The following is a 57,347-nucleotide window of genomic DNA, read 5'->3' on the forward strand; positions in this document are numbered from 1 at the left end:
GCGCGCGACGATCTGCGCCAGCGTGGTCTTGCCCAGGCCCGGCGGCCCGACGAACAGGACGTGGTCGAGCGCCTGGCCGGTCATCTTCGCGGCCTGGATGAAGACCTCCATGTTGGCGCGCGCCGCCCGCTGGCCGATGAACTCGGACAGGCTCAGCGGACGGATGGTCTGATCGACGTCGTCGGCCCGCTTCTCCGGGTCGAGGATCGCGCTGGTCAGGGGTTTCGGCTTACTCATGGAGCCTCGGCTGGGGATGCGATCCTCCTAACCCGCGGCCGGCGCGATGTCTAAACGCGGCGGCCGCTCGCCAGGTCGTCCCCTCTTATCGCTTCCGACGGCGCCACCACGCGACGAGGTCGGCCCAGGTCGCCTCGATCCAGCGGGCGGACTTTTCGAGCGGCACCTTCAGCCCGGGCACGTCCTGCGCCAGCAGCGCGAGGCCGAGCGGAAGCATCCACAAGCCGAGCACCGGCAGGATCGAGAAGATCCCGCCGAGGATGAACAGCAGCGCGGCCCCGACCCGCAGCCACACCCGCGACGGCTCGCGCAGCCAGTCGACCATGCGCCGCAAGGGATCGGGCAGTTTCTCGGAGAGACGCGAGACGCGCGCGTCCCAATCGTCCGGTGTCGGTTCCATCACCCAGGAACGCACAAGGCGCGAAAACGACGACTCGTTTTTTGGTCAGCGCGGGCGGGACGGCGGGATTCCTCGCTGCTCGCCCATCGAAGCCTGCAAAAACGGACGCCCAATCAGTAGCCCAACGCCAACCCCGTGTTCCGCCGCGGGTCGTTCGCCCCGTAGAACCGGTTCGCGCCGACGGCCTTGCCGCCCAGCACCGGCGCGCCGATCAGGATCGTAGCGAGGTGGTTGGCCGGCTGCGAGCCGGCGAAGTGGTGGCCCATGCCCTCCAGGATCTTGCGGGTGTCCGGCGAGAGCGCGAACCGCTCCACGTTGGTCACGTCGGGCATCCACTGGTTGTGGATGCGGGGCGCGTCGGCGGCCTCCTGCACGTTCATGCCGTAATCGACGACGTTGAGGATGCTTTGCAGCACGACCGTCGGGATGCGGCTGCCGCCCGGCGTCCCGGTGACGAGGACCGGCTTGCCGTCCTTCGAGACGATGGTCGGGCTCATCGAGCTGAGCGGCGTCTTGCCAGGCGCGATGGCGTTGGCCTTGCCCTGCACCAGGCCGTAGATGTTGGGCACCCCGACCTTGGCGGTGAAGTCGTCCATCTCGTCGTTGAGCAGCACGCCGGTGCCCGGCACGGTGATGCGTGCGCCGAACCAGTCGTTGAGGGTGTAGGTCACCGACACGGCGTTTCCGGCGCCGTCGACGATCGAATAATGCGTCGTGTTGCTGCCCTCGTGCGGGGCGACGCCCGGCCTTAGCGCGCTCGACACCCCGGCCTTGGCCGGGTCGATCGCGGCGCGGATGGTGGCGGCGTAGGCCTTGTCGGTGAGGCGCCGCGTCGGGTTGTCGACGAAGTCTGGGTCGCCGAGGTAGCTGTTGCGGTCGACGTAGGCGTGGCGCATCGCCTCGATCTCGTAGTGGATCGCCTGCGCCGAGCCCCAGCTGAGTTCCCCGAGGGGATAGCCTTCGAGGATGTTCAGCATCTCGCAGATGACGACGCCGCCCGAGCTCGGCGGCGGCGCCGAGATCACGCGATAGCCGCGATAGTCGCATTCCACCGGCGCCATCTCGCGGGTGCGGTAGCGGTCGAGGTCGGCCTGGACGATGAGCCCCTTGCCGGCCTGGCTCGAGGCGACGATCGCGTCGCCGACGCGGCCCGCGTAGAAGCCCGCCGGACCTTGCTCGGCGATGGCGCGCAGCGTACCCGCGAGGTCCGGCTGCACCAGCTTTCCGCCCGCCTGGAACGACGCGCCCGCATCGAGGAAGATCGCGGCGGAGGCCGGGTCCTTGCGCAGGTCGGGGCTCGCGATCGCGAACATGTCGGCATCGCCCTGCTTGAGCACGAAGCCGCCCTCGGCGTAGGCGATGGCCGGGGCGATCAGGTCGGCCCGCGACATCGTCCCGTACTTCTCGCGCGCCGTCTCCAGGCCCGAGACGGTGCCGGGCACCGCGACGGCGAGCGGACCGCTGACGCTCAAGCCCTTGATGACGTTGCCGTCCTTGTCGAGGTACATGTCGCGGGTCGCGGCCAGCGGCGCCTTCTCGCGGAAGTCGAGGAAGGTCCGGCGCCCGTCGGCGAGCTGAACGGTCATGAAGCCGCCGCCGCCGAGGTTGCCAGCGGCCGGGTAGACCACCGCCAGCGCGTAGCCGACGGCGACCGCCGCATCAATGGCGTTGCCGCCGCGCTTCAGCACGTCGACGCCGACCTGCGTCGCGAGGTACTGGGCGGTGACGACCATGCCGTGCTCGGCGACCGCCGGTGCGACGGAGGCGGCGCTGGCGGGCTCGGCCGCCGTCGCGAACGTCAGCAGCGCCATCGCGGCCACCGCGCGACGCCCCCGGGGCGATGTCCGATCGGTGGTGGCCTTCGTTCCGTCCGTTTGATCCAAGCGCATCGTCGCTACGAGCCGTCATGGTGAAGGTGGCATGGACGGCGAAGGCCGGCTCCCCGTCAACCGGGGCTGTACAAGATCGGGCCACGGATCGCGTCCGCCGTCTCGCAAGCCGCGTTCCGCGACTTCGATCCGCGCTGGGCTTGGAGAAACGGCTCCCGCTGGCCTCGGCCCCGCGCCACCTGTTAAGAGGCCCATCGACGGGCGGCCCGCCAGAGGCTCGCCCCGACGGAGGAACGATGCCTCGCTTTATTCTCCCCATCGCCGGAGCCGTGCTGATCGCCATGACCGCTGCCGCCAACGCCGACTACACCACCCTCCCCTCCGGCCTGAAGTATCAGGATGAAGTCGTGGGCGCCGGCCCCGAGCCGAAGGCCGGCCAGAAGGTGACCGTGCAGTACACCGGCTGGCTCGACGACGCCGGCAAGAAGGGCAAGAAGTTCGATTCCTCGCGGGACCGCAACCAGCCCTTCACCTTCACCCTCGGCGCCGGCCAGGTGATCCAGGGTTGGGACCTCGGCGTCGCCACAATGAAGCAGGGCGGCAAGCGCACCCTGGTGATCCCGGCCGAGCTCGGCTACGGCGCCCGCGGCGCCGGCGGCATCATCCCACCCGGCGCGACGCTGATCTTCGACGTCGAGCTGCTCGGCGCGAAGTAAGGCAGACGGCTCGGCGGCGGGAAAGGTCGGCCCAGAATGCTGTTCGCGCAGCTTCCCGACGACCTGTTCCGGCCGCTGGCCTCGCCGAGCCGCGCGTTCAACGCGGCGCTGCTGCTGCACCTGCACCGGAAGGTGATGGGCACCAGCCCCGACCCGGTGCGCAAGGCGGAGCTGCTGGCCGCCATCGGCGACTTCTCCGCCGAGTGGGCGCTCGATCAGCAATCCGACGACGAGCCGGTGCCCATCGATCCGATCGAGCGCCGCTCGGCCCTTTTTCGGCGCTTCCTCGAGACCGGCTGGCTGATCGAGCGGCGCGAGCGCTACGTGCCGGTGGTCGACTTCGACCCGGAGGCGCGGCTCCTGCTCGAGGAGCTGTCGCGGATGGAGCGCGGCGAGACCCGCTCCTACGGCGCCGCCATCCTCGACGTGCTCGGCAGCCTGGAGAGTGCGATCGCCAACCCGGCCGACCGCTCGGAGGCGCTCGGCAATGCGGCGCGCGCGGCGCAGGCCTTCCTCGGCCACGTGCGGGGGCTGGCCGGCGCGATGCGCAAGATCGAGGAGCGCATCCTCCACGAGGAGGACATGCGCGCGGCCTTCCGCCTCTACTTCGAGGACTTCGTCGAGCGCCACCTGATCAGCGACTACCGGACGCTGAACACCCGCTACAACCCGTTCCGCTTCCGCTCGGCCATCGTGCGGGAGGCCGGACGCGCGCTTCGCGACCCGCTGCTGATCCGGGCGCTGGCCGAGGCGATCCTGCGCGAGGGCCGGGCGGCGGAGCTGCGCACCGCCGAGCGCGGGGTGCGCGCCGACCTCACCCAGATCCTGTCGATTTTCGAAGGCCTCGACCGGCACCTCGACGCCGTCGACGACGTGGTCGCGCGGATGGAACGCCGGATCGCGGCCGCCGTGCGCTACATGGACCGGCCGGATTCGGCGGGCATCGAGCGCACCGCGGCGGCGCTCCGCGCGGTCGGCGCGGCCGCGGGCGCGCCGGACGTGGCGCCGGCGATATCGCTCCTGCGGCCGCCGATCGGCACGCCGCACCTGTCGATCCCGCGCGGGCGCAAGGCGCCGATCGAGCTGGAGGCGCTGCCGGATTTCGAGATCGATCCGGCGATCGAGGCCTTCGTCGAGGCGAAGGCCGCCTACCGCCGGCGCACCACCGTGACGGCGGAAACGATGACCGCCTTCCTCGACCGCCATCTCGGATTGGACGGGACTCTGCGCGGCTCGGCGATCGCGGTGGCCGACGTCGACGCCTTCGTGGTGTTCCAGCGCCTGCGCGAGATCGACGTGCTGTTCGAGGGCGCCCTCGGCACCCGTTACGCCGTGTCGCGGGTGGAGGGGCGCCTCTCGAACGGGTGGCTCGATTGCCCCGACTTCGTCATCCGCCGCACCTCTAGCGATCGGCATGCGGGCGACCGACCCGCAGGGAATCGGCATGCTTGAGCCGTTCCGCGCCATCATCGACGGCGAGGAGACGCCGCCGCCCGGCGCCCGTGCGCCCGACGTGGAGGAGCTGACCCGGGCGCTCGCGGTGCTGCTGAAGGGCCAGGTGATCTATTCGAACACCCCCGGCATCGGCCGCAGCTACGAGCTCGCCCGGCACTATGCGCCGTTCTTCACCGACTACTTCGCCTGCCTCGGCTACGCGCTGACCGTTTCCCACCGCGACCAGATGGTTTCGCTGACCCTCGCGCCGGACGGGCCGCGCCACGACATCGTCGCCGAGCGCCTGCGCAAGGACGAGACCCTGGTGCTGCTGGCGTTGCGCCTGATCTACGAGGAGGGCCTGCGCGACCACCGCGTTTCCACAGACGGCCTGGTCGAGGCCACCACCGACGACGTCACCGAGCGCATCCGCACCGCAGCCCGCAACGACCCGCCGGAGGAGACGCGGCTGATCGAGATCCTCCGTCTCGTCGCCCGCCGCGGCGGCCTCCGGCTGGGCGAGCGCGACCGGGCCGAGCGCGTCACCCCGGTGAGCGTGCTGCCCGGCATCCTCGTGCTTGCCTCAGATGCGTGGCTCGACCGGCTTCGCGCGTGGTTGGAGGCCGGTGAGGCGTAAGGGTCAGGGCCTCTCCGCGTGCGGCGGGGGAACGAGCGTGCGCAAGGCCTCGAAGTAGCGTCGCCCGAGGATACGCTGCGAGGCGGCATCGAAGTGGATCCTGTCGCCCGCGTTGCCGGCGAGTCCGTCCGCGGAGACGTTGGTCGTCAGCGCGACGGCGTCGGAAAGATGCGCGAGCGCATCGAGGATCGCGAGCCGTGCCGGGCTCGACGTCACCCAGTCCGGCTCGAAACCGCCTGTCACGAACGGCACCTGGCGCGCGCCGCCGATGCGGGCGCGGAAAGCGGCGACGGTGCGGGCGAGCCGGGCGGCGTAGTCCGGACCGGACAAGGCGCCGGCGTCGGCCTCGCCCTGGTGCCAGAGAATCGCGGCGAGGCACGCGTTCGGCGCCGCGTCGAGTGCGGCCCGTGTCCGCCGCACCGCGCCCTCGAACAGATCGTCGCCGGGGTTCCAGTGGCCGTTGGCGAACCCGGTGCCGCCGACGGCCGCGGGTACGAGCAGGATGCGGCGGCCCGGCGGGCGCGTGGCGATGTAGGCGCGGGCGAAGCTCAACCCCAGGCCGACCCGCCCCGCGGCCGGGCCGGGATGCAGGAGCGGATCGATCGCAGGCACGATCCGGCCCCGGCTGCCGGCCTGGCTCCATTGGACGATGCGGGGATCGGGCATGCCGTCGAGGGTCGCGTCGAAGCCGAGGCCGAACCCAACCATGTTCGACTGTCCGGCGAGCAGCACCACGTCGGTGCCCCGGCCCCGATCGGTCGAACTGCACACGGCCGCCGCCGCAGACGACGCCAGCGCGAGGCCGATGAGAGACCAAAGACCGAGCTTCGAGGCCCACCGAGAACCCGTCCGATGCACCCTCGATGTCATGGTCGCCGTGCCCGCGCCCTCGGGATCGAGGGACCTTCGGTCCCGCTCTACACCGAAAACCGGTGCGGGCGCCGTCGTGCGTGGTGCGGGCGCCCTTGCGTCTGCCCGCGCGGTTGGCCAACTGGGCGCCCTCTCACCCGGATCGGACCCGCCCCCGGTGTACCGTCTCACCGACATCGCCCTTTCGAACTGGTATCTCATCCGGCGCGAGCAAATCCGGATTCGGGGCGCGGCGGCGCTCGTCGGGCCGACGGGGGCCGGCAAGTCGACGATCTTCGATGCGGTCGGCACGGTGCTCGCCGGCAACAACGCAAGCCGGCTCGCCCTGAACGCCTCGGCCTCGGGCCGCAGCGCGCGCACCGTGCGCGACTATTGCCTCGGCTGGATCAGCGATCCGGCCGAGGGCGGCCGCCCGACGCGCGAGGCCTGCGAGACCGTCATCGCCCTAGTGTTCGAGAACGCGGCGACCGGGCGCACGGTCTCGTTCGGGCTGGCTCTGGCGGCGCGCGCGAGCGACCAGAAGGAGGAGGTGCTCTCCCGCTTCATCGCCACCGGCCACCGCTTCGAGATCGGCGACTACCTCCGCACCAATTCCGAGGGCAGCTTCACCGCGCCCTGGACCGAGATCGCCAAGGACCTGCGGGTGCGCACCGAGCGCTTCGAGGAGTTCCGCTCGTCGGGCGAGCGCTTCACGGCGGAAGTGCTGGCGACGCTTCGCGAAGGCGCGCCCGCGCCTGACCCGCGCCACTTCCTGCGCACGTTCTCGAACGCCGTCGCGTTCAAGCCGATCTTCGATTCGAGCGCCTTCGTGCGCAGCTTCGTCCTCGATCCTGAACCGCTCGACGTCGCCCGCGTCCGGCAATCGGTGGAGAACTGGCGCCGCCTGCTGGAGACGATCGAGGAGCTGGAGGTCAAGCTCGCGCGGCTGAAGCGCCTCGCCGGGCGCTACGAATCCTGGGCCGACGCGGTGCTCGCCTCCGGCATCCACGAGGCCCGCGCGGCGACCGCCGAACTGCGTCGCCGCTGCCACGACCTCGTCGCCGTGCGGACCAAGCTCCGGGCCGGGGCCGAGGCCCTGCGCATCGCCCGCGAGAGCGTCGGCACGAGCCGCGGCTTCGTCCGCGACATCGACGGGGAGATCGCCGAGAAGAAAGCCCTCGTCGTCGGCGGGGCGACCGACGGGCGCCTGGCCGCCTCGACCATCGGCCTATCGATGCTGGAGCGCGACCGGCGGGACCTAGCGGCCCGCGTCGCCGACCTCGTCGGCCTCGTCGGACAGATGGGCAAGCTCCAGGCGGTCGCGCCGGTGTTGCGCCAGGTGGCGCCGCAGGCGGCGCGCCTCGCCGAGGCCTGCGCCCGCTCGAGGCTGCGCCGCGAGGCGCCGCCCGAGGAGACCTTGCGCCTCGACGGCCCGTTGGCCGACCTGATCGAGGGCCTGCTTCGCCTCCCCGAGTTCGACGAGGCCCTCGACCGGGCCGCCGAGGACACGGCGCTGAAGGCGCGCGCGCAGGAAAGCGAGGCCGAGCGCACGGCCCCTGCGCCCGCGTCCGGGCACGCCGCGCGACTCTCGTCCGACACGGTCGCCTTCCGGATGGAGCTGGCGCGCCGCAACATCGATGCGGTGCCGGTCTGCGAGCTTGCCGAGATCGTCGATCCGCATTGGGGGCCGGCGCTCGAAGGCCTGCTCGGCCGGGCGCGCGAGGCGCTGGTGGTCGCCCCCGATCGCCTGGAAGAAGCGCTGGGCGTGCTTCAGGGCAACCGCGACCGCTTCAGCCGCTGCATCCTGGTGAAGACCACCGACACCGCCGGCCAGCGCGCGCGGCGCTTCGACGACGGGCCACTCTCGGTAATCGAGACCGACGACCCCCACGCCGCCGCCTTCCTCGGCGTGCGGCTCGGCGGCTACGACCTCGCGCGCGACGACGCCGAGCTGCGCCGGATGAGCCGCGCGGTGGCGCCGAGCGGGCGCACCACCGCGGGCATGGCCTACTCGGTCACCCGTTCGGTCGACCTGCTGATGACCCGGGGCCAGCGCGGGCCCACCGCCGAAAGCCGGCGCAACCACGAGATCGCCGTCACGGAAGCCAAGCGCCTGCGCGGCGAGGCCGTGGTCCTGCGCGAGGCGGCGCGGACGGCGGCGGCGATCCGGGCGCGGATCGCCCGCGGCGTCGAGGATTGCGACGCCCTGCGGGAGGAGATCGACGGGATCGAAGGCCGCAAGCGTACCCTTGCCACCGAGCGCGAGGCGATCGAGAAGCGCGACACCGCCGGGCTCGCCGAGGAGATCAAGGCGCTCACCGCCGAGCGCATCGCGTATCTGCGTGAGCTGTCCGAGGTGCTGGAGCCGAAGCTCGACGGCCTGCTTGCGGAGGAGGCCGGCCTGCGGGCGCGGCTCGGGGCGGGGCGCGAGGCGGCGCGGGCCGCCTTCGTCGCTCGGCGGAGCAGCCTGCACCGGCTCGCCAGCGGGGACGCCCTGCGCATCCGCATGGTGCGCGGCCGGGTGTTCTCGGCGGCTCCTGTCCACGCGATCCGAAGCGAGCTGTCCGGGCTGGAGGCGAAGGCGATCTCGGCCGCGGCGTCGGCCGAGCGCGGCCTCGCGCAGGAGGCGGCCGAGAGCGCCCGCTCACACGGACGCGCGGCGGAGCGGGATCTGGCGGAGTATTGCGCCCAGTGGCGGATCGACAACCCGCTCGGGCGCGGCGACGGCAATCGCGGCGATCAGCCGGCGACCCTGGGCTACGCCTGGGTCCGGCGCGAGCACGACGAGGTCGAGGGCCACGAGCTGCGCCGCTACCGCGCCCAGTCCGAGCGCGCCACCGACGAGATGCGCCGGCTGATGACCGAGGACCTGCTGACGCGGCTGGCCGACAAGTTCGAGCGCGTCCGCGCCCGCCTCGACGCCCTCAACGAGCGGCTCTCGACCCAGCGCTTCACCGGCCAGACCTACGCCTTCGAGGCGACCGTCGATCGCCGCTACGCCGCCGTGCACGCCTTGGCGACCGAGGTGGCGCGCTCGCCCGACGCCGCGCAGGCGCTGCTGCCCGACGACGGCGAGGGTCCGATGGCGGCGGCTTTGGCAGAGGTCACCGCCCTGATCTCGGGGGCCGAGGACGCGGCGCGGCTCGCCGACTACCGCAACTACTTCGTCTACGAGATCGGGATGCGGGACGGGGCCGGCAACCGCACGACGATGTCGAGCCGGGCGCTGCGCGGATCGGGCGGCGAAGCGCAGGCGCCGTTCTACGTGGCGATCGCCGCCTCGCTCGCCAGCGCCTACTATCCCGGCGACCGGCCGGGCGACGAGAATCCCGGTTTCGGCCTATGCCTGCTCGACGAGGCGTTCTCGAAGCTCGACGTGCGCAACAGCCAAGCGCTGGTCGACCTCTATGCGGCGTGGGGGCTGCAACTGCTGATCGCCGCCCCGGAGGACAAGCGCACGACCCTGACCGAGGTGATGGACACCATCGTCACCGTCTACAAGAGCCCGGACCTCGCCTCGGTGCGGATCGAATCCGAGCACCCGCTGGAGGCGGCCAAGCGTGCCCTGCACGCGATCAATCCGGAACGGTACGACGACGATCGCGATGCGGCCGAATAGGTGGCGCGGTGCGAATTAGGCACCGCCGGCACGAGAACGATCGGGAGAACGTCCGGCCAGCGGTGCCAGCCAGACGAGAGGGGGGAACTCATCAAGCCGACTTCAACTTAAAATAAGCAAGCCCAGCCGGCATTCACATTTGTCAAAACGGCGCCGACAAAACGCGCCGTCGTCCGACTTATCCACCGGCCGCCCTCCCCGACCCCTCGTCGTGAAGGTGGAGGGCCGGAAAGGCGGGTCGCACAGGGGCTTAGTTGAGGTAGGTGCGGATCCAGTTCGGGGACAGGATCTCGCCCTCCTCCGTGATGATCCAGGGCTGCTTGGCCGGGTCGGTCAGCGCGCCGGCTGCGGCGGCGATCGCCTCGCGCAGGGTGCCGTAGCGCTCGGGCTGCGCCAGCGGCGAGGTTGCCGGCAGGGTGCGCCAGATCGTCAGGTCGGCGGGTCGTTCGAGAGCCTCGGTTTCCATCTCACTCTTTTCCTTCCGAAACGGCATCGTCCGTTCAGGCGTCCGCAGCCGACGCGAGGGTCGGCCGACCAGGAACACACCGTATTCATTCGAGAAACGAAGCATCTCTAAGGCGGCTTCACGATCATTGCGGCATCCTGGTCAGAAACCGGTCATGATTGCGTCGCAAATCGTTCGCGTCTCCTTGCCCACCAGAAGTGGCAGATTAGACGCGGACACCTCGGAGCTTCGCCTTGTCTTCCCGAAACTGTGGTCTCGAGGAATGACCATTCCGTTAGCGTCTCCGCCGCGCCGCGACGGTGCGGCGCCACTCCTTGACCATTCCCGTGCAAGAACGTTGAAGCGCACAGGCTGAATGCCACGTTAAGGGCGGCGCGCAGGTCAGCCCCGCGTCTGCGCCCGCCTGCCGGAGAGGTCACCCATCGTGCCGGATCGTTTTGTGCGCCTCGTGCTGGCGGCCGTCCTGGTGCTGCTGACGCTGTTCGTCGCCCAGCCCTACGTCACCGCATTCCTGTTCTCGCGCGGGGTCCCCCGCGCGATCACCGCCCGCGGCGATCTCGCGCCGGCGGAGGCGACGACGGTAGCGCTGTTCGAGCGGGCGAGTCCCTCGGTCGTCCACGTCTTCGCGCAGGGCGCGGCCCGCGGCGCCGACCTGATGAGCCTCGACGACGAATCCGAGCAGGGCCAAGCGGGCGGTCAAGGGGGCGGCCAGGGCGGTTCCGGCAACACCCAGACCGGGACCGGCTTCGTCTGGGACGCCGGCGGCCACGTCGTCACCAACAACCACGTCGTGCAGGCGGCGATCCAGTCGGGCGGGCCGATCTCGGTCCGGCTGTCCTCGGGCGAGGTCGTGACGGCGACGGTGGTCGGCGCCGCGCCGGCCTACGACCTCGCGGTGCTGCGCCTCGGGCGCGTCGCCAAGGCGCCGCCGCCGCTGGCCGTCGGCACATCGGCCGACCTCAAGGTCGGCCAGTCGACCTTCGCCATCGGCAACCCGTTCGGCCTCGACCACACGCTGACCACCGGCGTGATCAGCGCCCTGCAGCGGCGCCTGCCGACGAGCGAGGGGCGCGAGCTGTCCGGGGTGATCCAGACCGATGCGGCGATCAATCCCGGCAATTCCGGTGGGCCGCTGCTCGATTCCGCCGGGCGGCTGATCGGGGTCAACACCGCGATCTTCTCGCCGTCCGGCGCCAGCGCCGGTATCGGCTTCGCGGTGCCGGTGGACGTGGTGAACCGCGTCGTGCCGGACCTGATCCGCAACGGGCGTGTGCGCAATCCCGGCGTCGGCATCATCGCCGGGCAGGAGGCCACAGCCGCCCGGCTCGGCATCGACGGCGTCGTGGTCCTGCGCTTGCTGCGCGGATCGCCAGCCGCGAGCGCGGGCCTACGTGGCGTCGACCCGCAGACCGGCACGGTCGGCGACGTCATCGTCGGCGTCGGCGACCGCCCGGTGCATCGCCTCGCCGACCTTACCGCGGCGATCGAGGCGGCGGGCCTGGGACAGCAGATTGACCTCGCGGTTGAGCGGGACGGGCGCGTCCGCCGCGTGCGCATCACGACGGCGGACGTCGCGGAGAACCGGCCATGATCCATCCTCGCCTGCTCGTCGTCGGCCTTGCGGCCGGCCTCTGTACGGCCCCTCCCCTCCCCGCCCAGGCCACCGAGCGGCAAGCCATCGAGCGACAAGCCCGCTCGCGGCTCTGCCCGGAGGATGCGCCCGAAGGTGTGCGCCTGCCGCCGCAGCCCGGCTGCGGATCGCGCGAGGTCCCCGCCTCAAGGCGCGAGACCGGGTTCCACGAGATTCTGCCGGGAACGGGCATCCGCGTCGGCGGACGCGCGAGCTCCACCTTCGACATGCGGCGCTGACGCGATGCTGCTCGCCCTTGGTCTTCTGGCGTGTTCCGGCTTGTGGTGGCTCGGCCGCAACGGCGGCAGGCTCGGCCCACGGCTCACGCCGCGGCTGATCCGGCGAGCGGGCGCGTGGGTTGCGCTCGCGCTCGCCGCCATCCTGATGCTGCGCGGCCAGCTCGGCCCTGCCCTCGTCCTCGGGCTCGGTGCCGTCTGGCTGCTCGACGGGCCGGAGACGCTGGGCGCCCGGCTGAAACGCTGGGTTTCATCCGTGACGCCGTCGCCGCGACGGCACCGGACGGCCCGCATCGACTTCGTCGTGGGCGACGACGGCAAGGTCGGCGACGGCATCCTGCGCGGCGGGCCGCTCGGAGGGCGGCGGCTCGAGAGCCTGGGACTCGCCGACCTCCGCGCCGTGCTGGCGGTCTGCCGCGTCCAGGACCCCGCCGCGGTGGTTCCGCTAGAGGCGTATCTCGACCGCAGGCACGCCGGCTGGCGTGTAGACGCTGAGCGCGATGGCCACCCGCGGCCGGGCCGCCCGGCGCAGCCAGGGGCGATGACGCAGGACGAGGCCTATCAGATCCTGGGGCTTGAGCGCGGGGCGACCCCAGAGGCCGTCCGCACGGCTCACCGGACGCTGATGAAGCGGGCCCACCCCGACCAGGGGGGAAGCGCCGAGGGGGCGGCCCGCGTCAACGCGGCCCGCGACAGGCTGACGAACCGACATCGCTGATACTCCACGCGCGTTGCCAGGGGTACGGGACGGCTTTCGCCGAGGGCGGGATCCGCCGTCGGCGCGAGGCACGATCGTCACGGCGAAGGCCGTTGATCGTAGAGCGTCACGGTCGAACGGACCGCGACGGCATCGGGAAAGAGATCAGCTGCGGGTGGCGAAGCAGCTGAAGCCGCTTCGCTTCAAGGTGGAGCAGGCATCCTGCGCCGCGTCCTGCTCCTGGAAGCCGGAGAAGCGGGCGCGGTAGAGTGTGGCGCCGCTGTGCTCGACCTTGACCGTGTAGGGGGCGGCCTTCGAGAGGCTGCCGCCGCCCTTCACCTTGGCGTCGGCGAGCATCGCCTTGGCCTTGCCCTCGTCGTCCATGGCGCCGAGCTGGATCACCCAGGCCGTCGGCACGATCTTCGGGCCGAGGACGGGCTTGGGTGCCTCGGCGCGGGCGACCGGGCCGTCGGCCGAGGCGATGCGCTGGTCGGACTTGCGCGCGCCGGGGAACGCGGCCTGCGCGGTCGAGGGGGCAGCGTAGGCCTGCGCCGCCTTCGGCAGCGGGCCGGCCTTGAACGCGCCGGCGCTGCCGGGGGTCGCGGTCGAGCGGCGGGGCGAGATGTCGAGGGGCTGGGTGGCATCGGTCGAGTTCGTAGTCTCGACCTCGTCGTCCTCGGCCGAGGCGAGCTGTGTCCGGGTGCGCGAGACCGCGTCGGCGACGACCGCCGGGCGGGCGCGCTCGGCGACCTCGACGGTCGGCGGCGCCTGCCGGGCGCCGGCATAAGCCCGCGGCAGGCTCCCCCGGACGAGGTCGGCCATGATCCGGTCGCGGCTGGCGCCCGACTTGCCGCCGAGCACGATCGCGACGATCTGGCGGTCGTCGGACTTGGCAGCGGTCATTAGGTTGAAGCCGGAATCGCGAGTGTATCCGGTCTTGATGCCATCCACGCCCTCGACGTTGCCGAGCAGGTGGTTGTGGTTGCCGATGGTTCGGCCGCGGAAGGCGAAGGACCGGGTCTGGAAGTAGCGGTAGTAGCGCGGGAAGCGATCTTGGATCGCGCGGGCGAGCACCGTCAGGTCGCGGGCGGTGGTGATCTGCTCGGCATCGGGCAGGCCCGAGGCGTTGGCGTAATGCGTGCGGCTCATGCCGAGCGCATGGGCCTTGGCGGTCATCAGCTCGGCGAAGCGCTCCTCGGACCCGGCGATGTTCTCGCCGATGGCGCAGGCCACGTCGTTGGCCGACTTCGTCACGATCGCCTTGATGGCGTCCTCGACGGCGATGGTCTGGCCGGGGCGCAGGCCGAGCTTGGACGGCGCCTGCGCTGCGGCGTGGGCCGAGATCGTCAGCTCGGAATCGAGCGCGAAACGCCCCTTCTCCATCTGCTCGAACAGCATGTAGAGGGTCATGACCTTGGTGATCGAGGCCGGATGCCGGAGGGCGTCCTCGTTCACCGCATGCAGCGTGCGGCCAGACTTCACGTCGACCACCATCGCGGCGTAGGGCGGGTTGTAGCCGCCGCCCGGGCGGACGTGGCGACCGTGGCGGCGCGCCTCGGCGGGCGAGGCCATCGCGGTCAGCACCGCGGCGGCGGCGAGCGCGGCCGACAGGGCGGGCAGGGTTCGAGAGCGACGGGAAACGCTACGCATCACGACTCATTGCCCTCGACAGACCGGCCGCGACCGGTTTGCAACGCACCATTCAGCTCGGGACGCGCTCGAGGCGTGGCCCGATCGCGTCTGTCAAACACGCTACGGTGATGCAGTTACGGCGCGGTTAATGGAGTCGCCGCAGTTTGCACGTGTACTTCGCAGTGCAAACGTGGATTGACGTTCGATGGTGCGGCGCACAAATATCGTCTGCCGCGTCGACCTGTTCGGCCGAGAATCCTTGCTTGCACCGTCGCGCGGCGAGCCCGCTGCGTCGCAGGAGGCCCACCATGACCCTCGCTTCGAACCCGGCCGGTGAGCTCTCTCGTCAGGGTTTCGCGCGCACCCAGGCCGGCGCCGCCGCGCTGAGCCGAAGCGTCGGCGCCGCCGCCCGCACGAGCCAGACCATCGGGATCGAGTGGATGGACTATCTCAAGCAGGTCAGCTCCGAGGTCGTCGCGACCACCGAGAAGGTCGTGAAGGCCGGTAGCCCGGTGAAGGTGATAGCGATTCAGGGCGACTTCGTGAAGGCCGCGGGCGAACTCTGGATGGCGCGCGCCGGGACCTTCCGCGACCTCTACGCGACCCTGGCGACGGACATGGCGGGCCCGTTCGCGAAACCCTTCGCAAACCCCTTCGCCGCGGCGACGGGCAGGTCCGTAACGGCGGCGACGGAGCCGAAGGCCGCCTGACTCGGAGGCCGGGGCGGCGGGCCGCTCCCGGACAGTTGCGCGCAGACGACTGGCGAAACCGAATCCCGCCCTCTAGATTGGCTCGACGCGGCCGGACCCGTCGCAGCGATGCGACGAGCGACGGCCGGCATGAAGGAGCCGGTTCGATCACGATGACAGACGTCCCGATGCGGGGCACCGCTCATCCCCATACGCGTGTAATCCGGCCCTCCCTCGCGGCGGCGCGATCCGCCGCGGTCGCGTCCGACCCCGGATCGCCGGGCGGGGACGATCGCTCGAACACCGCGATCATCACGCGTACCAAGCCGAAGACCAAGCGACCGAGCCTGTATCGGGTGCTGCTGCTCAACGACGACTACACGCCGATGGAATTCGTCGTGCTCGTGGTCGAGCGGTTCTTCAACAAGACTCAGGAAGACGCCTACCAGATCATGATGCACGTGCATCAGAACGGCGTCGGAGAATGCGGGGTGTTCACCTACGAGGTCGCCGAGACCAAGGTGACGCAGGTCATGGACTTTGCGCGCAAACACCAACATCCTCTGCAGTGTGTTATGGAAAAAAAGTAGGCTCACGCAGCACAAAGGCTCGAGCATTGCCCAGCTTCTCACGCAGCCTTGAACAAGCTCTTCACCGCGCCCTCGCGCTCGCCGGCGAGCGCCGGCACGAATACGCCACGCTGGAGCACCTGCTTCTGGCGCTGGTCGACGACCAGGACGCGGCCGCAGTCATGCGGGCCTGCAACGTCGAGATCGACACGCTGAAGCGCAGCCTCGTCGAGTACGTCGACACCGAGCTCTCCAACCTCACCGGCGACGGCCGCCAGGACGCCAAGCCCACGGCCGGCTTCCAGCGCGTGATCCAGCGCGCGGTGATCCACGTGCAGTCGTCAGGCCGCGAGGAGGTGACCGGGGCCAACGTGCTCGTCGCGATCTTCGCCGAGCGCGAGAGCCATGCCGCCTACTTCCTGCAGGAGCAGGACATGACCCGCTACGACGCGGTCAACTACATCAGCCACGGCATCGCCAAGCGCCCCGGCGCGTCGGAGTCCAAGCCCGTTCGCGGCGCGGACGAGGAAGGCTCGAACGAACGCCCGAGCGACGACGGCGAGAACCGCACCAAGAAGAAGGGCGACGCCCTCGACGCCTACTGCGTCAATCTCAACAAGAAGGCCCGCGACGGCAAGGTCGACCCGCTGATCGGTCGCGAGAGCGAGGTCCAGCGCACGATCCAGGTGCTGTGCCGTCGCCAGAAGAACAACCCGCTCCTCGTCGGCGACCCCGGTGTCGGCAAGACCGCGATCGCGGAAGGCCTCGCCCGCAAGATCGTGCAGAAGGAGGTGCCGGAGGTCCTGGCCGACGCCACCGTGTTCTCGCTCGACATGGGCACGCTGCTCGCCGGCACCCGCTACCGTGGCGATTTCGAGGAGCGTCTCAAGCAGGTGATGAAGGAGATCGAGGCGCACCCGAACGCGGTGCTCTTCATTGACGAGATCCACACGGTGATCGGCGCCGGCGCCACCTCCGGCGGGGCGATGGACGCCTCGAACCTCCTGAAGCCCGCACTCGCCGCCGGCACGCTGCGTTGCATCGGCTCGACCACCTACAAGGAATACCGCCAGTACTTCGAGAAGGACCGCGCCCTGGTGCGGCGGTTCCAGAAGATCGACGTCGCCGAGCCGTCGATCCCGGACGCGATCGAGATCGTGAAGGGACTCCGCCCGTATTACGAGGAGTTCCACAAGCTCAAGTTCACCACCGAGGCCGTGAAGGCCGCGGTCGAGCTGTCGGCGCGCTACATCAACGACCGCAAGCTGCCCGACAAGGCGATCGACGTGATCGACGAGACCGGCGCCTCGCAGATGCTGGTGCCGGAGGCGCGCCGGAAGCGCGTGATCGGCATCAAGGAGATCGAGGCGACGATCGCCACGATGGCACGCATCCCGCCCAAGACCGTGTCGAAGGACGACGCGGTGGTGCTCCAGCATTTGACCGAGAACCTGAAGCGGGTGGTCTACGGCCAGCCCAACGCCATCGAGGCGCTGACCTCGGCGATCAAATTGGCCCGCGCGGGCCTGCGCGATCCTGACAAGCCGATCGGCTCCTACCTGTTCGCCGGCCCGACCGGCGTCGGCAAGACCGAGGCCGCCAAGCAGCTGGCATCGTCGCTCGGCGTCGAGATGCTCCGGTTCGACATGTCGGAATACATGGAGCGCCACACCGTCTCGCGGCTGATCGGCGCCCCACCCGGCTATGTCGGCTTCGATCAGGGCGGACTGCTCACCGACGGCATCGACCAGCACCCGCATTGCGTGCTGCTGCTCGACGAGATCGAGAAGGCGCACCCGGACCTGTTCAACATCCTGTTGCAGGTCATGGATCACGGCAAGCTCACCGACCACAACGGCAAGCAGGTCGATTTCCGTAACGTGATCATCATCATGACCACGAACGCGGGCGCCTCCGACCTCGCGAAGTCGGCCTACGGCTTCACCCAGGCCAAGCGCACGGGCGACGACGTCGAAGCGATCAACAAGCTGTTCGCGCCGGAATTCCGTAACCGGCTTGATGCGATCATCTCCTTCGGCCACCTGCCGAAGGAGGTCGTGGCCAAGGTCGTCGACAAGTTCGTGCTCCAGCTCGAGGCGCAGCTCGCCGACCGCAACGTCACGATCGAGTTGTCGGACGAGGCGCGTGCTTGGCTGGTCGAGCACGGCTATGACGACGCGATGGGCGCCCGCCCGATGGCGCGGCTGATCCAGTCGAGCATCAAGACGCAGCTCGCCGACGAGGTGCTGTTCGGCAAGCTGAAGAACGGCGGCGCGGTCCGCGTCATCGTGCGCAAGCCCGAGGATGCCGAGGCGAAGGCCGGCGGCAAGGAGACGCTGGGCTTCGAGTTCCCGGCCGGCCCTGTGGTGCCGAAGCCCGAGGCCGACGTGACCAACGCCGTCAAGAAGCACAAGCGGGCCAAGCCCCGGGCCGCCGCACGCAAGAAGACGCCCAAGGACGACAAGGGCGGCAATTCCGGCGGCGGTGGCGTCCGCACGGTGCCGAAGGTGCCCCTCGTCCGGGCCTGACGACGAACGGACGAAACGCCGTTTCGGCAGGCCCTGAAGCGCTCCCAGCGCTTCGGGGCCTTGCGCATGACGGCGATTGCGGCTTTCAGGATCGTGGACAACCACGACATGGACGCGGCGACCGTACGCCGCCGCGAAGGACCGAGGGGGCGTGACAATGAGCGAACTGCATGAGGGCCCCCTCCTGCCCGTCGAGCAACCCACGCTGGCGGCGGCACGACCGAAGCCCCTCACCCGCCGTGAGGAGCGGCGGCGGCGGCGCACCCGCCGTCGCCGCGGCGAGGAGATCCTGGCCTGGGTGCTCGTGCCGCTGATCTGCCTCGGGATCTACTGGGGCATCAACGCCGGCTTCGAGTTCATGGGGACCTCGCCCGGCCAGGTCTGGGACCAGCTCATGCAGGTGAAGGCGATGATGGAGAAGCGCGCCTGATCGCGCCGCTCCGGTCGCCGCATCCTCTCGCGCGAACGGAGCGTTCATGCCCCTCACCCGCCGCGCCGCGCTGATCGGCGCCCTCCTCGCGGCTCCCGCCGCGAAGGCGGCCCGGCGCGACGGGCCGGTGGTCGTCGTCGGCGCAGGCGCGGCCGGGCTCGCCGCCGCCGACATCCTGCGCCAGGCCGGCCGAGCCTTCACCGTCATCGAGGCGCGCAACCGCATCGGAGGACGCGCCTACACCGAGATCGGGCTCGGGCCGGACTGCCCCTTCGATGCCGGCGCCGAGTACGTGCACTGGGCCGAGTGCAACCCGTGGCGGGCCATCGCCGAACGCGACGGCGTGCGCATCGCCGGCCAGGAAGGCTGGGCGCGGACGCTGTTCGTCGATGGGCATCCTGCGACGGATAGCGAGCGCAACCGGCGCCGTGCCGCCTTCTCCGGTCTCGACGCTGCGCTGAAGCCGGTCGCGGGCCCCGACCGGTCGCTCGCCGAAGCCGCCGCCGTCGCCGGCCCTGACATGGTTCAGGCGGCGGCGGGCCTCTCCCGGCTGTCGCTCGGCGAGGAGCCCGATCGCGTCTCGCTCCTCGATTATGACCGCCTGTGGTCCGGCACCGACCTCTGGCTCGACGGCTACGGCAGTCTCGTGCGCCGCCGCTTCGCGATGATGCCGGTCGCCCTCGGCACGGCCGCGACCGGCATCGACTGGTCGGGCGGCGGGGTGCGGGTGACGACACCGGGCGGCATCCTCGACGCCGCGGCCGTGATCCTCACCGTTCCGGTCGGCGTGCTGGCGTCGGGCGCGATCCACTTCACGCCGGATTTGCCTGCCCCGACGCGGGATGCGCTCGGCGGCCTCGGCATGGGGGCCTACAGCAAGGTCGGCCTCCGGCTCGAACCCGCCCGGATCGATCTGAAGGCCTTGGGCGATGCGGTCTCGGTGGCGCGGCGCGGCGAGCAGGACCGGACGATCTACTTCGAGGTCTCGCCGTTCGACAGGCCGCTCGCGGTGGCCAACATCGGCGGAGACGGATCGCGCGCCTTGTGCGAACTCGGCGAGGCCGCCGCCGTCGCCGAGGTCACGGACCGTTTGGTGGCGATCCTCGGTACGCAGGCGCGCGGCGCGGTGACGGCCGGGAAGCTCGCCGGCTGGTGGACCGACCCATATGCCCGCGGCAGTTACTCGATCGCCCGCCCTGGTCATGCCGACGCCCGGGCCGCTCTCCAGGCGGGCATCGGCGAGCGCATCTTCCTCGCCGGTGAAGCCTATGCCGGAGGAGGAGCCATGACGGTCGGCGGCGCGACGTTGGACGGCGAACGCGCTGGGCAGGCCGTCCTGCGGATGCTGGGCTGAGGGTTTCGAGCAGGAAGTCGGACGCAAACGGCACTTAGACGTTCGGGTCACGAGGCCCGGAGCCCCTCTCCCCTGCGGGAGAGGGGCCCCCGATGCGCTTCACGCGACCTGCTCACGAAGGTTTATCTCATCAAGCCCTACCCGAAGCGCAGTGCGTGGACGGAGAACAGCGCCTCGGGATCGGTCCACACGGTGATGGCCGCCCAGCCGGCCTGCTCGGCGAGATCGCGAAATCCGTCGATCGTGTACTTGTAGCTGTTCTCGGTATGGATCGTTTCGCCCTCGGCGAAGGCGAAGGCGTGTCCGGCCACCGTCACGGTCTGGTTCGCACGGCTGACGAGGTGCATCTCGATCCGCGAGGCCGTGCGGTTGAACACCGCCCGATGGCCGAAGGCTGACGCGTCGAAAGTGCCGGAGAGTTCCCGGTCGATCCGAGTCAGCAGGTTGAGGTTGAACGCCGCGGTGGTGCCAGCCGCGTCGTCGTAGGCCGCTTCCAGTACGGCTGCGTCCTTCACGAGGTCCACGCCGACGACGAGCGTCGCGCCGGCGCCGAGCACGTCGCCGAACTGGCGGAGGAGCCGAGCCGCCTCCGCGGGCTCGAAGTTGCCGATGGTCGAGCCGGGGAAGAACCCGGCGCGCGGGGCCTCGCCGAGATCGGCAGGAAGGGCGAAGGGCTGCGTGAAGTCGGCAGCGATCGGCGCGATGCGCAGGTTCGGATAGTCCGTCTGCAGCGCCGCCGCCTCGCTACGCAGGAACGTCTCGGAAACGTCCACGGGCACGTAGGCGGCGAGGTCGGACATGTGGCGGAGAAGCCGGCGCACCTTCACGGTCGAGCCGCTACCAAACTCTACGAGGGCGGCGCCGCGCGGCAGGGCGGCAGAAATCTCGGCACCGCGCGCGTCGAGAATGCCAAGCTCCGTCCGGGTCGGGTAGTATTCCGGCAGCAAGGTGATCTTCTCGAACAGGTCTGACCCGGCGGCGTCATAGATGTAGTTCGCCGGCAGCGTCTTCTGTGGCTTGACGAAGCCCGCGAGCACGTCGGCGAGGAACGCCTGATCGTCGGGTAGGCGCGCGAGCGGCGTCGCGTCCGCGAAAACGGGCTTGATGGTCACGCGTGATAGCTCCGGAAGACGTTCGTCAGGCGCGGGACTGCGCGAGGCGCAGGCCCGTGAACTGCCAGCGCTGATGGGGATAGAAGAAGTTGCGGTACGGCCGGCGGGCATGTCCCTCCGGCGTCGCCACCGACGAGCCGCGCAGGACGATTTGGTTCAACATGAACTTGCCGTTGTACTCGCCAAGCGCACCCGGCAGCGGGCGATAGCCCGGGTAGGCGGTGTAGGCGCTGCGCGTCCACTGCCAGACCAGGCCGAACGCGTCGTCGAGCCCGCCCTCGGCGGCGGCGACCTCCCACTCGAACTCGGTCGGCAAATCGCGGCCAGCCCAGCGGGCGTAGGCGTCCGCTTCGTAGTAGCTGACATGGGTCACGGGCTGCGCCGGATCGATCGGGCGGCGGCCGGCGAGGGTCATGCAAGTCCAGCCCTGCTCGCCCGGCTGCCAGTAGCCCGGTGCCTCCCAGCCTTCCGCCTGGGCCGCGAGCCAGCCGTCGGACAGCCAGAGCTCGGAGCGGGTATAGCTGCCATCGGCCATGAACCGCAGCCATTCCGCGTTCGTGACCAACCCCCGATCGATCGACGTCGGCAAAATCAGGCTGTCGTGGCGCGGATGCTCGTTGTCGAACGAGAACCCATCGCCTGCGTGTCCAACTTGATGGATGCCGTGCGCGAGCTCGATTGCGCCCGGGCTGCTCGTCGCCTGCGGGAAGCGCCACGCGGGATCGTAGACCGGGTGCAGCGGGTTCTGAGCGAAGGCGTGCAGGATGTCCGTGATCAAGAGTTCCTGGTGCTGCTGCTCGTGGAACAAGCCGATCTCGAGGATCGGCAGCACCTTCTCCAGCGCGCCGGGGGCGGCCTGCGCCAGCAGGGTCTCGACCGCCCGATCGATGTGGGCGCGGTAAGCGGCGATCTCCTCGGTGGTCGGCCGCGTGATCAGCCCCCGCATGATCCGCGGCTGACGCGGGCCGGCGGCGACGTAGTAGGAATTGAACAGATAGTGCAGCCGCTCGTCGTGGATCTGGTAGCCGGGCAGATGCTCGCGCAGCAGGAACTGCTCGAAGAACCACGTCGTGTGTGCGCGGTGCCACTTGGTCGGGCTGGCGTCGGCCATGGACTGGACCTGCTGGTCCTCCGGTGACAGCGGCGCGGCGCGGCGCTCGGTCTCGGCGCGAACGAAGCGGAAGGCGGCGATCCAGGCGTCCCGGTCCACCGGGCGGGCGGAGACGGGCGGCGGCGGGAAGGCTTGAGCCGGGAAGGCCGGGTCGCGAAGTGCGGCTGTCGCAGCCATGGTCTGTTCTCCCCGTCGTCCGTTCGACCGGCGGTCATGGACGGTGGAGATATGGTCGAAGGTCTCGCAGACAACGGCAGCGCGACGATTCAGTCTGCGATCGCGCCGGAGCGGTGGATTACGGGACAACAAGCCAGCCCCAGCGAAATCGATAGCCTTTTTGCAGCCGCAGTGAGGTGGCCTTAACCCTCTCGCCCAAGACTGCGAGGCTCTGATGCTGGGGTACGCGTTCTGATGCGGATCGATCTGATGGCCGGAGCGAGCCTGTCGGCCGCCGTCCTGCGCGGGGCGCCCGAGCCCACCATCCTTGTGTTCGATTCCGGCCTCGGCGGGTTGACGGTGCTGGAGCAGGTGCGCCGCGCCCGTCCCGACGCGCGATACGTCTACGCCGCCGACGACGCCGCCTTCCCCTACGGCCGCCTGTCGGAGCCGGTCCTGGTCCAGCGCGTGCTCGACGTGATGGCACGCCTGATCGCGACGCACCGACCGGACCTCGTAGTCATCGCGTGCAACACCGCCTCGACGCTGGTGCTGCCGGCCCTGCGCCAGCGCTTCCCGACGCCCTTCGTCGGCGTGGTGCCGCCGATCAAGCCGGCGGCCGAGACAAGCCGCTCGCGCCTCGTCACGCTGCTGGCGACGCCCGGCACCGTCGCCCGCTCCTACACCCGCGACCTGATCGCGACCTACGCCGCCGCCTGCTCGGTTACGTCGGTCGGCTCGCACCATCTGGCCAACTACGCCGAGGCGGAGCTCGCCGGCACGCCGGTGGACGACGCGGCGATCGCCGCCGAGATCGCGCCGTGCTTCGTCACCGCCGAGGACGGCCGCCGGACCGATGTCGTCTGCCTCGCCTGCACGCATTATCCGCTGCTGCGCCCGCGCTTCGAGCGGCTCGCGCCCTGGCCCGTCACCTGGATCGACCCGGCCCCGGCCATCGCCCGCCGGGTGACGCAGCTGCTCGGTAGCACCCCGCGCGACGCGCGCTCCGACGAGGGCCCAGTGCTCGGCGCTTTCACCGGCGGCGCCACGCTGACCGAGGCCTTGCGCGCCTCGCTCGACCGGCGCGGCATCCCCTCGGTCGGCGTCGACCCGATGCCCCTGGCGCTGCAGTAGCGCCGTCTTCCGACCCTTCGATCAGGGCTGTGCCGCGGCGACCGCCCTGGGCCGCGGCCGCTCGACGACAGTGCGGCGGCTGAGCCCGGCGGCCTTGTAGGCGGCGAAGGCGAAGGCGGCGCCGAGCCCGAGCAGCGCTAGGTCGAACCCGTAGAACGCCGCGTCGCCCGCGCGTAGGCTCGCGACGAGGTGACGACCGGTGGTGAGCCCGCCGACGACCGGCACCGCAGCGAGCAGGGCCGCCGCGGTCGCGAGCATCGCCGTCCAGCCGGCGCGCGGCGTCAGAACCAGAGGCACCAGGGCGGCGACGACCCAGGCGGCGAAGAAGGCCGTCACCTCCGTCTCCTTGCGCTCGGCGATGCCGAGCGGCAGCAGACGGTTCGCCAGGAAGTAGCAGGCGATGGCGATCGGCAGGCCGGCGATCGTGCCGACGTTGAGTGCCTGGACCAGCCGCAGGCCGAGATGCGCCCTCGCCCCGCTGCCGGGCTTCGGTACCCGCGCCACGGTCCACAGGATCAGTCCGGTCGCCACCATGGTCGCGCCCATGACGCCGCTGAGGAAGAACAGCACCCGCAGGGCCGGCCCTGCGAAATGCGCTTCGTGCAGGCCGACCATCGTGGTGAAGGCGCCCGCCGCCGGACGCATCGGCCCCAGAGTCTCGATCACCGCGCCGGTTGTGCCGTCGAACGCCACCTGCGGGTGCCGGTGCATCAGGCCGTGCGGCTCCTCGAACACTGCGACGACTACGGCGTTGGCGTCGCCCGGGTTCTGCACCGTGATCCGCTCCAGCGGCTCGGCGTTCATCGCCAGCGCGCGCTCGACCATTGGCCCGAGGGGTGCCAGCGGCGTCGGCCGTCCGGCGGGGGGCCGCGTAGCGGTGATCTGGCCGGATTCCGCGTAGAAGGCCTGGGCGTCGCCGTGATAGGCGGTTGTGACGCCCCAGGGCATGTACATCACGCAGAGCGTGACGATGCCGGTGTAGGTGATCATAAGGTGGAAAGGCAGCGCCAGCACGCCGGTGACGTTATGCGCATCGAGCCAGCCGCGCTGCGCCGACTTGGCGTGACGCCGGAAGGTGAACAGGTCGGCGAAGATCCGCCGGTGCGTGACGATTCCGGAGACCAGTACGACGAGCATGATCATCGCGCAGATGCCAACAACCCAGCGACCCCACAGGGGCGCCATGCTCAGCTCGAAGTGGAAGCGGTAGAGGAAGTCGCCGCCGCGCGTATCGCGGACCGAGGCTGGCGCGCCGGTCGCGGGATCGAGCGTCGCCTGGCCCGGCGGCGTGCCGGGCTTGCGACGCCAGAACAGGTCGAGGGTCGGCCGGTCGGGGCTCGGCAGGGTGATGAACCAGCTGCGCGCGCCCTTCGCATGGGTGTCGAGATGGAGGCGGGCGAGGTCGGCGGCGTGGCCGAGGGCGGCCGGACTCATCGGAGCCGCGGCCTTCAGCTCCGGCCGCATCCATTGCGAGATCTCCGAGCGGTAGTAGCTCGCGGTGCCGGTGACGAAGACGGCGAACAGCACCCAGCCGACCACGAGGCCGGACCACGCGTGCAGCCACGCCATCGATTGCCGGAAGCCGGTTCGCATGGTCTCGCGCCCTACCAGCGGTAACGCAGCGTGGCGTAGACCGTGCGCGGCAGCCCGTAATAGCAACTGGTGTAGCCGTTGCAGCCGCTGACGTAGGTCTCGTCGAGGAGGTTGGTGGCGTTCACCTGCACGGAGAAGCCGGCCAGCGTCGGGTCGAGGTTGCGCAGGTCGTAGGAGGCCGTGGCGTCGACGAGCACGCTTTCGGGCACCTTGAAGGTGTTGGCCGCGTCGCCCCAGGAGGTGCCGAGGTAGCGGACGCCGCCGCCGAATTCCAGGCCCAGCAACGGCCCGTCGAGGAATCGGTAGGTCGCGAGCAGCGAGGCGGTGGTATCCGGAACCAACACCGGCCGCCGGCCCTGGAGCGGGACCGTCTGCCCGGTGAGGTCGTTGGCGGTCCGGCCGTCGTCCCGGACGTTGCGGATGTCGAGGAGCGAGAAGCCGCCGATCAAGGTGATGCCCTCGGTGAGGTTCGCCCGCGCCTCGAACTCGACCCCCTGCACGCCGACCTCGCCGGTCTGCAGCACGAAGCCGGTGGGGCGGCCGAGCGTCGTGTCGGCGGTGGTCCGGTTCGACTGGCGGATGTCGAAGACCGATGCGGTGAGCAGGATGTCGGTACCCGGCGGCTGGTACTTGATGCCGGCCTCGTACTGGTCGCTCAGCTGCGGGTCGGGGATGCGCCCGACCGTGCCGAAGGCCGTGTCGAACACTCGGCCGGCGACGATCGGCTCGAAGGCCTGGCTGTAGGACACGTAGGGCGCGACGCCCGAAGGGAACAGGTAGAGCAGGCTCGCCCGGCCGGTGAAGGCGTCGGAGGGCGCGTCCTGCAGCGTCAGCGTGCTGCCGGTGGCGGTGAAGCTGCGGGTCGGCCCGGACTGGCGGGCGACATCGTAGCGTCCGCCGAGGGTCAGGATCAGGCCGTCGACCTTCATCTGGTCCTGGAAGTAGACGCCGGTCTGCTGCGCGTCGATGCGCGAGGTGGTGGTGAAGGCCGGGAACGGGATGTTCATCGCGTAGTTCGGCGCGAGCACGTTCAGGTCGGGCGCGTTCGGAAACGGCGTCCCGCTGGTGCGCGTGCTGAAGGTGCGGTGGTCCACGCCGAGCAGCGCCGTGTGGGCGATCGGACCGGTGTCGAAGTTGGCCACGACGTTCGAATCCAACGTGTAGGCCTCGGCCGCGACGACGTTGCCGATCACTGCGCGCGGCAGCAGCGGGCCGCTGGCGAACGGGCCGTTTCGCGGGTTGAACGCGCTGTAGACGCTGCGATAATCGCCCTGCGTACGCAGGTAGCGTCCGGCCGAGTGGAAGCGCAGGTTCTCGTTGAAGCGGTGGTCGAACAGGTATTCGATCGAGGCCTGGGTCCGGTCCGAGCGCTCGACGCTTTTGTCGCCGTCGTAGAAGTTGACCGGCAGGCGCCCGATCACGCCGTTGCCGAAGTCACGCGGGAACACCGTGCCGACCGCCGGGAAGCCACCGTAGAAGCCAGAGAACGGGTCGCGCTGGTAGTTGCCGATTATCGTGAGCTGCGTGTCGGTCGAGGCCCGCCAAGTCACGCTCGGATTGACGAAGGCGCGCTCGACCCGCGTCGTGTCCACCGGGCCGTCGCCGTTCCAGCCGGAACCGACGATGCGGTAGGCGAACTGATCGGCGAGCCACGGCACCTCGGACTGGATCGGCCCGCCCACGTCGACGCCGCCGCGGACCTCGTTGAAGCCGCCGCCCTGGACGAAGACTTCGCCGTGCCGGACGAATTGCGGGATCTTCGAGACCAGGTTGACGATGCCGCCAGGCCCCGACTGCCCGTACAGCACCGAGGCCGGCCCCTTGATCACGTCGACCCGCTCCAGCCGATAGGGGTCGATGGTGGCGTTGGCGTCGCGGCCGGCGATGAGTGCCATGCCGTCGAGGAAGATCGGCGCGTTGAACCCACGGATCAGGAACTGCTCCAACCGGGTCGAGCCGGCGCCGCCGCGCTGCTCGGTGGTGACGCCGGGCGTGTAGCGTAGGGCCTGGTTCACGGTGAGCGCGTTCTGGTCCTCGATCTGCTTGCGCCCGATCACCGAGATCGACTGCGCGGTCTCGATGATCGGCGTATCGGTCTTGGTGGCGACGGTGCTGCGGCTGGCGACGTAACCGGGGACCGCACCGGACGCACCGCCCGATCCGTAGAGCGTGCCGCCGAGGCTGCGGCCGGCGCCCTCGCCGGTGACGCTGAGCTCGCCGAGCTCGATGTCGGTCGTCGGCGCGGTCTGCGCCGAGGCGGCCGACGGCGACAGGATCGCGCAGGTCGTGGATAGTAGAGCCAGCCCCAGTACGGTGCGGAACGGGCGCACGGAAGCTGGCCCTGCGGCGCACGGGCAGTAATGAATCATCTAGTTGATCCCAGACGCGACACGTAACGACGAAGACCCGCGACATGCACTTGCGCATCACGGCGGCGTGATCGGCTTATCGTTAAGTTCTCGCCCCAGCACAATTTCTATCTTGTGGAAGCGTTCCAGAGTAACTTCGAAAGGTTCCAGGCTATCTCGACGTGCACGGTCACGCGGGATGACGATGCACAGGGGCGTGGGCGGTTTCGTGCGCTCTGCATGCCCAGACAGGATGGTGCCCGCGACGCAACTTGCCGGTGCATAAGCTGCCAGGCTGTGTTCAATCGGTGACACCTCGCGGGCGCCTGGTCGCCTCAAATCAGGCCGGCGGCGACGCCCGCTTGGGGTCGACCCAGGCGCCCAGCGTCTCGGTGCGCGCCTGCGACAGGATTTCCGTAGGCGCTTCAGCGCACGGAGTCCCCTCCGGATTGTCGGCCCCAAAGGCGGCGAGCGCCACGCGGGTCTCGGGGTCGGCGCAGGCGCGCGCGAACGCCGCGCGGTCGAGGCAGGTGAGGCGCCCAGTCTCGAAGCAGGCGTAGACCAGGCCGGAGCCGGCTTCCGCGAAGCGGACCGAGCGGAGGCGCCGGGCGCATTGGCGCAGGAAGCCGGTGTTCCGTTCCGGCGCCAGGGCGGCGGCGTCCGGGTAGACCTCCGCCGGTGAGAGCGCGTCGATGTTAATCTTGGTGTAGCGGGCGATGTCGATCAGGTAGCCGGCGTTGAGGACGGTCAGGTTGCCGTTCTCGCCGAAGGCGACGGTGCGCGGGCGTTCGCCAAGCGGCACGCTGTTGTCGAGGAACTCGTAATACACCTGCTTGTCGGCCTTGGCCGCCCAGGTGAAGAACAGCTCCGGCATTCCGGTGAAGGCCTCGACGTTGTGGGCGAGGAGGTCGTCCACCGCCTTGTAGCGACCGAAGATCCGTCCGCGGATCCAGGCGCGTTCGACCGTCGCGTCAGGCGGCGTGATCATGAACAACATGAAGACGCGGTGCCCGAAGCGGGTCAGCAACTGGCTACCGTCCTGCGTACGGGAATCGGCGTTGAAGCTGTCGAACCGGAACCGGTCGATCAGCAGATGCGACATCCGCCCCTCGCGGGCCTTGCGCGCCATGTAGCGATCGAGCTTGCGATCGACGATCTCGACCTCGTGCCCGGTGAGCGTGCCGGCATAGCCGATCGCGTCGCCGATCGAGTCGTAGTCGAGCAGGAACTTGCGCCAGATGTCGGGGGTGATCACCGCGAAGTCCGACCAGGATTCGCCGAGCCGGCGGGCCAGAGCGCGCTGCAGCGGGCGCATTGTGCTCTTGCCCGAGGCCGAGGCGCCCTTGACGTTCATCACGATCGGCGCCGCCTGCGCGCGGACCGGAACGTAGCCTTCGCGCGCCACGGCCTCGGCGAACCACGGCTCGATCAGGCAGCCGATGCGGCGGCTGCCCTCGTCATTGGCCACGAGCGTGGTAGCAAGGCTCGCGAGCAAGCTGCGATCCCCGATGAGCTTGCCCCGGTGCCGGACGATCCCCGACACAACCCTGTGAAGCGCCGCGCTCGCCACCTGCTCGAGGGCATCCTCGCCCTGCCCGGCGCGGACGCACCAATCGGCGCAGTTGGCCAGCACACGCTCTTCAGGAGACCGCCCGTCAACGGGCGGCGGCTCCGGCCGCGGCGCTAGGCCCAGCACGTGGCGCCAGGTTTTGGGCGTTGCCGGCGCCGGAGCGGGCGGCGCGAACGCCGCGTCGAGCTCAGCCGTGATGCGGGTGCGCGCCGCCTCCGCAACGGCGCTCAGAGTCTCAGCGACGGCCGCCGCGTGCGGTGCGACCGCGTCGGCGAGGATGTGCGCGACGATCGCACGGAAGTTGACGCCAAGGTCGCCATAGGTCTCGCCGACCGGGACCGAGAGGTCGGCCATCACCCGGATCAGCACCTCGTGGACGACGAGGCGCTCGGGCCGGAAGGCGACGATTTCCGGCATCGGCAGGCCGGAGAAGGCGGCGAGTTCGACCGCCTCGGCCAGGGGCGTCGCAACGTTCTCGGGCCGGTACAGGGTGGTCAGCGCGAGAAAGCGCCGTGGCAGCGTCGATTCGATACCGGGATTCCACGGCCCGCGCTCGACGACGCCGTCGTCCGGCAGCGCATACCCGGCCGCCGCGTTCATCGCACCACGGCCAGACCTCGCACGGGACCGAGGCTCAAGCCGCCTCGGCCGAAGCCCGGAACAGGCTGGCGCAGCCCGAGCCACGATGCATGCTCAGGATCGAGGCCCGGTCGATCTCCGGGTGCGCCGCGAGCACGTGGCGGACGCAATCGACGACCTTCTCGTACTGCGATGCCTCGTAGTTGCGCTCGAGCGGGCTCACCGCGATGTAGGTCTCGACGACCAGCACCCGCTCGGCACGCTCCTGCGTGACCTCGACGGCGATCCAGGATGACTTGATCAGGCGGGAACTCGAAAGCATGGGCGTACCTCCGTCGGTCTGCGCTTGTTTGCCGAGCGCCGTTTGATCGGGAGGATGAACCCGTATTCCGTCGCTGCCAAGGGGCGCGAACGCGGAAGGTGTCGCCAGCACCGGGAACCTACGGCTTGGCGGCAATGGCCAAGCGTGACGTCCGCCCGGTCAGTCGAAGTCACCGACCGCCGACATCACCTGATCGAAGATGAGCTGATCGCCGAGCCAAACGATCAGCGACAGGAGAAGCCCGAGGCCGGCGATGTAGAGGATCGCGAACAGGTCGGCGTTGTCGCGACGCATCGACAGCACGAGCCATGCGAAGGGAATCGACTGGACGGCCAAGGCGGCGGGAACGTTCATCGCACGGCTCCGCAAGAAACCGTAAGGTGCCATGCATTCGTATGGCGGAATAGACCGATATTCGATCGTGATCCCGAAATCTGATCAATTTTCGATGAGGCATTCTGCAGTTGTGAGACATCAGGCCGGTCGTTGGACGAGCGAAGACCGTGCAACCGAAGACATCGGGCCGGACGAACATCGCGCCGTGGGTCACGTCGTTTGGCATATTGCATGCCATCGTCACTTCGGCCATCCTGCGGGGCAACGGCCGACAAGGCCGACTTAGACGAAGCAACAGGGATGGAGCGTCGCAATGCCCCTCGGGCGCCATCAGGGCTGCCTGCCTTTCGGGCCGCAGGGCTTCCCATCTGCGTGCCTTCGGGCCGCGACGCGCGCTGAGCCGCGCACCGGCCCTAGCCAGAAGCGCGGCTTGGCCGAAGGCGGACTTTTATTGACTTGACCATTGGCGAGCGCGCCCGGCAGGCATGAGGCCTGACGGGACCGCGGCCCGACACCTTCGAAGCCGAGCGGCATCGCCGGTATCCCGACCCACCTGGAACGATCAGAGACAGACCCATGAGCAAGGCCCTGGAAGGCGTCAAAATCCTGGACTTCACCCACGTCCAGTCCGGCCCGACCTGCACGCAGTTGCTCGCGTGGTTCGGCGCCGACGTGATCAAGGTCGAGCGTCCCGGCGCCGGCGACGCGACGCGCGCGCAGCTTCAGGACGTTCCTGATGTGGACAGTTTGTATTTCACCATGCTGAACCACAACAAGCGTTCGATCACCCTCGATTCGAAGACGGCCAAGGGCAAGGACGTGCTCTGGCGCCTGGTGAAGGAGTGCGACGTGCTCGTCGAGAACTTCGCCCCCGGCGCGCTCGCCCGCATGGGCCTGACCTGGGAGAAGATCCACGAGGCCAACCCGCGCATGATCCTGGCTTCGGTGAAGGGCTTCGGTCCCGGCCGCTACGAGGATTGCAAGGTCTACGAGAACGTCGCCCAGTGCGCCGGCGGCTCGGCCTCCACCACCGGCTTCCGCGACGGCATCCCGATGGTGACCGGCGCGCAGATCGGCGATTCCGGCACCGGCCTGCATCTCGCGCTCGGCATCGTCACCGCCCTGTTCCACCGCACCGTCACCGGGCTGGGCCAGAAGGTCGACTGCGCCATGCAGGACAGCGTGCTCAACCTCTGCCGGGTGAAGCTGCGCGACCAGCAGCGCCTCGATCACGGCCCGCTCACCGAGTACAGCCAGTTCGGCGAGGGCATCCCGTTCGGCGACTCGACCCCGCGCGCCGGCAACGATTCCGGCGGCGGCCAGCCCGGCCGCATCCTCAAGTGCAAGGGCTGGGAGCACGATCCCAACGCGTACCTGTACTTCATCACCCAGGCCGCGGTCTGGGCGCCGATCTGCGACATCATCGGAGAGCCGGACTGGAAGACCGATCCGGGCTACGCCACGCCCAAGGCGCGCCTGCCGCACCTGAACGAGATCTTCACGCGCATCGAAGCCTGGACGATGAAGCACGACAAGTTCGAGGCGATGGACATCCTCAACGCGTACGACATCCCCTGCGGCCCGATCCTGTCGATGAAGGAGATCGCCGCCGACGAGTCCCTGCGCAAGACCGGCACGATCGTCGAGGTCGAGCATCCCACGCGCGGCACCTACCTGACCGTCGGAAACCCGATCAAGCTCTCGGCGAGCCCGAGCGAGGTGACCCGCTCGCCGCTGCTCGGCGAGCACACCGACGAGATCCTCCGCAGCGTCCTCAAGTACACCGACGCCGAGGTGGACGAGATCGCGAATTCAGGCGCGGTCGGCCGCATCGAGAAGATCGCGGCGGAGTAGGCGGTCGCCGAAAAACGGCGGATTCGTTCCTGCACTTCTATCGATCCATCTACACGGACCGGCATTTGCCCAACCACTGACACCGACATCCCGAGGGGCCCGCGACAGCGGACCTCGACGGTGCCCTCCGGCGGGCGCGCGACGACCGGAGCCCTCCTTGGGGGCTTGCCGCCTCGCGAAAGCGCCTCGGGACGAGGTGGTGGGCAGGATCGGCGGTCGAGCAGAGTCCGGGGCGGACCGTCCCATCGCGACGACAACGAGGCTTCCATGCGCATCGCCTTCATCGGTCAGCAGGATTTCGGCAAGGCGGTGCTGGAGGCCTTCCTGAAGCGCGGCGACACGGTGGCCGGCGTGTTCTGCGCCCCCGAGAAGGAGGGCGCCAAGCCCGACGTGCTGAAGACCGCCGCCCTCGAGCAGGGGCTGCAGGTGTTCCAGTTCCCGAGCCTGAAGAGCGCCGAGGCGGAGGCCGCCATGCGCGGGCTCGACGCCGACATCGGCGTGATGGCCTACGTGCTGCAGTTCGCGCCGCAGGACTTCGTCACGATCCCGAAGCACGGCACGATCCAGTACCACCCCTCGTTGCTGCCGCGGTATCGCGGGCCGTCCTCGATCAACTGGCCGATCGCCAAGGGCGACACCCGGACCGGGCTGACGATCTTCCGCCCGACCGACGGCCTCGACGAGGGCCCGGTCATTTTGCAGAAGACCTGCGACATCGGCCCCGACGACACGCTGGGCGACGTCTACTTCAAGAGCCTGTTCCCGATGGGCGTCGCGGCGATGCTGGAGGCGGCCGACCTCGTCGTCGCCGGCCGGCACATGGAGGTCGACCAGGACGAGGACGCGGCGAGCTACGAGGGCTGGTTCCGCGCCCGCGAGGCGGCGATCAACTGGGCCGCCCACGCCAACCAGATCTACGACCTGATCCGCGCCGCCAACCCCGCCCCCGGCGCCTGGACAACGATGAACGGCGCCAAGCTGCAGATCTTCGACGCGCGGCTGCACCCGGTGCGGGCGCTCGGCGGCGTGAAGGGCAAGGTCGGCGAGGTGATCGCGGTCGGCGACGAGTCGATCCGCGTCACCGCGCAGGGCGGCCAGATCGAGATCTTCAAGGTGAAGCCGGAGGGCGGCAAGAAGCTCTCCGCGGCGGAGTTCGCCCAGGACGGCGGCTTCAGCGTGGGCACGATTCTGGGCGGCTGAAACGCGTGGGTCGTCGCCCCATCCCGTCGGCTGCGATCAGCCGGCGGGTCTTTCGCGTTCGATCGCATCGAGAAGGATCGCGCTGATCCGGGCCTGCCAACCCGGTCCGCCTGCTCGGAAATGAGCTGGTGGTGAAAACCTGACGGATGGAACCCACCACGAACGTCCGCGATGGGTGGAAAGCGGACGATCAGCGTTCCCAATCTCAACCTCCGTCAGCACTAGCTCAAGGGCGCGCCAGCGCCAGAACCTGAGAGAGATGGTCGATGCTGGCCCCCGGATTTGAAGGGGCATCGGTCGGCCATTCGGCGGTCCCGTGAAACCAAGCAGTGCTCATTCCGGCAGCGTGAGCGCCGAGAACGTCGGCGACGGGATTGTCGCCGACGAACAAGCATCGCGACGGCTGAGTTCTGCAAGCCGTCGCGGCTCGCAGAAACAGGGCTGCATCCGGCTTCCGTAACCCCTCTCGTTCCGAGATCAGGACGGTATCGACCAGCCCATCCAGTTCGAGCGCCTCGACATGCCTTGACTGAAACTCCGTCTCGCCATTCGTCACGATGCCAAGGGCAAGCCCTCTTGCTCGCAGTTCCTTCAAAACCGCCCCCATTCCGTCGAAGGGCTGGGCGAAGCGCGCGCAGCGAGCGCGGTAGTCCGCAAGCAAAATGTCGGCGTGCTCGACCCGTCCACCGAACTCGGCGAGTATGTTCGGGTAGACCACGGACTTATGGACGTGCCCTCGCTTGTCGAGGACGAGGAACCGGGCACACCATTCGTCCGACCGGACGTGACCTAGGTGATCGGCGTGCCGCTCGAACTGATCTCTGAGAAATGCTCTAAGGGATTTGGTGCGATCCAGTAACGTTTCGTCCAGATCGAAAAGAACAGCATCGACCATAGCTCTGGAGTACTCCCGCCTGCGATATCTGCCTTCTACAGGATGCAGGACAGCATGTCCCGAACGGCTGCTATGGGTCGGGAGCGGACCCAAAGCATGGGTTCCATCCGTCAGATTTCGACCACTAGGATCGCGGGCGGCAGGCGGAAGGCCTCCGCTTCCCGCGCGTCCGGTCCGACCGGCTGCCCCCGGCTCACGAGCACGTCGCCGACATGGACGTCGGCGCGGGCCATCATCGCGTCCGTCAATTCCGGCGCGTCTTCGTATTCGTCCGCCTGGATGACGTGGGCATCCGTCTTCGCGAAGTCCGTTTCGCCGAACGCATCAGCGGAGAAGCGGGCCGTAGAGGGCTTGCTCTCGTGCATTGGCTTTCCTCATCGTAAAAACGTGACGGTCCGTGCCACGCGGCGTCCACCCGACGACGACCATGCGCGCGTCGAGCAATCCAACGGTGCGACGCGGGACCTCGTCGTCGTCGGCGCGACGATCCTCGAACGGATACGGTTTTCGTTTGAACTCGTCGCCTGCGCACCGTTTTCCCGGACGCCTGGAGCGTCAGCGGACGGCGATCCGGGACCCAGCATCGACAAGGGCCGCGTCAGTGGCTCGATACGAACGGCGCAACGAGATCGACGCTTCGCGGCGTCTTCTGCTGGGTCCCGGATCGGGTTCCGCGGACGCTTCACCCGTCCGGGAGAACGGGCGCCGTGTCCGCAGAACCGATCGACCGGACATCGTATGACCTGTGATGTCAGCAAACACGAGGGCCGACGCGAGGAAGCCCACGCCGTAACCCGGCCAAAGCCGTGTCGCACTTTGCCGGGTGGACCGTGATCGCCCTCGCTATCCAGAAGTGATGAAGAGACGGCCGCGTCAATGAACCCCGCGGCGCCTACCTGTCGGAAGCCTGCGTCCGCGGCCCGTAGCTCCTGAACTTCTCGATGTTGCGCGCGATCTCGGCATCGGAGAGCACCACCGGCGTGCCGACCTGCAACGCGACCGCGTATTGCCGGCACAGGGTCTCCATCTCCACCGCGAGCCAGAGCGCCTTGGGCAGGTCCGGCCCGGTGGCGATCATGCCGTGGTTGGCGAGCAGGCAGCCGTTGCGATCCTCCAGCGCTTCGAGCGCGAGCCGCGAGAGCTCTTCGGTGCCGAAGGTGGCGTAGCCGGAGCAGCGGATCGTCGGGCCGCCGACGGCGGCGATCATGTAGTGCACCGCGGGGATCGTCTGCCGGCACATCGCGAAGGCGGTGCCGTGATCGGGGTGAGCGTGCACCACCGCGTTCACCGCCGGCTTCTCGCGCAGGATGTCGCGGTGGAAGCGCCATTCCGAGGACGGGCTCAGCGGGTGGTCAAAGCCGCCGTCCATCGCCAGGAAGACCACCTCCGCCTCGCCGATGCGGGCGCTCGGGACGCCCGAGGGCGTGATCAGCAAGCCGTCGCGCCAGCGCAGGGAGACGTTGCCCGAGGTGCCGCGGTTGAGGCCCTGCGCATCGAGGTCGCGCGCGGCCGCCACCACAGCCGCCCGCGCCCTGCTCTCGTCGGCATCCATTCGCGGCCCTTCCGGTTGTCCAGCCCCCGATAAGCGCGAAGGCCCGGCACCGTAAAGACGGTGCCGGGCCTCCTTGCGTTCGGCCGGTGGAGCATTTTCAAGCGAGGTGGATGCCGGCTCGCGTGGAGACAATGCGACCACACAGCAGGTGAGAGCATTTTCCGTGATCCAGGGATCACGGAAAATGCTCTCGTGGAGCGTCGCGGCCTCAGGCGGCGACGGCCCCTCGGGCGGCGGTCGTCTCGGGCGCGGCGAGCATCGCGTTGGCGACCACGCGCTTGCGCCAGGGCTTCAGCACCGCGATGGCGAGTATCGAGGCCAGGATGTTGGCGCCGGCCGCCAGCAGGAACACGCCGTCCCAGCTGCCGGAGCTCTGCTGCAGGTAGTTCGCTGCCGGCACCAGCAGGGCCGCCGTGCCCTTGGCGGTGTAGAGCAGGCCGGCGTTGGTCGCCGCGAACTTCGACCCGAAGGTGTCGGTGCAGGTCGAGGGGAAGAGCGAGTAGATCTCACCCCAGGCGAAGAACACGAAGCCCGAGAGCAGCACGAACCACAGCGGATCGTGACCCCAGAGGTAGAGCATGTAGATGCCGAAGCCTTCCATCGCGAAGGCGATGAACATCGTGTTCTCGCGGCCGATCTTGTCCGAGACCCAGCCGAAGAACGGCCGCGTCAGCCCGTTGAGCACCCGGTCGATGGTCGCGGCGAAGGTGATCGCCACCATGGTGATGCCCATGATCGTCACCGGGACCTTGTCGACGCCGATGTCGGCGGCGATCGGCTTCAGGTTGGCGGTGATCATCAGGCCGCCGGCGCCGACGATGACGAACATGAAGTACATCAGCCAGAAGATCGGCTGCCGGACGACCTCGCCGGGCGCGTAGTTGCGCCGGGTCTGGATCACGTTGGCGTTCACCGCCGCCTCGGGCACCTGGCCCTTCTTCGGCGAAATCAGGAAGAAGGCGAGCAGGCAGACGACGATGCCCTGGCCGAGGCCGAACCAGAGGAACGCGGCCTGGAAGCCGTTCTCGGCGATCATCCACTGGATCGGCGCGACGGTGAAGGCCGAGCCGGCGCCGAAGCCCGCCGCGGTGATGCCGGCTGCGAGGCCGCGCTTGTCCGGGAACCACTTGAGCGCGCTGCCGACACAGGTGCCGTAGACCGCGCCCGCGCCGATGCCGGCGACGACCTGGCCGAGATAGAACATGTTGAGCGTGGTGGCGTAGGAATTGATCACCCAGCCGACGCCGCAGAGCAGGCCGCCGAACAGGACGACCACCCGCGGGCCGTACTTGTCCACGAACCAGCCTTCGACCGGGACGAGCCAGGTCTCGAACAGCACGAACAGCGTGAAGGCCCACTGGATCGCCGCGCGGTCGAAGCCGAACTTCTTCTGGATGTCGGGCACGAAGAACGTCCAGCCGTACTGGAGGTTCGCGATCATCACCATGCAGACCACGCCGAGCGCGAGCTGCATCCATCGATATCCGTCGGACACCCGTCCGATCGCCTGTCTGTCGTCGTTTGGCATCGTCATCCTCCCAGAGGTCTTGCTTGAGGCCGGTTGTCCGGCACGTGGCGTGTCGTCCGCGTTGGTCGCGGCGTCGTCGGATCGGGAACCGCCCGAAAGGGACGGTCGCCGACCTTTGCGCCGTTATTCGCCGACGCCCTTCAATCCTCGATGTCGTCGCGCGGAGACCTTCGTCCACGCGAGAACCGCAATGTCGGCATGGTCCTGATGCCGCGTTCCGGCTTCCGATGCAGCTTCGATTGCACGGTTCATCTCGGAAAAACTTTTGGCACCGCAACAAGAAAAAGTCAGCGCACCGGCTGGGCGATCTCTGGTCTACGGTATGCCAGAAATATCGTGCGATATCCGCTCGGAACCTGTCAACGCGACCGGAATAAAAATACAGAAATTTCGTTCGGATTAGGAGCTGCCGACAGACGTGGTCCTCAAAGGGACGGCTCGGCCCGAGTGCGAGGCTTCGGAGCCGAGCGACGGCCGATCCGACCGACCCTGCATCGCCGCGTGTGCCATCTAGGCTGACGCCAAGGTTTGCGTTACGTCGGCGATCGGTCGCGCGTCGAATTCCAATCCAAGAACGCGGACCGACGGATACGGCATGTCGAACTCCGAGTCGCTCAGCATCAAGCCGATCGTGGTCAGTTCGAGCCTGCGCACCCTCGCCTACGAGGCGTTGAAGACGTTCATCACCAACATGGACATCTACGGGCGCCCGGACGAGGTGCGCCTCGACGAGCGCAAGCTGTCGCAGGATCTCGGCGTCAGCCGCACGCCGGTGCGCGAGGCGCTGACCGTGCTGGAGCAGGAAGGGTTCGTCCGGTCCGAGGCCCGGCGCGGCGTCTTCGTCATCAAGAAGACGAAGAAGGAGATCGTCGGGATGATCCATTCCTGGGCGGCACTCGAAAGCATGGCCGCCCGGCTCGCCTGCACCCGGGCCTCGGATGCCGAGCTGCGCTCGCTGCGCGAGGCCTTCCCCGAGTTCTACGACGGGCGGCCGGCCGAGCACATCGACGAGTACTCGGACGCCAACATCCGCTTCCACCAGAAGATCATCTCGCTCGGGCAATGCGCGGTGATCTCCGAGCTGTCGAGCAACCTGCTGATGCACGTGCGCGGCATCCGCAACACCGCGCTCCGCCAGGGCGACCGGGCCGAGAAGTCGATCCGCGAGCATGTCGCGATCATCAAGGCGCTCGAGGCGCGCGACGTGGAAGCCGCCGAGCGGCTCGTGCGCGACCACGGCATCGGCCTCGCCGACCACGTCGACGCCTACGGCGCCTACCTCGACTGAACCGATCCCGGTTTTCCGATCTTCCTGCGCGCGTGGTGCACTCCGTCCACCGCGCGCGAACGCATGCGCGCCTTACATGATTGGTATGTGGCGTTTGGCATACCAGAATGCAGCGCACCATGAGATCTATTGCGTCGCAACACGCATCGGGATCCCGCCATGTTCTCCTCGTTCCTCGCCGTCTTCGCCGCCCTCGCCAGCGTCCAGGTGCTGCTCGTCGTGAAGCTCGCCGACTTCCTCACCGACGGCGCCGAGGCGCGCAGTGCCCGCTCGGTCGCAGCCGACGTCCACGGCGCCACCGCCGCCTGAGCACGCGTCCGAGTTGTAATCCGCCGCGCGTCTGCGCACTCTGCCCGCGAGTCGAGGGGCGAGGCCCGATGCCGAATCAGGCATCATGATGGCGTCGCCGAAGGAGGCCGGAAACGGTTCACTCATGAAGTTCGGTTTATCGTCAACACGGCGTTGACGAGGACAACCGAGGAAGGCCGGCATTGGCACAGGGCGCTCCGTTCCCGGCCATGGAGGACGCGTTCGTCCTCCTGATCACCGACCGTCCGGACCTGCGGCGCACCCTGGCGCGCGGGATCGACCTGGTGATGCCGTGCCGCACGGTCTCGGCCTGGCCTGAAGGCGGCGCCCGCCCCGCGCTGGTGGTGATCGACCTGCCGGCAGCCGGCGCCGACGCCGTCCGCGCCGACACCGCCTTGACGCCGACGCTCGTGCTGGAGCGCGACGCCGCGCGGCGCCGGCCCACGTCACCCATCCTGAAGACCCTGCCGGCCGCGACGCGGCGCGAAGCGATCCTCGCCGACGCCTTCGCGATGATCGAGGTCGCCATCGCGCGGACCCGGGTGCTCGATGCGCGGAGTGCCGCCGCGACGACGATCGTGTCGGAGATCTTCGATTCGGCGGCGCTCGGCGCGCCGTTCCAACCGAGCGAGATCGATCGCGGCACCGAGATCGTCCTGGCCGCGGTGTCGGAGGTCGGCATCGGCGACTGGCTCGCCACGGTGTGGCGCCACGACGCCGGCGTCTACCAGCACACCCTCGGCGTCGCCGGCTACGCCGCGGCGTTCGGCGGCCGGGTCGGCCTCTCGCGCCCCGACCGGCACCGCCTGACCAAGGCCGCGCTGCTGCACGACATCGGCAAGGCGCGCATCCCCGTCGAGATCCTGAACAAGCCCGGCCGGCTGACGGCGGAGGAGATGCGCCTGATGCGCCGGCATCCGGAGATCGGCGCGGGGCTGCTCGACGCGCAGGGCGGATTCGATCCGGCGATCGTCGAGGTGGTGCGCCACCACCACGAGAAGCTCGACGGCACCGGGTATCCGGCCGGCCTGCGCGACGGCGCGATCACCGACCTCGTCCGCATCGTCGCGATCTGCGACGTGTTCTCGGCGCTGACCGAGCGCCGGACCTACCGCGATTCCGTCGCTGCCCCCGAGGCGCTGGCGACGATGGAGGGGATGAAAGGCCACCTCGACCGCGCGCTGATGCAGGCCTTCGCGCCCGTGGCCCTCGGCCGTGCGGTGGAGTTGGCCTGATCAGCGCGTTTCAAACGCGCCGGCCTCCACGCGGCTTGAAAAGACTCACGCCCTGCCCGCGACGGGCCGCCATCGCGGCGGAGACCAGGCCGAGGCCGCCGACGGTGGCGAACAGCGCGGCGAAGGCGCGCCCGATCCCGTCCGCGCCGAACACCCGGTCGTTCAGCAGACCGAGCAGGGCCGGCCCGGCGCCGAGCGCCACGAGGGTCACGAAGGCGATGAACAGGCCGCTGATCCGCCCCCGCAGGGCGACCGGCGTCAGGAACTGGATGCCGGCCAGGCTCGGCGGGCTGCAGAAGCCGAGGGCCGCGACCAGGGCCGCGAACCCGCCAAGCGAGAGGCCGAGCCCGGGCGCGAACACCATGACGAGGGTCGCAGGCAGCGACAGCAGGAGCCCGAGCCCCAGCATCCGCGGTGCGGCGCGCGGGCGCTTGCGCTTCGCACGGTCGAGCACGATCCCGCTGACGATGTGTCCCACGGGCGCCGCAACCAGCACGACGAGGCCGAGGATCAGCCCGCTCTCGGCCGGCGTCACCTTGAAGGCGCGCACGTAGAAGGTCGGCGCCCAGGCGGTCAGCGTCTGGCCCATGAGGATCGCGGCGGTCGAAGCCACGGTATGGGGCAGGTAGGCGCGGCCGTGCCGGACGATCCAGGCGAAGGCGCGCGACCACGGCGGCAGTGGGACCGGGACCGACGGAGGGGGCGGTTCGGCGATGCCCCAGGTGAAGGCCAGCAGCACGAGGTTCGGCAGGGCCGCCAGCACGAACAGGGCCTGCCAGGGCGCGAGCGCACCGAAGCCCGGCAGCGTCAGGCCGCCCTGCCCCGTCAGCCAGCCGAGGGTCGCCCCGCCGACGAGGAGGGCGAGGCTTCGCCCGAGCGTACCGCCGGTGGTCAGCAGCGAGACCCCACGCCCAAGCCGCGCCCGCCCGACCCGCAACGCGAGCAGGGACAACGCGGCCGGGACGACGCCCGACTGCCCCAGGCCGAGGAGCATGCGGCTCACGAACAGGGCGGCGAAGGAGCCGGAGAGGCCGCAGGCCAGCGTCGCGAGGGTCCACACCACGAGGCAGCCGAGAAGGAGCGTGCGCCGATGCCCGCGGTCGGCCAACGCGCCGACCCAGGGCAAGCCCGCCGCATGCAGCAGCGCGAAGGCCGAGCCCTGGAGCAGGCCGACCTCGGCGTCGCTCAGCGCCAGATCGTGCTTGAGCGGCGTGGCGAGCACCGTGATCAGGAACCGGTCGCTGAAGGCGAAGAACTGCGTCGCCGCGAGCAGCAGCACCAGCCCCCAGCCGGACGATCCGCCGCTTCGCTCCGCGGTCGGTAGGCGACGAGGTGTGGACGCGAGTGCCGGTTCAGTAGAGTTCACAAAGCCACGCGGCGAGTTGCGACCGGGCGTCGGCGATCCCCGCCCGGGAGGCGCGCGCCCGCTGCAGGTCGGCACGGAACTGTCCCGGCGGCCGCCCGAATGCCGCGTGAAACGCCCGGTTGCAATGGCTTTCGCTGCCGAAGCCGCAGGCGAAGGCCAGGGCCGCGATCGAGCGGGTCTCGCTCGGTCGCCTCAGGCAGGCGCGCAGGCTCTCGAGCCGCCGGAGCCGGAGCACGTTCGCGACGCCGCCATCCTCCGAGAACGAGCGATACAGGACGCTGCGCGAGACGCCGACGCCCCGCGCGATGGTTTCGGCGTCGAGGGTAGAGTCCGACAGGCGCGTGGCGATGAACGCCTCGGCGCGCTCGCGCCGCAGCAGGACGAGCTGCGCTTCGGTGTCCGGGTCGAAGCCGAGCCCGGTCCTGTCGTCGAGCACGGCGGCCAGCACCGTCGTCAGGGCGCGGGCCGCGCCCGCCGCCGCGCGCGGGTTCATGGCGGACGCTCGGCGGGCGAGGGAGACCATCAGGTCGGCGACGAGCCCTCCACTCGCCTCGGGCAGCACCGTGCCGTGGAAGCCGCGAAGCCCGCGCAGCGAGCCTTCGACCGGATCGCGCGCGAGCGCGACGGTGACGACGTGCGCGTGGTCCGCCCGGCTCGATTGCGGCCGGGTGGTGTCGAACAGCAGGATCTCGCCGGGCGCCACCCGAACCTCGTCGCCCGGGACGCCGCCGGACAGGCGGCCGGCGAGCAGGAGGTGGAGGTTGACGTGGTCGAAGCCGTCGCGGCGCACGCGCGCCGCGCCACGGCTGTGCACCAGCCCGTTCAGATGGCGATCGAACACCACCATCCGCGGGAAGCGGTGGGCCTGGAAGCGGGCGTAGAACCCCTCCCCCGTCAGGGCCACGTCGGAACCGTGGGCGTAGAGGTCGTGGTAGGTGCCGAATCCGTCGGGGGCGTCCGGCGACTGCGCGGCGAAACTGAAGGATTGCAACGTCACGGGTCGGCCGAAGCGAGTCCATTCGACACGTCGGTCGATGCGATGTTCATTATTCACCGCTGAAACACGGGTGCAAGGCGGCCCACGGCTGCAACCACTGGGGAATGATTACGCATCACACCTAAAAGTCCGATCGGAGACGAGGCTCGAATGCAGCCTATCCCCGTGCAGGAACGGCCCTCGTGGCGCGCCTGAGGTGCCTCCGCCGAGGTCGCGGTCGGCCCGCATGGGTCTGCGATGGAACGGCGCATCGACGGACGCTGCTCCGGTGCTAGCTTCCTCGCGACGCGCCGAAGGGCAGCGGGCCTCGGAGGATCGCGATGAGCGGCGTGTTCTTTCTCTACTTCACCGCCTGCATGGCGAACGCGCCCGAGACCTGCGAAGCGCGGCGCATGCCGCTCGACGTGGCGACGCCCCGCGCCTGCCAGCACGTCGCCCAGCCGCAGCTTGCGCGCTGGGTCGAGGAACACCCGGACTACCGGATCGCCGGGTGGCGCTGCGGCGCGCCGATGCGCGATCCCGGCACGCGGATCTGATGGCGGGCGTGGCATCGCGGGCACAGGCGCCCGCCCTTGCGCACGGTGCGCCGTCGCGCGCCCCGGTTTCGCCGCATGGGACGGGCCAAGGCGAGGCTCCGTCCCGCCAGCGAACCCGTTCCCGATGCCATACAGCGCCGCCCGCCGCCTCAAGGCCTTCGCCGCCTACGGCCTTTTCGCCCTCGCGCTCGCCGGCTGCGGGACTCCGACGCTCATCGAGAGCGCCGGCCCGGTCAGCCCCGTGATCCTCGACGAGAATGCGGCCGCCGCCGCGATCTCGCGTTACCGCGCCCAGCACGGGCTCGGGCCGGTCACCGTCGACGCCGGGCTGGTGACGGCGGCCGCGTTCCAGGCCGGCAACAACGCCCGCACCGGACAGCTCAGCCACGAGGTCGGCGGCAGCTTCACCGCGCGGATGGCCTCGGCCGGGCTCGGCCGGTCCTGGTCGGCGGAAAACCTCAGCGCCGGCTCCGAGACCTTCGATCAGGTGCTCGCCCGCTGGAAGGCCTCGCCCGAGCACAACAAGAACATGCTGATCCCGCAGATCCACCGCATCGGCATCGCCCGCGTCGACGCACCGGGCACCCGCTACAAGCGGTTCTGGGCGCTGGTGATGGCCGGCGGCTGATGGTCGAAATCAGACGCTGGGCATCCAATCGCGGGATCCACTAAAGTTGGAAAGCGGACCTGGGAGGGGTAGAAATGGATCAGCCAGTAGCCATGAGCATTGCTGATGTCTCAGTCGCGGCTATGATCGACGATGAAATTATGCGCGCTGCAAAAGAGCGTTGGCAGAAAGTGGCCATGATCACGGCTATAATAATTCATGCTAACCCTCGTCGAGGAATAAAGGACACAGCAATAGCAGAGCGTATCAAATTGCTTGTTTCACTAGGCAAGCTCGAAGCGCAAGGGAATTTAGACCGTATGCGCTACAGCGAAGTTCGGTTGCCACCACGGTAGAACCTGCAACCCACACTTCGCTCGTATGGTCCGCTAAGGGTCGAAAGCAGCCCTCCGCTGCAAGTGCCAAGCGTCTGATGTCGACCAAGAGAGCGCCTTCCGCCGAAGCGGACGCCTTTTCGGCGAAAGACAGCACATCATGATAAGGGCCTATTCGACCGTGTTCGGCGCGACGACGTTGCCGGTGCCGCCGTCGGCATTGTCGAGGCTGCTGCCGAAGGGATAGCCGGAATCCTGGCTGCAATAGAGCCGCCAGCCGCCGCGAGAATTCACCACGATCGCCGCCGACGCGAACAGGCCGTCGCCGGTGAAGGTGTTTCCGGTGACGACGTTGTCCGACGGCGTCTGGTGGCGGACCGTGCCGCCCTCCCCGCAATTGCGGTAGAGCCGCACGCCGCCTTGGCCCTGCGTGGCGATGCGGTTGCCGGTGATGCGGTTGCGCGCCGAGCCGTCGACGGCGATCGCCTCCCGCCCGAGCGCGACGGCGATGGTGTTGTCGGCGATGACGTTGTCGGCGCTCTCGGCGTCGAGGTAGATTGCGTCCGCGCCCGAGCGGCCGTCGAGGGTCGAGCCCTGCAGGGTGAACCGCGTCACGCCGGGGGCGAGGTAGAGCGGGATGTGCCCGAGCGCGGTGATCGTCGAATCGCGGATCGTGACCTCGGTCGGCGCCGCCGCCTGCGCCCGCTCGGTATGGCCGAGGCTGTGCGACGACGCCTTCACCGCCGCCCCCTGGCCGTTGAGGCCCATGCCCCAGACGCGGACGTGGCCGAGGATGCGGCAGTTGCGAAGCATGACGCCGCTGGGGCGCGACCAGGTCCCGCCGGGGCCGGCCGGCGCGCGCGAGCGGATCTCGATCGCGAAGTCGGCGAGCGTCGGCGCCGGCTCGGCTCGCCCGATCGTCGCGCCGGCGCAGTCGATCTCCGCGCCCGACGCCTCCGCGCCCTCGACGACGACCCGGCGCAGGACGTGGTCGCCCGGGCTCAGCGTGATCGAGCAGGCGATCGCGGCGGTGTCGTCGCCGGGGCGCGGGGGCGACAGCAGGCGGGCGCGCGTGGCGGCATCGCAGGCGCGCGCGGACACAGGTTCGACGAGGGCGGGCGGGGCCGGCGGCAGGGTGACGATCATCGCCGGGAGATGACGCCCGACGACGGCAATTTCGGGATCGGCACGCGCAGGTCCGCAATGCCGCCGTCACCGGTTCCGCTCGCGGGCGAACGGCTCTAGACCTCCGATGCGTCGACGACCGGTCCGGCGCTGGAGCCGCAGGTTGGCAGACCCCGTCCCGAGCGCCCCGCGGAACCCCGCCAAGCGGACGGTGCTCCGTGCCCGCCGCCGCCGCACCGCGGGCGGTCGCGGCAGCCTCGGCCGGCCGGGCTCCGACCTGACGCGGCTGCCGGTGGCACTCGACCCGCGCGGGCTGAGCCTGGTCGAGGGCGTGCGCGCGGCCTTCGCCTTCGCGATCGTGCTGCTGGCCAACGAATGGATCCAGTGGCCGCCGCTCCTGACCATGGCGCTTGCGGCCAACCTCACCTGCTTCTGCGACACCGGCGGCCCGATCCGCATCCGCCTGCGGGTGCTCACCGCCTTCTCGGTGCTCGGCGGCCTGATCTGGGGGGTGTTCGGGCTGATCCAGCCCTACGGGCCGCTCGTCGTGGTGCCGGCCGCCTGCGCGGTGATCTTCGCTTGCGCCTACGCCCGGGTCTGGAGCGTGCAGGCCCAGGCCGCGGGCAACGTGCTCGTGGTGGTGCTGTGCATCGCCATGGACCGGGCGCTGAGCCCGGAGGAGGCGGCGATCATCGCCGCGATGTTCCTCGCGGGCGGCCTGTGGGCGACCGTGCTGGCGCTGGTGCTGTGGCGGCTGCATCCCTATCGCGCGGCGCACCGCGCCGTCGGCGAAGTCTGGCACGCGCTGGCGCGGCTGACCGGCGACCTGGAAAAACTCGCCGCCGCGCCGGAGACGGTCGCGGCCGCCTTCGACGGCCATGCCCGCGCCCACCGCCGCGGCGTCCGCGCCGGCATCGAGGCGGCGCGCGCCCTCCTGCTCGACCTCGCCCGCTCGCGCGAACGCGTCTCCGAGCGCACGGCGCAGGCGCTGCTGCGGCTTGAGACGGCCGAGCAGCTGTTCTCGGGCCTGATCGGAATCGCCGAGCTGATCGAGAGCGCGCCCGAGCCGCACCGGCGCGCGGCCGCCAAGCTGTTCCTGCGGCGCCTGCGCCCGCTGCTGATCGCCATCGCCCGCGCGATCCGCGACGACGCCGACCTCGACCTGCCGCGCCTGGAGCCGGCGATCGAGCGAGCCACCGCGGGATTGGAGGCGACGCCGATCCTCGCGCGCCTGGCCGAGCGGATCGTCGAGCGGGTCCGGATCGGCGCCAAGCTCTCGACGCCGGAGGGCTACCGCCCCGGCGGCGCGCTCGCCGACGGCGGCAGCCTCGGTTGGCGGACGCGGTTCTTCGGGCCGCTGCGCACCAACTTCACCCTGGCCTCGGCCAACCTCCGCCACGCGGTGCGCGCCAGCGCCGTCTGCGCGCCGGCGCTGGCGGCGACGCTGATCTGGGCCGGCCCGTTCTCGCACTGGCTGGTGATGACCGTGGTGCTGACGATGCAGCCGTTCTACGCGGCGACCTGGCAGCGGGCGCTGGAGCGGATCGGCGGCACCGTGCTCGGCGGCCTCGTCGGCGCGCTGCTGGCGCAGATGGCGACGACGCCGCTGATGCAGATCGCGCTGATCCTGCCGCTGAGCATCGTCGGATTCGCCGCGCGCCAGGTGAGCTACGGCTTCTTCGTCGCCTGCCTCACCCCGTTGATCGTGCTGCTGATCGAGGTGATCACCCCCGGCCACTCCTCCTGGGAGGTGGTCGGCATGCGCGCGCTGTTCACCATCCTTGGCGGGCTGATCGCCGTGGTGAGCTGCCTGCTGCTCTGGCCGATCTGGGAGCCGGACCAGGTCCGCAAGGAGCTCCGGCGCGCGCTCGCGAGCCATGCCGCCTTCGCCGAGGCGGCGCTCGCCGACACGGCGCCCCCGGAGCGCGAGGCGCGGCTCTCGACCTGCGCCCGCAACGCCGGCCTCGCGCTCAACGACCTCGAAGCCGCCCTGTCGCGCGCCCTGCAGCAGCCCCGCGCCGGGCACCATCCCGAGGTCGAGGCCGCGATGGTCGCCGACGCCACGCTCCGGCGGATCAGCGCCCGCCTCACCGTGCTGCGCCACGCCGGCGCGCCGACCCAGGCCGAGGACGGCACCTGGAAGGCCTGGATCGCGGCGAACCTCCAGGCGCTCGCCGAGAACCGCTACCCCCTCCCCGACCGCCCCGGCGGCGCGCGAAGCCCGCAGCTGCAACGCCTCGTCGCCCAAGTCGACCTGCTCACCGGCACCCTGCGGCCGGGGCAGGTGCGGGAGGCGGTGTCCGCCGTCGCGTGACCGCGCCCCGTCTTCTCAGTTCAGGGCCTGCGGGTCGGCCTCCTGCAGGAAGGCGGCGACCTCGCGGAAGAACTGCATGCGGTTCTTCTCCATGATCACCGTATGCGTGCCCTCGCCGAGTTCGACGAAGCGCTTGTAGGGGACGTTGGTCAGCTTGGTGAAGTATTCCTGCGCCTGGTAGCTCGGCAGGTCGGCGTCCCATTCCGCGTGGATGATCAGGGTCGGGACGCGGATCTCGCCCGGATCGTAGAGCGGCTTGCCGGCCTGCCAGTAGGCCTGCGAGTCCGCGACGACGCCGTTCGGCGCGCGCAACACCGGGGGCGAGAGCGCGGCGCCGACGGCGTCGGTGGCCCATGTCGCGTCCGCCCACTGCTCGAACCAGCCCGCCGGGATCAGGTCGCCGCGCTTGTCCTCCGGGACGCCCTTGAGCCAGCGGTCCCTGGCGCTGTCGCGGGTGACGGTACGATAGGCGCCGAGTGGCCCGGACGTGCCAAGGTTCGGGGGCGCCTTGGCGATCCATTGCGGCGCGTAGAGGACAAGGCGGTTGACCTTGTCGTTGTGGGTCGTGGTGTAGAGACCCATGGTCGAGGTGCCCCACGACCATCCCATCAAGTCGAGCTTGTCCACGCCGCGGCGCTTCAGGATGAAGTCGACCGCGACACCGACGGCCTTCGCAGCGTCGGCGGTGCGCATGAACGGCGGGTTGTCCGCGGCTGCCTGGTCCATCTGCTTCGGCCGGCTCGAGAAGCCGTAGCCGGGCAAATCAACGAGGTAGACGTCGAACCCGAGTCCCGCGAGGTAATCCATCATCGATAGCCCAGCGAGCGGAAGATCGAAGGCGGTGGAGGCTGGATAGGTCGCCCCGTGGACGTAGAGCAGGATCCGGTCGGCGGCGAAGCGCGATTGCCCGGCCGGACGCTTGTTGCGGACGTAGAGTTCGATCCCGTCCTCACCGGTCGGGACCCGGAACTCCTCGCGTTCGATCGATGGTGCCGCGGGCTCGCGGGCCTGCGTCGGCGCTGCAGCCAATCCGAGGCCTAGCACCGCGAGGCCGCGGAAGACCTCACGGCGGGGCACCGCGCTCGTGTCGGCGGCCGGCGTCTGACGGCCTTCGGCCAAGAATGTCCGTTTCGATGGCTTGGGCATCGTTTTCTCCCATCCGTATCTGGCGTCGGATGACGGAGATGAATCACCCCGACGGCATGCAGGCAACGGACGTAGGAGCGGAGCGCGAACGAACCGCGACGATCGTCGCTGGACCGCTTTCCCGCCGGACGCTGACTCACCGAAAAAACCCTGCGCACCGTCCGCGCGTCGCCCCGTTTCCCTTATATCGCCCCGGGGGCATCGAGAGCGGATACGGGCTTTGGAAGACGCGTTGATCCGGTGGCTGCAAGCCACCGCCCACCTGCGAGCCGACGTGGCGGCCGTCGTCGGGACCGCGCTGGCGCTCGGCGTCACCGTGCATGCGCTCCTGCGCAAGCGCCGGGTCAGCGTCGCGGTCGGCTGGATCGGGCTGGCGTGGCTCTCGCCGGTGTTCGGGACGGCCCTGTACCTCCTGTTCGGGATCAACCGGGTCGAGCGCCGCGCACGCAAGTTCCAGTCGAAGCCCTCCGCGGCGCCGGGCGCGCCGAACACCGAGGACGCCATCGTCCCCGAGGTGATGTGGCCGCTGGACAAGGCGGTGCGCCGGATCACCGGCCTGCCGGCTTTGGCCGGCAACACACTGCGCCTGTTTCGCAACGGCGACGCCGCCTACCCGGTGATGCTCGGCGCGATCGACCGGGCGCGGTCGAGCATCGCCCTGTCGAGCTACATCTTCCGCGACGACCCCACCGGGCGGACCTTCTGCGCGGCGCTGAAGGCGGCGCAGGACCGCGGCGTGGCCGTGCGGGTGATCATCGACGGCATCGGCGGCGGCTATTTCCGCGCGGCGGCCTTTCGACGGTTGCGGGCTTCGGGGGTGCCGGCCGCCCTGTTCATGCATTCCGGCTTGCCCTGGCGCATGCCGTTCCTGAACCTGCGCACCCACAAGAAGCTGCTGATCCTCGACGGGCGCGAGGCCTTCACCGGCGGCCTCAACATCTCGCAGCCGAACCGCCTGCGGACCCGCCCCGACCACCCGATCCGCGACACGCACTTCCACGTCGCCGGCCCGGTGGTCGAGCAGCTGATGCTCGCCTTCAGCGCCGACTGGGCCTTCGCGGACGGCGGCGTGCTCGAAGGGCCTGACTGGTTCCCGGACCTGCAACCCGTGGGCGACTCCATCGCCCGGGTCGTCCTCTCCGGGCCCGACGCGGACGTCGAGAAGATCGAGTTCGTGATCCTCCAGGCGCTGGCCTGCGCCCGCAGCTTGGTCCGCTTCGTCACCCCCTACTTCCTGCCGGACGAGGTGGTGATGAACGCCCTCATCCTCGCGAGCCAGCGCGGGATCACGGTGGACATCGTCATCCCGCGGGTCAGCGACCACCATTTCATCGATTGGGCGACGCGGGCGCACGTCGCGCCGCTGATCCGCAACGGCGTGCGGATCTGGCTCGACGAGCCGCCCTTCGACCATTCCAAGGCGATGGTGGTGGACGGGGCCTGGTGCTTCGTCGGCAGCGCGAATTGGGACATGCGCAGCTTCCGCCTGAACTTCGAGCTCAACGTCGAGATCCACGACGCGGCGCTCGCCGCTCAGCTCGAGACGTTCATCCGCGCCAAGATGGAGACGCCGCTCACGATGGAGGCGATCGACGCGCGGGCCTTGCCGGTCCGTTTGCGCGACGCAGGCGTGCGACTGCTGCTGCCATACCTCTGAAGCGAAGGCGCGGGGCCTCGCCGGGCGGGGCCGGGCTGAGGTGGACGACGATGGGCCGGTGGTCGGAAGGCCCGCGCGGCAGCACCGCGTGCTCGCGGCAGACGAGGCCGCGCACCAGGCATCGGTCGAGGCGCAGCGGCACCATCTCGACCATGGCATGGGTCGGCCGGCGCGGCCCCACGTCGCGGAAGCCCGGCAGCAGCGCCGGCCCGACGATGTTGTAGTCGCCCAGGATCGCCGAGCGCTCGGGCAGCATGCCGACGATGCGGCGGAGCTGGAGCCGGTTCAGCATCTGGCCGTGCGAGAGGTGTACGTTGGCCACGCCGAAGTCGCCGAAATCGAGCACCTGGCAGACCCGGTGGACCACCGCGCCGGACGGCAGCGTGACCACGGCCGGGTTCGTCGCCCACGGCGTCGGGCACCACATCGCCAGCCCGTGGATGCGGCCGGGCAGCGGCACCCAGGCGTAGGACCCGCCGACCCGTTCGGTGATCCCGGCGATCTCGCGGGTGGCTTCCTGCATCAGCAGCAGGTCCGGCCGCTCCTGCTCGATCAGCGCGACCACGTCCTCGACCGCCGCGCCGGTGCGGCGCAGCAGGTTCCAGCTGACGACCTTGCGCGACGCCGCCGCGGCATCCGCCTGTCGGAGCGGCGCCGGCGCGACGGAATCGAGGCCGAGGGGGGCCGAAGAGACCTGGGATGAGACCTGGGATGAGGCTTGGGATGAGGCTTGGGATGAGGCTTGGGATGAGACCTGGGATGTCGCCATGCGGGCCGTTCGTGCTCCTGACCGCGCTCTTCCGACAGCCTGGGGCAGGCGCGAGACCGGGATGGGACCGGGCGGGTTTCGCCCGCCTCCCAACGCGCGACCCACGATCCCGTTGCCCTGTTGACGCAACGCTCCTCCACCCTTGAGCCGTGCGCCGCAAGCGCCCAGAACCCATCTCGACCGGACCGAGGCCGCAAGGGGGCGCTCCAGACGGCGCTCCAGATCTTTGGAATCCATGACGCGTTTCACGTTCATCCACGCCGCCGACCTGCATCTCGGCAGCCCGCTCGCCGGGCTCGGCGCGCGGAATGCCGAGATCGCCCAGCGCTTCGCCTCGGCCGGGCGCCGGGCGTTCGAGGACCTCGTCAGCCACGCAATCGAGGCCCGCGTCGCGTTCCTGATCGTGGCCGGCGACGTCTACGACGGCGAATGGGCCGACCACTCGATCGGCCTGTTCTTCGCCCGCCAGGTCGCGCGGCTCGACCGCGCCGGCATCCCGGTGGTGCTGGTGCGCGGCAACCACGACGCCGAGAGCGTGATCACCAAGGCGATCACCCTGCCGGAGGCGGTCCGCACCTTCTCGACCAAGAAGCCGGAGACCATACGGCTCGACGCGCTGAAGGTCGCCGTGCACGGCCAGAGCTTTCCGAACCGGGCGGTCGACGAGAACCTGTCGCTGTCCTACCCGGCCGCCGTGCCGGGCTGGTTCAACGTCGGGGTGCTGCACACCTCCTGCACCGGCCACGCCCAGCACGCGACCTACGCGCCGTGCTCGGTCGCGGACCTGCGGGCGCGCGGCTACGATTACTGGGCGCTCGGCCACATCCACGACTACACCGAGCTGTCGCAGGATCCTTGGATCCTGTTCCCCGGCAACCTCCAGGGCCGCAGCATCCGCGAATGCGGGCCCAAGGGCGCCGTCGCCGTCGAGGTCTCCGACGGGCAGGTGGCGGGCGTGCGCCGCCTGATCGTCGACCACGCCCGGTTCCACAACCTCTCCGTCGCCGTCGACGAGGCCGAGACCGAGGCGCAGGCGGTGGCGCTGGTCGAGGCGGCGATGCGTCCGCTGGCGGCGCTGGCGGAGGGCCGCCTGCTCGCGGTGCGGGTGCACCTCACCGGGACCACCGCCGCCCACGACCGGCTCGCGGCCGACCGCGAAACCCTCACCGCGGAGATCCAGGCCGCCGCCGACCGCGTCCACGAGGACATCTGGCTGGAGAAGCTGAAGATCGAGACCGCCCGCCCGAGCGGCGGCCCGCGCGAGAATGTCGTCGACGCCATCGACCCGGCGACGCTGCTCGCCGAGATCGACCGCGACCCCGAGTTCCGCGCCCGCGCGACGGCGGCGCTCGCCGAGATCGCCGCGAAAGTGCCGGCGACCGAGGACGGCGACCTGGCCGGCGACCTCGACACCCTCTGCGCCGAGGCCGAGGCGATGATCCTCGGCCGCCTCACCAAACGCGCATGCTGAGCCTGGCGCGCATGCCGAGCTTGGCGCGCATGCCGAGCCCGGCGCCCCCACCGAACTTGCGCCCGGTCTCGGCGGAGCGGAGACACCCATGCGCCTCTTGAGCCTCGACCTCGAACGCTACGGACCCTTCACCGGGCGGCGGGTCGAATTCCGTGCGGACGCGCGCCTGCACGTCGTGCTCGGGCCGAACGAAGCCGGAAAATCCTCGGCGCTCGCCGCGGTGACGGACCTGCTGTTCGGCATCGAGACGCGCACGGCCTACGCCTTCCTCCACGAGATGCCGCAATTGCGGATCGGCGCCGAGATCGGCAGCGCCGACGGCGGCCGGCTGGCGTTCCGACGCCGCAAGGGCAACCGCAACACCCTGGTCGACGCCGACGACGCCGCCCTGCCGGAGGCGGCGCTCGCCCCCTTCCTCGGGGGCCTGACCCGCGAGGTGTTCTGCCGCGCCTTCGGCCTCGACGCGAACAGCCTGCGCGAGGGGGCCAGGGAGATGCTGCTGGCCGAAGGCGAGCTCGGCGCCAGCCTGTTCGCGGCGGCCTCGGGCCTGCGCGGCTACAGCGACCTGCAGAAGAGCCTGGAGGCCGAGTCCGACCGAATCTACGGACCGCGCAAGCGCCAGGACCGCAGCTTCTACCAGGCGTTCGACCGCTACGACGAAGCCCGCAAGGCGATCCGCGAGACGGGGTTGCGCGCCGGCGACTGGCGCGAGCTCAACGAGGGCATCGCCGCGGCCGGGGCGTCGCTGGACGCGATCAAGGCCGAGCGCATGCGGATCGCCGCCGAGCAGGCGCGGCTCGCGCGGCTCAGGCGCGTCGGCCCGCTGATCGCCGAGATCGACGCGCTCGCGGCGCGGGACGGCGCCGAACCCGATCTGGTCGAGGTCCCCGACGCCTGGGTCGAGCGCCTGGGCGAAGCCTGCGCGGCGCTCCGCGGCCGTCAGGCGGAGGCCGTGCGCATCGATGCGGCCGCGGACGCGGCGCGGGCGGCCTTCGCGGCGGTGGCGGTCGACGCCGGGCTCGTCGGGCGCGCCGAGGAGATCCTGGAAGGTTTTCGCGGGATCGACCGCTTCGACAAGAACGGGGCCGACCTGCCGCGCATCCAGGGCGAGGCCGACCAGTTCGACGCCGAACTCGCCCGGCTCGCCGTCCGGGTCGGCCTCCCCGACGTGGAGGCGCTGACGCGGCGCCAACCCTCGGACGCCGAGCGCGCCCGGGTCGAGGCGCTGATCCGCGACGGGCAGGAGGACGCCGCCGCCATCGCCCGCCTGGAGCGCGACCTCGGCGCGGCCCGCGCCGAGCACGAGGGCCTGCTGCGCGACGTGGCCGAGGGCGGCACCCCCGTCGACCCGGCTCCGTTCCGCGAGGCGTTGCGGCCGCTGGTGGCGATCCGCACCGCGATCGTCGAGCGCGACGCCCTCGACGCCACCGTGCGGCGCGCCGAGCAGGTGCTGCGCGGCCAGGCGGCCCGCCTGTCGCCGCCGGTCGCCGACGTCGCGGCCCTGGCCGACGCGCCCCTGCCGACGGTCGAGACGGTCGCCCGCTTCCGAGCCCTGCTCGACGGCAAGGAGCGCGAGCGCGCGCTGGCCGTGGAACGCCGCGACGCCGCGAGGCGCCAGGTCGCGGCACGCCAAGCACGCCTGCGCGAACGCGAGGCCGGACGGCCGATCGCGACCCGCGCCGACCTGTCGGCGCTCCGGGCCGAGCGCGACGCGGCCTTCGCGCCCCTCCGCGAAGCGCTGAGCGACGGCGTTCGGCGCCCGCCGGGCGAGGTCGCAGCCTACGAGCGCCTGGCCCAGGCCGCCGACCGTCTCGCCGACGAGCTCGCCGCCGACGCCGCCCGCGTCGCCGAGCACGCCGCCGACGGCCAGCGCCTCGACGCCGAGATGGCCGAGTCCGCGGCTGCGGACGAGATCCTGGCCGAGATCGAAGCCGAGGCCGCCGAGGGCTTGGCCGCCTGGGCCGACCTCTGGCGCCCGGCCGGCATCGCCGCCGCGACGCCAGCGGAGATGACGACCTGGCTCGGGGAAGCCGAAACCCTGATCGAGGCCAAGGGCGCCCTCGACGAGCGGCGCATCGACCGGGCGCTGCGCACAGAGCGCATCGAGGCTTCGCGGGCGCCGCTGCTGGACCTGGCCGCCCGCGCCGAGCTGGCGGACCTCGCCGGCCTCGACGTGGGGCTGATCCTCGCCCGCATCGAGGAGCGCGTCGCAGGCATCGCGTCCCGCTGGGAGGCGACCCGCGAGGCGAACGCGCGGATCGGCGCCGCCGCGGTCGGGATCGCGCGGTTCACGGCGAGCCTATCCGACGCCAGGACGAAGCAGGCCGCCTGGCGCAGCGCCTGGGCCGAGGCGGTCGGCGCGATCGGGCTCGACGGCGAGGCCGGGACCGAGATGGCGACCCGCGCGCTCGCCGCCTGGCAGGCGGTGCCGAACGTGCTCGCCGAGCGCGAGAACCGCCGCGCGCGGGTCGCCGGCATCGGCCGCGACATGGAGGCCTACCGGGCCGCGGTGACGCCGCTGATCGCGGAGCTGGCGCCCGACCTCGCCCACATCCAGCCGAGCGCCGCCATCCGCAGCCTGCAGAAGCGGCTGCAGGAGGCGCAGGCGAGCGAGACCCGCCGCCGCGAGCTCGCCAAGCGGCGCGACGAGGCGGAACGGGAGGCCGGGGCGGCGATGCGCGCGCGCGACGACGCGCTCGCATTGCTCGCGCGGCTTCTCGCCGACACGGTTCCCGACCTCTCGGCCGAAGCGCAGGACGTGGTCGAGGCCCTGCACGGGCGCCTCGTCGCCCGGCGCGCGTTGCGGGCCGAGGCGCAGGCGCGCCGCGCCGAGCTGGCCCGCGCCGCCGACGGCATCCCCGAGGAGACGCTGCGCGCGGATCTCGCCGCCATCGATCCGGACGCGATCGAGGCGGGGCTGCGCCGTTTGGCGATGGAGGACGAGGACCTCGACCAGCGCGGCAAGACGGCCTTCGCCGAGCGCGACCGGAACGAGCGTCGGCGGGAGGCCCTGGAGGGCGGCACCGGCGCCGAGCTGGCGCTGGCGCAGAAGAAGGCCGCCGAGGCCGAGCTACAGGGCAGCGCCCGGCAATGGGCGGTCCTGAAGCTCGCGAGCCTGATGCTCGGCACCGCGATCGCCCGCCAGCGGACCGGGCAGCAGGACCCGCTGCTGGCCCGCGCCGGCGGGATCATGGCGGCGCTCACCGGAGGCGCGTTCTCCGGCCTCGCGCAGGATTACGACGAGGCCGACAAGGCGCTGATCGTGGCGCGCCGCGCGGGCGGCGAGACGATCCACGTCCAGGGTCTCAGCGAGGGCACCCGCGACCAGCTCTACCTCGCCCTGCGCCTGGCCTACCTGGAGGATTACGCGGGCAAGGCAGAGCCGGCGCCGTTCATCGGCGACGACCTGTTCTCGACCTTCGACGACGCGCGCACCGGGCACGGCCTCGAAGCGCTGGCAGCGATCGGCGGCACGGTGCAGCCGATCCTGTTCACCCACCACCGGCACGTGGCCGACCTGGCGCAGGCACGCCTCGGCTCGGCCGTGGACATCATTCCGCTGTAGGGCGCCCGTAGCGCGCCTCGAGGTGGGCGAGGTAGGCCTCCGTCCCGAGCGGAGAGCCGGTCGCCCGCTCGAGCAGCGTGTCGGTGGGGAGCCGGCTGCCGTGTTCGTGGACGTGCGTGCGCAGCCAGCCCCGCAGCGGCGCGAAGTCGCCCGTGGCGAGGCCCGGCAAGATTCCCGGCTCGGCGCGCTTGGCCGCGGCGAAGAGCTGGGCGGCGGCCATCGCCCCGAGGGTGTAGGTCGGGAAGTAGCCCCAGGCGCCGCTCGGCCAGTGGATGTCCTGCAGGCAGCCGAGGCGGTCGTTCGGAACGGTGAGGCCGAGCAGGCGGCGCATGCCGTCGTTGAACGCGCCCGGCAGGTCGGCCAGTGCGAGGTCGCCGGCGATCAGCGCGGATTCGAGGTCGTAGCGCAGCAGGATGTGGGCCGGATAGGTCGCCTCGTCGGCATCCACCCGGATGAAGCCGGGCTCGACCCGCGTGTGCAGGCGGTGGAGGTTCTCGGCCGTGAAGGCGGCGCCGTCGCGGCCGAACTCCGCCCGCACCAGGGGCGCCAGGAACGCGAAGAATTCGCGGCTGCGGCAGGCCTGCATCTCGACGATCAGCGATTGGCTCTCGTGCAGGCTCATGCCGCGCGCCTTGCCGACGGGCTGGTTGCGCCATGCGGCCGGGCGGCCCTGCTCGTAGAGCGCATGGCCGGTCTCGTGCAGCACGCCCATCAACGCCCGCCCGAAGTCGGCCTCGTCGTAACGGGTGGTGATCCGCACGTCGTCCGTGGCGCCGCCGCAGAACGGATGCAGGCTGATGTCGAGGCGCCCGCGGGTGAAGTCGAACCCGAGCGCCCGCATCAGCGCCAGCCCGATCCGCTTCTGCGCGTCCACCGGGAACGGGCCGTCCAGCGGCAGCGGCGCGGGCTCGCCCGCCTGCCGCTCCCGGGCCGCCGCCACCAGCCCGGGCAGCCGGGTGCGCAGCTCGGCGAAGAGCGGGTCGATGGTCGCGCGGCGCATGCCGGGATCGTACTCGTCGAGCAGCGCGTCGTAGGTCCCGAGCCCGAGCGCCGCCCCCTTGATCGCCCCGATCTCGCGCTGGAGCCGCAGCACCTCGGAGAGATGCGGCAGCAGCAGGCCGAAATCCGACTGCGCGCGGGCCTCGCGCCAGACCATCTCGGCCTTCGAGGTCGCGCGCGAACTCGCCTCGACGAGGTCGCCCGGCACCGAGGCGGCGTGGGCGTGGACGCGGCGCATCTCGGCGAGGTTTTCCGCCTGCCACGGATCGAGCCCCTGCTCGCCGGCGGCGGAGAGCGCGTCGGCGGTCTCGGGTGCGGTCAGGATCTCGTGGGCGAGGCCGCGCAAGGTCGCGAGCTGGTCGGCGCGGCCGTCGGCGGCGCCGTCC

The 57,347-nt window shown here is 70.3% G+C and carries 48 protein-coding genes (2 of these 48 cut by a window edge); 25 read left to right on the forward strand and 23 right to left on the reverse strand.

Annotated features, from left to right (window positions below; genetic code table 11):
• From ruvB to ggt, 3 genes are all read right to left on the reverse strand, one after another.
• Positions 1-237 carry the 5' portion of a Holliday junction branch migration DNA helicase RuvB gene (ruvB, locus tag FV234_RS04515; protein WP_147750606.1) on the reverse strand. The gene continues 825 nt to the left of window position 1, outside the view, so 237 of the gene's 1,062 nt are visible here — the first part of the coding sequence; the start codon lies at positions 235-237; the stop codon falls past the left edge of the window.
• Positions 238-322: 85 nt separating this feature from the next.
• Positions 323-637, reverse strand: a complete 315-nt coding sequence (locus FV234_RS04520) for a hypothetical protein (protein WP_147762696.1) — start codon at positions 635-637, stop codon at positions 323-325.
• 113 nt (positions 638-750) lie between these two features.
• A complete protein-coding gene (ggt, locus tag FV234_RS04525) occupies positions 751-2,448 on the reverse strand; it encodes a gamma-glutamyltransferase (RefSeq protein WP_210250844.1) in 1,698 nt (565 codons plus the stop codon).
• A gap of 314 nt (positions 2,449-2,762) precedes the next feature.
• Between ggt and FV234_RS04530 the strand changes: the two genes are divergently transcribed.
• From FV234_RS04530 to FV234_RS04540, 3 genes are read left to right on the forward strand one after another with little or no spacing between them, the layout of a single operon-like run.
• Entirely contained in the window at positions 2,763-3,182 is a 420-nt protein-coding gene (locus FV234_RS04530; RefSeq protein WP_147750609.1) for an FKBP-type peptidyl-prolyl cis-trans isomerase, read from the forward strand.
• Between the two features lie 36 nt (positions 3,183-3,218).
• Complete coding sequence (locus tag FV234_RS04535; RefSeq protein WP_147762694.1) at positions 3,219-4,634, forward strand: Wadjet anti-phage system protein JetA family protein; 1,416 nt, start codon at positions 3,219-3,221, stop codon at positions 4,632-4,634.
• The gene (locus tag FV234_RS04540; protein WP_147762693.1) at positions 4,627-5,253 is read left to right on the forward strand and encodes a DUF4194 domain-containing protein; all 627 of its coding nucleotides are present in this window, start codon (positions 4,627-4,629) and stop codon (positions 5,251-5,253) included. The genes FV234_RS04535 and FV234_RS04540 overlap by 8 nt, the downstream gene beginning before the upstream one ends.
• Before the next feature lie 3 nt (positions 5,254-5,256).
• Here the strand turns inward: FV234_RS04540 and FV234_RS04545 are convergent, their stop codons facing one another.
• Positions 5,257-6,024 (reverse strand): sialate O-acetylesterase, encoded by a 768-nt coding sequence (locus FV234_RS04545; protein WP_187273575.1) that lies wholly within the window; start codon positions 6,022-6,024, stop codon positions 5,257-5,259.
• A 256-nt stretch (positions 6,025-6,280) separates the two neighbouring features.
• Here FV234_RS04545 and FV234_RS04550 point away from each other — a divergent pair, with 256 nt between their 5' ends.
• Complete coding sequence (locus FV234_RS04550) at positions 6,281-9,721, forward strand: SbcC/MukB-like Walker B domain-containing protein (RefSeq protein WP_147828225.1); 3,441 nt, start codon at positions 6,281-6,283, stop codon at positions 9,719-9,721.
• 250 nt (positions 9,722-9,971) lie between these two features.
• Here FV234_RS04550 and FV234_RS04555 read toward each other — a convergent pair whose 3' ends face one another.
• Positions 9,972-10,187, reverse strand: coding sequence for a hypothetical protein (locus tag FV234_RS04555; protein ID WP_147750614.1), 216 nt, complete (start codon positions 10,185-10,187; stop codon positions 9,972-9,974).
• Between the two features lie 424 nt (positions 10,188-10,611).
• Between FV234_RS04555 and FV234_RS04560 the strand changes: the two genes are divergently transcribed.
• From FV234_RS04560 to FV234_RS04570, 3 genes are read left to right on the forward strand one after another with little or no spacing between them, the layout of a single operon-like run.
• Entirely contained in the window at positions 10,612-11,778 is a 1,167-nt protein-coding gene (locus FV234_RS04560) for a trypsin-like peptidase domain-containing protein (RefSeq protein ID WP_147762690.1), read from the forward strand.
• Positions 11,775-12,056: a hypothetical protein gene (locus FV234_RS04565; RefSeq protein WP_147828226.1), complete on the forward strand. Its 282-nt coding sequence runs from the start codon at positions 11,775-11,777 to the stop codon at positions 12,054-12,056. Before FV234_RS04560 ends, FV234_RS04565 begins: the two co-directional genes overlap by 4 nt.
• A gap of 4 nt (positions 12,057-12,060) precedes the next feature.
• On the forward strand, positions 12,061-12,771 hold the full coding sequence (locus tag FV234_RS04570) for a DnaJ domain-containing protein (protein WP_147750616.1): 711 nt from the start codon (positions 12,061-12,063) through the stop codon (positions 12,769-12,771).
• Positions 12,772-12,915: 144 nt separating this feature from the next.
• Here the strand turns inward: FV234_RS04570 and FV234_RS04575 are convergent, their stop codons facing one another.
• Positions 12,916-14,400 (reverse strand): D-alanyl-D-alanine carboxypeptidase, encoded by a 1,485-nt coding sequence (locus FV234_RS04575; RefSeq protein ID WP_147762688.1) that lies wholly within the window; start codon positions 14,398-14,400, stop codon positions 12,916-12,918.
• 290 nt (positions 14,401-14,690) lie between these two features.
• On the opposite strand from FV234_RS04575, the gene FV234_RS04580 reads away from it, so the two are divergent.
• From FV234_RS04580 to FV234_RS04600, 5 genes are all read left to right on the forward strand, one after another.
• Positions 14,691-15,092, forward strand: coding sequence for a phasin family protein (locus FV234_RS04580; RefSeq protein WP_147762687.1), 402 nt, complete (start codon positions 14,691-14,693; stop codon positions 15,090-15,092).
• 167 nt (positions 15,093-15,259) lie between these two features.
• The gene (gene clpS / locus FV234_RS04585) at positions 15,260-15,661 is read left to right on the forward strand and encodes an ATP-dependent Clp protease adapter ClpS (RefSeq protein WP_147815139.1); all 402 of its coding nucleotides are present in this window, start codon (positions 15,260-15,262) and stop codon (positions 15,659-15,661) included.
• A gap of 26 nt (positions 15,662-15,687) precedes the next feature.
• Entirely contained in the window at positions 15,688-18,168 is a 2,481-nt protein-coding gene (clpA, locus tag FV234_RS04590) for an ATP-dependent Clp protease ATP-binding subunit ClpA (protein ID WP_147750619.1), read from the forward strand.
• 157 nt (positions 18,169-18,325) lie between these two features.
• The gene (locus FV234_RS04595; protein WP_147750620.1) at positions 18,326-18,598 is read left to right on the forward strand and encodes a hypothetical protein; all 273 of its coding nucleotides are present in this window, start codon (positions 18,326-18,328) and stop codon (positions 18,596-18,598) included.
• Positions 18,599-18,644: 46 nt separating this feature from the next.
• The gene (locus FV234_RS04600) at positions 18,645-19,952 is read left to right on the forward strand and encodes an FAD-dependent oxidoreductase (protein WP_147828227.1); all 1,308 of its coding nucleotides are present in this window, start codon (positions 18,645-18,647) and stop codon (positions 19,950-19,952) included.
• Between the two features lie 137 nt (positions 19,953-20,089).
• On the opposite strand, the gene egtD is transcribed toward FV234_RS04600, so the two are convergent.
• A complete protein-coding gene (egtD, locus tag FV234_RS04605) occupies positions 20,090-21,064 on the reverse strand; it encodes an L-histidine N(alpha)-methyltransferase (RefSeq protein WP_246686114.1) in 975 nt (324 codons plus the stop codon).
• A gap of 25 nt (positions 21,065-21,089) precedes the next feature.
• Positions 21,090-22,352 carry an ergothioneine biosynthesis protein EgtB gene (gene egtB, locus FV234_RS04610; RefSeq protein ID WP_147762684.1) on the reverse strand — a complete coding sequence of 421 codons (1,263 nt, stop codon included), beginning with the start codon at positions 22,350-22,352 and terminating at the stop codon, positions 21,090-21,092.
• 234 nt (positions 22,353-22,586) lie between these two features.
• On the opposite strand from egtB, the gene murI reads away from it, so the two are divergent.
• Positions 22,587-23,465: a glutamate racemase gene (gene murI / locus FV234_RS04615; RefSeq protein WP_147762683.1), complete on the forward strand. Its 879-nt coding sequence runs from the start codon at positions 22,587-22,589 to the stop codon at positions 23,463-23,465.
• 21 nt (positions 23,466-23,486) lie between these two features.
• On the opposite strand, the gene FV234_RS04620 is transcribed toward murI, so the two are convergent.
• From FV234_RS04620 to FV234_RS04640, 5 genes are all read right to left on the reverse strand, one after another.
• Complete coding sequence (locus tag FV234_RS04620; RefSeq protein ID WP_147828229.1) at positions 23,487-25,058, reverse strand: PepSY-associated TM helix domain-containing protein; 1,572 nt, start codon at positions 25,056-25,058, stop codon at positions 23,487-23,489.
• Positions 25,059-25,069: 11 nt separating this feature from the next.
• Positions 25,070-27,427 carry a TonB-dependent siderophore receptor gene (locus tag FV234_RS04625; protein WP_147762681.1) on the reverse strand — a complete coding sequence of 786 codons (2,358 nt, stop codon included), beginning with the start codon at positions 27,425-27,427 and terminating at the stop codon, positions 25,070-25,072.
• A gap of 319 nt (positions 27,428-27,746) precedes the next feature.
• Positions 27,747-29,576: a hypothetical protein gene (locus tag FV234_RS04630; RefSeq protein WP_147762680.1), complete on the reverse strand. Its 1,830-nt coding sequence runs from the start codon at positions 29,574-29,576 to the stop codon at positions 27,747-27,749.
• Between the two features lie 34 nt (positions 29,577-29,610).
• A complete protein-coding gene (locus FV234_RS04635) occupies positions 29,611-29,877 on the reverse strand; it encodes a hypothetical protein (protein WP_147762679.1) in 267 nt (88 codons plus the stop codon).
• A 159-nt stretch (positions 29,878-30,036) separates the two neighbouring features.
• Complete coding sequence (locus FV234_RS04640; RefSeq protein ID WP_147762678.1) at positions 30,037-30,231, reverse strand: hypothetical protein; 195 nt, start codon at positions 30,229-30,231, stop codon at positions 30,037-30,039.
• A gap of 558 nt (positions 30,232-30,789) precedes the next feature.
• Here FV234_RS04640 and frc point away from each other — a divergent pair.
• Complete coding sequence (gene frc, locus FV234_RS04645) at positions 30,790-32,067, forward strand: formyl-CoA transferase (RefSeq protein WP_147762677.1); 1,278 nt, start codon at positions 30,790-30,792, stop codon at positions 32,065-32,067.
• 267 nt (positions 32,068-32,334) lie between these two features.
• Entirely contained in the window at positions 32,335-33,267 is a 933-nt protein-coding gene (locus FV234_RS04650; RefSeq protein WP_147828230.1) for a methionyl-tRNA formyltransferase, read from the forward strand.
• Positions 33,268-33,493: 226 nt separating this feature from the next.
• Here the strand turns inward: FV234_RS04650 and FV234_RS04660 are convergent, their stop codons facing one another.
• From FV234_RS04660 to oxlT, 4 genes are all read right to left on the reverse strand, one after another.
• Entirely contained in the window at positions 33,494-34,162 is a 669-nt protein-coding gene (locus FV234_RS04660) for an HAD family hydrolase (RefSeq protein ID WP_147828232.1), read from the reverse strand.
• A gap of 110 nt (positions 34,163-34,272) precedes the next feature.
• Positions 34,273-34,527 (reverse strand): hypothetical protein, encoded by a 255-nt coding sequence (locus FV234_RS04665; protein WP_147764325.1) that lies wholly within the window; start codon positions 34,525-34,527, stop codon positions 34,273-34,275.
• A 527-nt stretch (positions 34,528-35,054) separates the two neighbouring features.
• Positions 35,055-35,714: a class II aldolase/adducin family protein gene (locus tag FV234_RS04675; RefSeq protein WP_147764326.1), complete on the reverse strand. Its 660-nt coding sequence runs from the start codon at positions 35,712-35,714 to the stop codon at positions 35,055-35,057.
• A gap of 208 nt (positions 35,715-35,922) precedes the next feature.
• The gene (oxlT, locus tag FV234_RS04680; protein WP_147764327.1) at positions 35,923-37,188 is read right to left on the reverse strand and encodes an oxalate/formate MFS antiporter; all 1,266 of its coding nucleotides are present in this window, start codon (positions 37,186-37,188) and stop codon (positions 35,923-35,925) included.
• Between the two features lie 649 nt (positions 37,189-37,837).
• Here oxlT and FV234_RS04685 point away from each other — a divergent pair.
• The 3 genes from FV234_RS04685 to FV234_RS04690 all read left to right on the forward strand — a co-directional run bounded on the left by FV234_RS04685 (position 37,838) and on the right by FV234_RS04690 (position 40,074).
• Positions 37,838-38,530, forward strand: a complete 693-nt coding sequence (locus FV234_RS04685; RefSeq protein WP_147753813.1) for a GntR family transcriptional regulator — start codon at positions 37,838-37,840, stop codon at positions 38,528-38,530.
• Between the two features lie 159 nt (positions 38,531-38,689).
• Positions 38,690-38,839 (forward strand): hypothetical protein, encoded by a 150-nt coding sequence (locus FV234_RS26050; RefSeq protein WP_187273576.1) that lies wholly within the window; start codon positions 38,690-38,692, stop codon positions 38,837-38,839.
• Between the two features lie 182 nt (positions 38,840-39,021).
• Positions 39,022-40,074 (forward strand): HD domain-containing phosphohydrolase, encoded by a 1,053-nt coding sequence (locus tag FV234_RS04690; RefSeq protein WP_306422445.1) that lies wholly within the window; start codon positions 39,022-39,024, stop codon positions 40,072-40,074.
• A 10-nt stretch (positions 40,075-40,084) separates the two neighbouring features.
• Here the strand turns inward: FV234_RS04690 and FV234_RS04695 are convergent, their stop codons facing one another.
• Together FV234_RS04695 and FV234_RS04700 are read right to left on the reverse strand one after the other, a co-directional pair.
• Positions 40,085-41,353, reverse strand: a complete 1,269-nt coding sequence (locus FV234_RS04695) for an MFS transporter (RefSeq protein ID WP_238273058.1) — start codon at positions 41,351-41,353, stop codon at positions 40,085-40,087.
• A gap of 73 nt (positions 41,354-41,426) precedes the next feature.
• On the reverse strand, positions 41,427-42,431 hold the full coding sequence (locus FV234_RS04700; RefSeq protein ID WP_187273577.1) for a helix-turn-helix domain-containing protein: 1,005 nt from the start codon (positions 42,429-42,431) through the stop codon (positions 41,427-41,429).
• Positions 42,432-42,757: 326 nt separating this feature from the next.
• Between FV234_RS04700 and FV234_RS04705 the strand changes: the two genes are divergently transcribed.
• The 3 genes from FV234_RS04705 (at position 42,758) to FV234_RS04715 (ending at position 43,936) form a co-directional block, all read left to right on the forward strand.
• Positions 42,758-42,973, forward strand: a complete 216-nt coding sequence (locus FV234_RS04705) for a hypothetical protein (RefSeq protein WP_147764330.1) — start codon at positions 42,758-42,760, stop codon at positions 42,971-42,973.
• A 124-nt stretch (positions 42,974-43,097) separates the two neighbouring features.
• The gene (locus FV234_RS04710) at positions 43,098-43,601 is read left to right on the forward strand and encodes a CAP domain-containing protein (RefSeq protein WP_147764331.1); all 504 of its coding nucleotides are present in this window, start codon (positions 43,098-43,100) and stop codon (positions 43,599-43,601) included.
• Positions 43,602-43,675: 74 nt separating this feature from the next.
• Positions 43,676-43,936 (forward strand): DUF3658 domain-containing protein, encoded by a 261-nt coding sequence (locus FV234_RS04715; protein WP_147764332.1) that lies wholly within the window; start codon positions 43,676-43,678, stop codon positions 43,934-43,936.
• A 150-nt stretch (positions 43,937-44,086) separates the two neighbouring features.
• Here FV234_RS04715 and FV234_RS04720 read toward each other — a convergent pair whose 3' ends face one another.
• Positions 44,087-45,061, reverse strand: coding sequence for a right-handed parallel beta-helix repeat-containing protein (locus FV234_RS04720; RefSeq protein WP_147828233.1), 975 nt, complete (start codon positions 45,059-45,061; stop codon positions 44,087-44,089).
• Between the two features lie 142 nt (positions 45,062-45,203).
• Between FV234_RS04720 and FV234_RS04725 the strand changes: the two genes are divergently transcribed.
• Entirely contained in the window at positions 45,204-47,354 is a 2,151-nt protein-coding gene (locus FV234_RS04725; protein ID WP_238273059.1) for an FUSC family protein, read from the forward strand.
• A gap of 15 nt (positions 47,355-47,369) precedes the next feature.
• Here FV234_RS04725 and FV234_RS04730 read toward each other — a convergent pair whose 3' ends face one another.
• Entirely contained in the window at positions 47,370-48,500 is a 1,131-nt protein-coding gene (locus FV234_RS04730; RefSeq protein ID WP_147764335.1) for an alpha/beta fold hydrolase, read from the reverse strand.
• 220 nt (positions 48,501-48,720) lie between these two features.
• Here FV234_RS04730 and FV234_RS04735 point away from each other — a divergent pair, with 220 nt between their 5' ends.
• The gene (locus FV234_RS04735; protein ID WP_147828234.1) at positions 48,721-50,157 is read left to right on the forward strand and encodes a phospholipase D-like domain-containing protein; all 1,437 of its coding nucleotides are present in this window, start codon (positions 48,721-48,723) and stop codon (positions 50,155-50,157) included.
• Here FV234_RS04735 and FV234_RS04740 read toward each other — a convergent pair.
• Positions 50,075-50,926, reverse strand: a complete 852-nt coding sequence (locus FV234_RS04740; protein WP_246686115.1) for an endonuclease/exonuclease/phosphatase family protein — start codon at positions 50,924-50,926, stop codon at positions 50,075-50,077. The two genes, FV234_RS04735 and FV234_RS04740, sit on opposite strands and share 83 nt — an antisense overlap.
• A 235-nt stretch (positions 50,927-51,161) precedes the next feature.
• Here FV234_RS04740 and FV234_RS04745 point away from each other — a divergent pair, with 235 nt between their 5' ends.
• Positions 51,162-52,397, forward strand: a complete 1,236-nt coding sequence (locus tag FV234_RS04745; RefSeq protein WP_147828235.1) for a DNA repair exonuclease — start codon at positions 51,162-51,164, stop codon at positions 52,395-52,397.
• An 88-nt stretch (positions 52,398-52,485) separates the two neighbouring features.
• The gene (locus tag FV234_RS04750) at positions 52,486-55,962 is read left to right on the forward strand and encodes a YhaN family protein (RefSeq protein ID WP_147764338.1); all 3,477 of its coding nucleotides are present in this window, start codon (positions 52,486-52,488) and stop codon (positions 55,960-55,962) included.
• Here FV234_RS04750 and FV234_RS04755 read toward each other — a convergent pair.
• Positions 55,949-57,347, reverse strand: partial view of a carboxypeptidase M32 gene (locus FV234_RS04755; protein WP_147764339.1) — the 3' portion only. The gene runs 98 nt beyond the window's last position; the window shows 1,399 of its 1,497 coding nt (coding positions 99-1,497); its start codon lies beyond the right edge, outside the window; it ends in the stop codon at positions 55,949-55,951. The genes FV234_RS04750 and FV234_RS04755 overlap by 14 nt on opposite strands.

Source organism: Methylobacterium sp. WL8 (genome assembly GCF_008040045.1).
Taxonomy (GTDB): domain Bacteria; phylum Pseudomonadota; class Alphaproteobacteria; order Rhizobiales; family Beijerinckiaceae; genus Methylobacterium; species Methylobacterium cerastii.

Coding starts and splice junctions, on each gene's coding strand:
- FV234_RS04520 (WP_147762696.1), bottom strand. CDS start 637: ATGGAACCGACACCGGACGATTGGGACGCGCGCGTCTCGCGTCTCTCC.
- ggt (WP_210250844.1), bottom strand. CDS start 2,448: ATGGCGCTGCTGACGTTCGCGACGGCGGCCGAGCCCGCCAGCGCCGCC.
- FV234_RS04530 (WP_147750609.1), top strand. CDS start 2,763: ATGCCTCGCTTTATTCTCCCCATCGCCGGAGCCGTGCTGATCGCCATG.
- FV234_RS04535 (WP_147762694.1), top strand. CDS start 3,219: ATGCTGTTCGCGCAGCTTCCCGACGACCTGTTCCGGCCGCTGGCCTCG.
- FV234_RS04540 (WP_147762693.1), top strand. CDS start 4,627: ATGCTTGAGCCGTTCCGCGCCATCATCGACGGCGAGGAGACGCCGCCG.
- FV234_RS04555 (WP_147750614.1), bottom strand. CDS start 10,187: ATGGAAACCGAGGCTCTCGAACGACCCGCCGACCTGACGATCTGGCGC.
- FV234_RS04565 (WP_147828226.1), top strand. CDS start 11,775: ATGATCCATCCTCGCCTGCTCGTCGTCGGCCTTGCGGCCGGCCTCTGT.
- FV234_RS04570 (WP_147750616.1), top strand. CDS start 12,061: ATGCTGCTCGCCCTTGGTCTTCTGGCGTGTTCCGGCTTGTGGTGGCTC.
- FV234_RS04575 (WP_147762688.1), bottom strand. CDS start 14,400: ATGCGTAGCGTTTCCCGTCGCTCTCGAACCCTGCCCGCCCTGTCGGCC.
- FV234_RS04580 (WP_147762687.1), top strand. CDS start 14,691: ATGACCCTCGCTTCGAACCCGGCCGGTGAGCTCTCTCGTCAGGGTTTC.
- clpS (WP_147815139.1), top strand. CDS start 15,260: ATGCGGGGCACCGCTCATCCCCATACGCGTGTAATCCGGCCCTCCCTC.
- FV234_RS04595 (WP_147750620.1), top strand. CDS start 18,326: ATGAGCGAACTGCATGAGGGCCCCCTCCTGCCCGTCGAGCAACCCACG.
- FV234_RS04600 (WP_147828227.1), top strand. CDS start 18,645: ATGCCCCTCACCCGCCGCGCCGCGCTGATCGGCGCCCTCCTCGCGGCT.
- egtB (WP_147762684.1), bottom strand. CDS start 22,352: ATGGCTGCGACAGCCGCACTTCGCGACCCGGCCTTCCCGGCTCAAGCC.
- murI (WP_147762683.1), top strand. CDS start 22,587: ATGCGGATCGATCTGATGGCCGGAGCGAGCCTGTCGGCCGCCGTCCTG.
- FV234_RS04620 (WP_147828229.1), bottom strand. CDS start 25,058: ATGCGAACCGGCTTCCGGCAATCGATGGCGTGGCTGCACGCGTGGTCC.
- FV234_RS04625 (WP_147762681.1), bottom strand. CDS start 27,427: ATGATTCATTACTGCCCGTGCGCCGCAGGGCCAGCTTCCGTGCGCCCG.
- FV234_RS04630 (WP_147762680.1), bottom strand. CDS start 29,576: ATGAACGCGGCGGCCGGGTATGCGCTGCCGGACGACGGCGTCGTCGAG.
- FV234_RS04635 (WP_147762679.1), bottom strand. CDS start 29,877: ATGCTTTCGAGTTCCCGCCTGATCAAGTCATCCTGGATCGCCGTCGAG.
- FV234_RS04640 (WP_147762678.1), bottom strand. CDS start 30,231: ATGAACGTTCCCGCCGCCTTGGCCGTCCAGTCGATTCCCTTCGCATGG.
- frc (WP_147762677.1), top strand. CDS start 30,790: ATGAGCAAGGCCCTGGAAGGCGTCAAAATCCTGGACTTCACCCACGTC.
- FV234_RS04650 (WP_147828230.1), top strand. CDS start 32,335: ATGCGCATCGCCTTCATCGGTCAGCAGGATTTCGGCAAGGCGGTGCTG.
- FV234_RS04660 (WP_147828232.1), bottom strand. CDS start 34,162: ATGGTCGATGCTGTTCTTTTCGATCTGGACGAAACGTTACTGGATCGC.
- FV234_RS04665 (WP_147764325.1), bottom strand. CDS start 34,527: ATGCACGAGAGCAAGCCCTCTACGGCCCGCTTCTCCGCTGATGCGTTC.
- FV234_RS04675 (WP_147764326.1), bottom strand. CDS start 35,714: ATGGATGCCGACGAGAGCAGGGCGCGGGCGGCTGTGGTGGCGGCCGCG.
- oxlT (WP_147764327.1), bottom strand. CDS start 37,188: ATGCAGCTCGCGCTCGGCGTGGTCTGCATGGTGATGATCGCGAACCTC.
- FV234_RS04685 (WP_147753813.1), top strand. CDS start 37,838: ATGTCGAACTCCGAGTCGCTCAGCATCAAGCCGATCGTGGTCAGTTCG.
- FV234_RS26050 (WP_187273576.1), top strand. CDS start 38,690: ATGTTCTCCTCGTTCCTCGCCGTCTTCGCCGCCCTCGCCAGCGTCCAG.
- FV234_RS04705 (WP_147764330.1), top strand. CDS start 42,758: ATGAGCGGCGTGTTCTTTCTCTACTTCACCGCCTGCATGGCGAACGCG.
- FV234_RS04710 (WP_147764331.1), top strand. CDS start 43,098: ATGCCATACAGCGCCGCCCGCCGCCTCAAGGCCTTCGCCGCCTACGGC.
- FV234_RS04715 (WP_147764332.1), top strand. CDS start 43,676: ATGGATCAGCCAGTAGCCATGAGCATTGCTGATGTCTCAGTCGCGGCT.
- FV234_RS04720 (WP_147828233.1), bottom strand. CDS start 45,061: ATGATCGTCACCCTGCCGCCGGCCCCGCCCGCCCTCGTCGAACCTGTG.
- FV234_RS04730 (WP_147764335.1), bottom strand. CDS start 48,500: ATGCCCAAGCCATCGAAACGGACATTCTTGGCCGAAGGCCGTCAGACG.
- FV234_RS04740 (WP_246686115.1), bottom strand. CDS start 50,926: ATGGCGACATCCCAGGTCTCATCCCAAGCCTCATCCCAAGCCTCATCC.
- FV234_RS04745 (WP_147828235.1), top strand. CDS start 51,162: ATGACGCGTTTCACGTTCATCCACGCCGCCGACCTGCATCTCGGCAGC.
- FV234_RS04750 (WP_147764338.1), top strand. CDS start 52,486: ATGCGCCTCTTGAGCCTCGACCTCGAACGCTACGGACCCTTCACCGGG.